The organism is Sporotomaculum syntrophicum (assembly GCF_009932395.1).
Taxonomy (GTDB): Bacteria; Bacillota; Desulfotomaculia; order Desulfotomaculales; family Desulfallaceae; genus Sporotomaculum; species Sporotomaculum syntrophicum.
In genome coordinates this window covers 7752-65422 of sequence record NZ_LSRS01000008.1, presented here as the reverse complement: position 1 = coordinate 65422, position 57671 = coordinate 7752, and the positions used below count along the sequence as shown (strand labels likewise).

Here is a 57671-nt window from a genome sequence, read left to right as displayed (position 1 = left end):
CGGCATCAGAGGTAATTTCGGCTGTATCGGCCTCGCAAATCATTACAAAGTAACGATGTGCTCAACGCCTTACGGCATCAGAGGTAATTTCGGAAACGTAAAAAATCCAACCTGCAACAGGATATTGCCGTGCTCAACGCCTTACGGCATCAGAGGTAATTTCGGTTAATAACGCCTTTATCATAACCCCTAGCACTTCGTGCTCAACGCCTTACGGCATCAGAGGTAATTTCGGACATCTTTTAAATATAAATATTTCTCAAACGTATCGTGCTCAACGCCTTACGGCATCAGAGGTAATTTCGGTTTAATTAAATTTATTTAAATTTCTGAACTAATAGCTTGTGCTCAACGCCTTACGGCATCAGAGGTAATTTCGGACCATTAATATGGTCTACTTCTTTATCTTCTGGACGTGCTCAACGCCTTACGGCATCAGAGGTAATTTCGGATTGAACCCAAAAGAGGTAAAAAAATTTTTATAGTGCTCAACGCCTTACGGCATCAGAGGTAATTTCGGTTTTATATTTAATTTCCTTGCATTATCTCTACATTGTGCTCAACGCCTTACGGCATCAGAGGTAATTTCGGTCTTGAAAGCATCTTGCAAACAGAATTTACCTCAGTAAGTGCTCAACGCCTTACGGCATCAGAGGTAATTTCGGCTGAAGAATTTGGTGCATATGCTATCAAATTACTTGAAAGTGCTCAACGCCTTACGGCATCAGAGGTAATTTCGGGTACCACCAGAACCACCAGTACCAGATTTAAAATGTGCTCAACGCCTTACGGCATCAGAGGTAATTTCGGATTCATAGACACAAAGAATTTTTCTGCTTGGTCTTGTGCTCAACGCCTTACGGCATCAGAGGTAATTTCGGTAAACAAGAAGCAAAGTATTTAAATAGGAAACTTAGTGCTCAACGCCTTACGGCATCAGAGGTAATTTCGGCCTGAGTATTAAGCAAGCCCTTACCTACCAGATTGTGCTCAACGCCTTACGGCATCAGAGGTAATTTCGGTTGGTAAATATATCTCTAAAGAAGAATTAAGAGAAGTGCTCAACGCCTTACGGCATCAGAGGTAATTTCGGTTGTATATTTTTGCTGCAGCCGTTCAACGACTTGCGGTGCTCAACGCCTTACGGCATCAGAGGTAATTTCGGGCATTTTAACGCAAGCACCTCTGCTTTATTCTGCCCTAAAGTGCTCAACGCCTTACGGCATCAGAGGTAATTTCGGTGTGTGCTGTCCCCTTGTTGTTAATATCATTATAGGTGCTCAACGCCTTACGGCATCAGAGGTAATTTCGGGGTTTTTAAGCTCCACCGGAATGATTCCGGCTTCCAGTGCTCAACGCCTTACGGCATCAGAGGTAATTTCGGTCGTGGTAAATAAGGGCTATTATCTGCTCCCTGCTGTGCTCAACGCCTTACGGCATCAGAGGTAATTTCGGTTCATAATAAGCGCTCTGACTGACGTGCAGCCTGTCGTGCTCAACGCCTTACGGCATCAGAGGTAATTTCGGTAAGTTTAACTGGCTATCTATCGTAAAATCCTCTTGTGCTCAACGCCTTACGGCATCAGAGGTAATTTCGGAAGCCTATCTAAACGGATAAATCCACCTTGTGATAGTGCTCAACGCCTTACGGCATCAGAGGTAATTTCGGTATTCTTCTTTTATACAAACTTCACGTACTCGTAGTAGTGCTCAACGCCTTACGGCATCAGAGGTAATTTCGGGTGAGTACGACGATATTTATTTTTTAGCTTTGCGGTGCTCAACGCCTTACGGCATCAGAGGTAATTTCGGCCAAAGGTGTGCAACTTGGGGCGCCTGCAGTCGAAGTGCTCAACGCCTTACGGCATCAGAGGTAATTTCGGTTCATGGTTGATTCCCTGGCCGCTTCATATTCTTGTGCTCAACGCCTTACGGCATCAGAGGTAATTTCGGTAGTCAACACCTAAATAATATCGGTCAAATGTTTGCGGGTGCTCAACGCCTTACGGCATCAGAGGTAATTTCGGGGGCGTTGGGGGTGTAGGATTTGACACAGGAATATGTGCTCAACGCCTTACGGCATCAGAGGTAATTTCGGAGCGTAACACTTAGTGCTTACTGCGTAAAGGCTTACCAAGTCACTTTTTCAAGGTATGATAATAGATATATTTATCAGCATACCGATAATCCATATTTGATAAATTCTAATTTGTAACTCTCCAAAATATTAAATAATCACTGAATAAATTAAACTAACCAGTTTTCAGGCATCTCACAATGCAATAAATGTTAATTTTATTAGACAGTTCAATAACTTCAGCATAATCCATTACGAAAATTCCAGAACAAGGTCAGATGCTTGAAAATCCATACAATTAAATAATTTCAAAGCTGGGAGGCTCATCCGGCCAGCCATCACCCGTACTTTTTCGAAGTCGACTGACACAGGAGGAACATAATCCAATAATAATAAGATCATCTTCAGAAGTCATATACTTTGATAATTCCCACCGTAAACGTTCTACTTCTCGATTGCTCAGACGACAACGGAAAACACTAAACTGTATTCTCTCACCATACCCTTTAAGATGCTTGGCAACACGCCTTAAACGATTAGGATCTCTAATATCATAAGCAACAAGATGCCATAATTTATTTTGTCCCATAATTACCTTAACCTCATTTTAGCAAACAATCCGGACTGCCCTGTCCATTCCTTTTCCAAAAGGCGAACTTCCAATTCAATAAGGCGTGCATAAGAGAGTGAATACCCCACAACAGGGTGTTTCCAGGTTTCCTCCAACCTCTTCTCGAACAATGTAATAGCCTTTTTGCGTCCAGTGGCGGATAACCAAACACGCCCCCCGGCAATATCAAAATCATCATCAGGATTCCACTGCATACGATTAACCGAACCTATTAATACCATATCCCAAAGAGGTACCCGAAATAGTTCCATCAAGTCCATTACCAGTGGATATGCTGACGAACGCGGCGTATGAAAAAAGCCAAGTGCAGGCTCCAGGCCAACCGCCAATACTGCCTGCATAACAGCTTGGTAAAGCAAGGCATAACCATAACTCAGCAAAGCGTTAAAACGGTCCCGGGGCGGACGACGGTTACGACCCAAAAACTTTAGTGTTTCCGGTAAATCCACTTTAAGTAATGATGGGATTACAGAAAAATAGGCTTGTCCTGCCATTCCCTCGTATCCTCTCAATGAATCTATTCCTTCTGCTCGCGATATTTGTTTTAAGGAAAAACGCATAATTTTAGCAACTTCATTTATGCCTGCAATATCACGATTTTTCCCCCTGGTGGCCCGCAGTAGATAGCGCAACTGGCTTTCTATTTTTGCCAAGGTCAATTTTCTTCCTAAACGCAAGCAAATTCCCGGGTTAGATAAAGCCTGATATTGCCTCAATCTTCTCTGTACAGGTCCAGTACCGGGTGATAAACCGGCTACATAATACTCACCCCAGGATATATAATGAACCGGAATTCCGTTTCGAGCACAAAGATGTAGAGCCTGAGTAGTAACCTGTGGATAACCGTGTAAAACTAGGGCACCAACCTCATGTATAGGAATAACTCGATGTATATCATCTCCAACTTTTATTTTTAAGGTATCCCCTGCTCTAGAAATACGGGCATTTTGTTCAACTACATGTATGGTCTTAGCTTCTCGGTTAGCGGGAAACAACCTGATTGGCTCCCATTCAGGGTTATTTGCTAAACGGTCTTCTTCCGGCAGGCACACCGGTGCCAGTGAACAGCGAATACACAGTCGATCATTTTCAGTTATAGGTGGCCTGGTGGTAGAATTGCGTAACTCTCGGGCCCGGGTAACCGCATTTATTACATTCTGTTTGGCTTTATCATCCAAAGGTGTACGAATTGTAATATTTTCAGCGTGGTAACGGATGCGTAATTCGCGTATTTGTTGGCCTGTTTCTTCCTCAATAAGCATCCCGTAGGCAGATACTTGTAAAATATCTGATGGCCAGGCTACTGCTTTTTTCCCTTCGCGTCGTGGTTTACCCTTTTTGTGTTCATAAGGTATTAAACTGCCGTCCCGCCTTCGCAAACTATCTACTTTTCCTATTAAACCCAAGGTTTCACTGCAAAGTTCAAAAGTTGTCCACTCGGCAAAATCTCCTTCCGCCTGCAGTAAATCCTGGTGCAGGCTCCGCCCGGCATAGACAGATGCATCAGCCAGGCGGATTTCTTCTACTTCCTCTAAATAGAAAAGCCGTTCGCAGTATTCCAAGGCATGGAGGGCCATTACTCTGATGGGTGATTCACCGATTGTATTGCTCATAGATCCTCCACAGGTGGAACAATGGTAATCCAGCAGGGATCATTCAATGATGGATTGTGCAACTGCAGATATTCTAACCTGAACTGCTCCCATTTTGTGCCTCTGGAACCCACATGGTCTACCCACACAGGCAAGGGGTAATGACCACGGGCATCCTTAATTAGCCAGGTACCCATTTCATTACCTGCCCAGGGCGGCATAAATTCCACTTCATCTACCAGATCATGACTTTCACCAAGGGATAGACCGCCAAAACGATGCATGAACGCAGGATTCTGATTTAATAACATTAATTGGTCCATTAATGCCCCGCGTGCTATCCATACAGCGATTTCCAAACCGGTGAGCAGCTCTTGATAATCCGGACGCCGGTTATTACCCAATCCCGGTGGGATATTTTTGTCTTTAACTCGCCATACTGTACGCAAAATTCTTGAAACATCCGGCTTTCTGGTTACAGCTATGGCCAACCGGGATCCAATATACCGGTTTCTATCTGTCTCACCAATTAATGATAGTATAAATCCATATATAGTAGCGGGGGGAGGAATACGCTCAGTTTCCAGGTATTCACGAGCATATGGCATGCGAAAACTGCATACCGGCACAGAAACCCGCATACTGATGGCATCCATTACTCTTTGCCCTCCCCGTCGAGTAGTTGGCTATTTATTATTTTTTTAAATTCCTCAACGGTTTTCTTTATACCGGTGGCCTTAAATGCATCTTTGAGACCTTTTATATCGTTATCTTCTGCAATTGGACCGCCGATATATAATTCTTTTGCATCAATATCCCCCGCATTAACCCTGCGCACTAGTTCGGGCACACTTATGGTTTCGTTTTCGTTTTCCTCGAAACAATATAACAATCGGGGTGCTGGATCACTTGTCAGGCGGAGAATAATGGATTCGGGAGAAAAGTCAAAGAGAAAACGGCTGTGATTGCCCGCAACCTCGCCCAGGTTGGCAATAGCGTCAATAACCTTTAGAGCACGCTCTTTTACCTGCAACCGTTCCGGAGTAAAAGCAAATCCGTATTGATAACGTGTAGCATGTACCTCTGTACCGTAAAGGCTAGTGCGATCTTTTGTGCCAGCTTTAGAATTAAAAGTAATATCCCCGGCAAAAGGTGTGGTGGAAATAGCGCGGGCAATTTCAAGCACTCCGCGGCGCTTATCACAGGTACCTTTGGACATGGCTTTTATATAATCATTTAATTCTTTTGATTTTTTCTTTAATTCTTTACCTTCCTCAGATTTTTGTTGTTCTTTGGAAAGCTCTTTGAATTTATCATCCAACTTTTTCTTTTCCTTTTTCTTATTTTCCAGGTCGTCATTACCCTCTGTGCCGGCGGCCTCAGCCAGCATAAAGCCTAACACATCATCATCAATATAGGTCGCTTCAGCATTAAGATTATCCGGGTTCCAAGCTAGCCATTTAGGATCACGCCAGGTATAGTCCTCTTTCAACTCATCCCATACCCGGTTAACCGGAGTGCCTTCCTTTTGCCAATTATAGCGGATAGCCCAACGAATGGCCTCTGCAGACACAGTGGTGTGAATCTGATTATGCCATAAAATCTTTTGTAATGTGGTAATATTACCCTCCGTTTCGCCGCGGTTGTTGGCAGCTATACCATGTGGGGTAAGCACTGCACCATAAACATATAAACCCATATTTTTTCTCTCCCTTTAATCTATATCGTTGGATTCGTTTTCTTCATCATCCGGCACAACAACTGGCATAGCGTCCACAGCACCACTACCGCTATATGATGCCAGCGCTAATAGTGCCAGGTCCCTAGCCCGCTGCCAATCCTTGCCGGTAAAAAGAGGTAGTAATTCACGCCAGTTTTCTTGCAACGGTAAATTAATTCCGCCCCTGGCAAAGATATCAGCCAGTTCAGCCCTTAATGACGCTGCATTTTTACTGCGCATCAGTCCGGTGCGCATACGCTCAAACTCCTTGTCAAAAGGAATCCTTTCCCCCGATCTGGTTCGAGCCGCTAGCGCACCGTATCTGTTTTTTATGGCAGTGTGTAAAGCCTCTATAAATTGTTTGTCTGTTTCAAAGGACCATATATTTTCATTAACCATTTGGTTAAGGCCTCCTTTCTCATATGAAACCAGCTCGGCTTGTTTTTTTGAATTCATTAGTTCCACAAAGCCACGGAACCAGTCCCTGCCTGAAGCAAGGTTCTCCGCAATTAGCCCCCTGGACAAGCTGGTCCCCACGTCATAGGTGTTCCCCTGTCTGTTTTCATCAGCAACCGGTACTTTTAAAAAAATCTTATTGGGTAAAATTTTATAGGCCAATTCAAATAAATCCAAACAGTTATCATCAATACCTTCCAGTTTTGCCACAAAGGAACGCGTTTTTTGCTGCTTGGCCCATGCTAAAGAACCCATTATTATGATTGTGCAGCCTGTAACGCCGAGAGTATCTAGTTTCTCTCCTGCTCTTAATGTTAAAAGGGCGGCCATTCCGGCATCAGCCAGGCCATCGGCATATAACTTATCTACCGGTGTATTGAGACATCTCCGATAACACTGAGCATATGAGGCCAGATTATCAATATGAGGTAGTATTATGGCTGCACTTCGACGCTTGTCGTATTTTCCATCACGGTTTTTATGTGACAAACGATAATAAAGAGATGCTGTCGGTGCATAGATGAGAGATAAAAAACGCCCTGGGGGTTCCTCCAACTCTGAAGCAGATATTTTTTCATGCCGTTTAATAGCGCCCGGGTATAGCCAACCCTTAATATTTATTCTTTCTTTAAGCCGGCGCTGTTTATCTGTAATATCTTTCGCAGCATCGATATGGGCATAATTTACTCCAAATGGTTTATAGTTTACGATTACGGATTTATCATTGAAATTAATGTTAATAATCCTATTTGAACCTTTAGGGATCTTATTTTGTTTGGGATGCTGCAGATAAGTCATCAGTAATACATCATTAAGGAAAACCTTTTCCAAATCGCCGATAAGCATTCCCCTATGAGCAGCAAAATCAATTAATCCCTGGCTGTCACTGCTAAATGATACCTTAAACAGGCTATCAAAAAATTTTTCATCATCGCCCTGCCAATAAAGGGTAACCTGCTCATTATTTAATTCCCAACCGGCATTGATAATATTTATTTTATGCTCATCAAAATATTTTAACGTCATATACAGGCCGGCAAGGCCCACCCGGTGTAGATGGCTCATACCGGGGTCAAAAAGCTTAATAGTTAACTTCTTTTCCATATTGCCCCCCTAAAAGGATCATACTCCATCATTCCGCCGGGAACCACCGGGTAACGCCCCTCACGCCGCCATTTTTGCCATTGATCAGTTGGTGGAAACGGCATGGGAATGACATTTTCACTAGGTAATCCTTCATCAATGTCTTCCTCGCGAATTACCTCAATGGTGTAGCCAGCCTCCTCGATGGCTCTTCGATCTTTCAGACTATACCATAAGCCATCCAGCCAGGCACACTGTTCAGCCGGCCTAACAAAATTTTGGCCGCAAGCAGTAATTTCAATAAATGCTCTGCTTAAATCTCGCTGTGATCTCGGTTTCCCATCGCATAGTTGTTTTAGCCAGGCACGTATTCCTTGCCAAAGAGTTTCTTCCTCCTTCTTATCATTGCAAGCATAGGGTATATGGCTCTCAGGTTCAATAAAGATAGCTTTACTCAATTGCTCAGGGATTTCATCAAACCTGTTCAGTCTCCCCAGACGCTGAATCATAGCTGGTATCGGAGCCCAATCACTGATCAGTAAGTTGGCAGACAAATCCAAGGACATTTCAGCCACCTGGGTAGTTATGGCCAGCATTGGAGGTTTAATCGGGTTAAAACCATCAATCAGTTCTCGCTGCCTCTTCAACCTATCTTTATAGCGGTATCTACTGTGGTAAAGCTTTATCGGAAGTGCCAGCCTGCTCGCTTCATCATATACATTCATGGCGCGGGATACAGTATTGCAAACCCAGAGAACTTTTTCACCACGGTTCAGTGCTTCGGTTACCTGTGTAAGGGCGCAGTCATAGTTGCCTGTAAACATCCGGTAACGCAGCGCATCTTCCCGTTCCGCCGGGCCGTTTATGATTTCCAGGCCACCCCGAACTTTGCAAATCTCCGAAATAGCCTCTTTTCTGGCTGGGGGAAGTGTGGCGGTCATTAATAATATCGGTACCCCAGTAAATGACCGCAGAAAACGCAATAGATAGGAAAACAACCTGTCACTGAAGGCGTGTACTTCATCAAAAATGAACACTGAACGGGCCACCGATGGCCAGGCGTGTAATCCCCGCCTTACATTTTCCAACAAGCCCAGCACTGTATGGGCTGTACAAACTACTGCCGGGATTGGCCAAGTTTCTAAAGCCTCAAGGCGAGCCAGGCGCAGCTCAATTTCTTCTTTGTTTGGTTTGGGCATGTTATCCAGTAACCTGTAGTCCACATGGGAGCGGCTGTGCACCAAAATGGCATCAAAGTCAGGTTCATATAAATACCCGGCAAAACCTTCAGAGGCAGTAGCCGTAGTTGGATAGCAGTAGAAAAGTCGCTTGCTGTCTGCTTGATTTGCCGCCCACATATAAGCTGCCACTGTTTTGCCACTGCCACATCCCGCTTCCACCAGGACTGTATTGGTTGATGCCTGAGCCACCTGCTCCTGAAAGTGTCTTGGTTGGTCTCCTTTTAACTTGACCTGTACAACCTTTTGCAACTGGTCGGTTGAAAGAAGTTGGCCCAGTCGCTTTTTTAGCCATTCATAAGGGTTGTCCACCTTTTCCGGCAATGCGGAGCCAGCTAAATCAGCCGCCATTAAAGTTGCCTTAACGGATGCAATTAATGTTTTTTCTTCATCGCTGAAATCTTCTATTAACAACTCCCGCTGATAGCTACTAAGTATTTTTTTCAGATTACCGCGACTGAGCAAGCTGTACTCCAGATTTTTTAATACGGGTAATTTGGGTAGTTGGTATTTTTCATGGCCTAGTTGCAATAGCTTGCCAAAATCCTTGTGAGCTGTGTAAACAGTAACACTTGTACCCTGACGTCTTTCTTCCATGGGATCAGGGAATTTTAAATGATGACCGCTGACGGCTAAAAATGCAGCAACTTCAGCCCACTTAGGCAACTTTTTTAAGACAGGTGCCAGCCAGTGGCGGAATTCCAGTGCCAGAACCAGACTAAGTGTTTCATGACGTACACCTTGTTTAAACGATGGTTCACTGAATATTCTCTGAAAATGGTTATTGGCTTTGCCCCAGTCGTGCAGCCAAGCGCCAAGCCAAATGCTTTGACACCAACTATCAGCATCAAAAGAATCAGTTTTAATTATGTCATTCATAAACGGGAGTAGTTCCAAAGACAATAACTCAGCCATCAGACAAACCTGCGCCGTATGACCGCTCAGTGTTTCTTCTATTGCCGGCTTACCCTGTTCCCGTGTACTTTTAGCCAGTAAAATATTAGGTTCTCCCATTTATATTCCTAACCGGTACAAAAATACCACATCCAAACTTACGCCGTCCACCTATACCATGTTCCTGCAATCTCAGTGAGTCTTCGTCCGTTAAATTCCCTACCCTCAGGGCAAAGCCCACAATCTCTTTGCCGTGAATATTAATTGTACGCCGCAGATAAGGTGAATGTGTTCCACTGAATCTACCGTTATTTATAGCGGCAATATGATGTTGCTCTACAAGGGATGCGTCACCCTGTATATTTAAGTCAGATAATTGGCGGCAAGTCGCTGCTAGAAAAGTTTCCGGTTCCATAAATCCTTTAATTACCACAAGGCGGCTATACACCTGGGATGATGGAGTAATCGCATTAGTATTTGGAATTCCCAGATAAATCAGATGGTTGCCAACATTTAACGTTTTTCCGGCCAGTGGTAGAATCCGCCTTATGTGTTCTACTGGTGTCCTAATGACCAATCGACTGAATTCCGTCAGATTTAAAATACGGTTTCCCACGATCTGACCATTAACCGGGTGAATACCAAACGTGGTATCATTGTGCAAATCCGGTAACACACTAGAAATTGCAGAAAATAAATAATAGCCATGGTCCACAGGCAGCTGTTTTCCCATTAGAGGAAAAATTACATCAATCATTGTTAACGAAAGAATACTACACCCCTCCTTTTGGCCTCTTATACTTAAGAGTATAAATCACAGCTTTGACTGCTTCTTGTCAAGCCAAGAATTTTTTTGAATATTTTATTTCTTATTTATTAAGCTAATTCTACAAAATAAAAGGTTTACCTTTTGATTTTGGCTTAATTGGTTTAATTTGTATCTTTTTAGACAATATATGTAATAATACATTAATTGCTGAAGCCGGTTTGGTCATTAGTCCTCCGGTTGTGGTAATACCAAAAAACCACCAGGCAGCGATGCAACATAAGTACTCTGCCTGGTGGTTTTATTAATGTCTCGAAGCTTGTCCGGTGATACTGCCCGGCCTGTCTTGCCTGTCTTGGCACAAGATTCATCGCTCCTGCTCCTGCTCTTTATTGCCGACCGCAATTTTGGAGGCGATATACTCCTGCACCTCGTCTCTGGGCATATCCAAAGCGACGGCAATTTCGCCGAAAAGCAATTCCTTCGCTTGCTTCATGAATTTTTGGTCGATCTGTCCCAATTTGCGCTTTTGCTGCTTGAAGACCTGCTCTTTTGCATAAATTGACATAGTAAGCTCGATCAGATCCTCGCAATTATAAGCTTCGATAATGTCTGCATAGTGCTGCGATAACGCTTGAATACGATCGTTATAATACGCCTCGGCTTGCATGGTGGGAATCATCTCAATCAGATGCTCAGCTTCCTCCGCGGAAATGATGGGGCGCATGAACATCTTGGTATTAACCGGTATATAAATTAGATAGTCCTGATACAGCGGTTGCAGGACGTAATAAAGCTGGTCCCGGTCAAGGCTGATATTTTCCGGGACCGTGATATCCATGATTTTACAAACGCCCGTTTTTCCATATACAATCAAATCGTTTATCTTGTACATAGGGGTTTCCTCCGTGGTTTGGCTGCGGATTACGCCCAAGGGCGTGCACCCTGGTAATATTTTGGGAAGATCCTGTTATCTTCAGCCAGCGCTCGCAAGCGTGCGAATTCTTTTTACAGGCTGTCTGTTTTATGATGATCGGTTGGCAGCCATATTAGCAGCTACCAGCGCGTCATACACCGTATCAATCAAGTGCACACAGCCATCACCCTGACCTAAGACTAAGGCAAGTTGTTTTTTAACCGGATTTTTAGCGTCATACCCCGCCAGCTGCTGCAGATAAGGCAGAAAAGCATTGTCCTCAAGGCAGATAGCATGCGGTGCGCGCAGTAATCCACCGGCACCCCTGGTGATTACCAGGTTACTTTCCATGTCAAACTCAACGCTGATTTCGTGAAAAGAATCGCTATATGTGGCAACTACGCGGAAACATCCACCCGGCCGCGCAAAAACAGACTGCGAGGCAAACTTGTTGAACAAAATACTGGTGCGCGCGTAGCTAAAGTAATCCCATTGTTCACTAGCCGTGTCCAGGTTGCTGTAATAACGGCAGGCATTTAGGTATATCACATCCCAGTATTCGCGGTAATCAGCGACTGAAGCAAAACCCCGTTCTTTAATCATAAAAGGTTCCGACAGAATAACGCAGCCTACTGTTTCGTTAAATAGTGTGTGCGCAATAGGGCCGAGAGGAGCCACTGCCTCACTAATGGCCCGCCCGCTGTTAAAATAAGCCTCTACGCCGCGCAGACCGGAAACGTCGGTAATTGTCACAGGCAGCGAATAAGTTTCCCAGGTGGCTTCTATAATTTTAAAGCTGATTGGATCGACCCGTAACCGGGCACCAACTTCACAATCGGTATCGCAATAAATCGTTTCCGCGATAATCTGCCCATTTGACTGCCGTCCAGTTTCTATGACTGCAGAACCTTCTGCTGCATTACCTGGCTTGGGCGAGCTTCGGCGCGTTGATGAATGCCAGTGGCGTTGAAAAATATTAATCATAATATTACACCCCTTTGGCCCATTATACTAAAATATGAACTTTTTTCTATTAGTTGGTAGGGAAATATTAATGTTTGATTTAATGGTTGGCTCAAAATATCTGATAAGGCTATGTTTAAAACCAAATATGTACAGGTTCTGGTTCTATATTTGATATTCCGGACCAAATTCCTCTTCCTTATACCGTTCTTCTCTTTTAGCCGGCCCGTCCAGCTAAACAAGCTTTATTCCTTTAATAGTAGAAACATTAATGTTTTAACCAGGCGTAAATAATGAACAACACAACCTCCAAATACAAAACTCCTCGCATACTATTGCCGTAATCAGGCAAAATAATCATAACTTTCGTTAAAGGAGATGATTTATCCATGAATTCACCATATTACCAGCAGCAACCGGGGCAAATTATGCCTGAGCCGCCCAATGTCAATAGCACCAAGGATCACCTTTATTTGAAAGACGCCCTGTCCTGGGAGCTCACCGCCATGAAAATGCTCCACCACGGTGCCAGGAACTGCATGGACCCGGAAATCCGGGATTACATGGACCGGGCAGGCCAAATGCACCAGATGCATTACCAAATTCTATTAAGCCACTTAAACCCCGCTAATACAGCTAATCACTAGGATCTATAAAGGGAGGTTTTATTGATGTTTAATCAACAGCAGAGCATGACGGGTATGCAAGGTATGCAGGGCAGCCAATACATACCTGGCCAGCAGGGCATGCAGAACCAGCAGCAGCCAAATATGATAAAAAATCCCCAGTCCAATCTGACGCCTGAGGTCAAGAGTTCCCGCATCAATGACCGGGATACTTTGAATTTGGCACTGTCCCAGGAAAAATTTATCACGGACAATTTAAATGTATTTGTTCGTGAAGCCAGCCACAGGCAGCTGCACAATGATGTGATGCGTATTTTCAATGAAACCCACGCCATGACCCGTGAATTTTTTGATCTTATGTTTAGAAAAGGCTGGTATACCCTGGAACCCGAGCAGCCGCAAAAAATGGCGCAAACGTACCAGCAGTTCAGCCAGTATAGCACCCAGTTCCCTTACCCCATGTACCGGCAGTAGCCGCTTCTTAAGCGGGAGATGCCCTCAATACTTTTAAACTTAACGGACTATAACTAAGACAAGAGGTTGTCTAACAACAGCCTCTTGTCATGAGCAAGTCCTGTTAACCGGTACTACTTCGGCCTAATAAACCATACGTGAAAATTTCCACCAGCTGGCCGGCAGCCCTATCAAAGGTTAGCCCGTTGTCCAGAATAAAGTCAGGGTTAAGTACTGCCTGAATGGAGGCTAAAAACGCGGCAATAAAAACTTGGGGCTGAATATCCCGGGCATATTCTTTTTTAGCCATAACCAGTTTAAGAAAATGTTGAATTTTTTCCCTCCGGAAATCCTCTATTTTAACCCAAAAGTGCGGGTAATGCACTCGTAGATCCTGCAGTACCAGCGGGTTAATTAACCGCCCTCCGGTTTGGGTAAGATGTTTAACCAAATCGGCTAACATCTCCGCAGGATTTTTCCCTTCATTAACAATGCGCTCAATACCACAGGCTACTTTGCTCATAAACTGGTCCAGTACAGCTTCAATGATTTCTTCCTTACTGGAAAAATACCGGTATACCGTCCTTTTGCTCATGCCCGCCTGGCCGGCCAGTTCATCCATGGTGCAATTATAAAAACCCCGGGTGTAGGATAACTCGGTTAAAGCAGCTATAATACGTTCTCTCATGGCAACCCGGCACTCCTTTTATCAGGTGAATTTTGTAACTACGATTTCCGGTATTCCAATGTTAGGCAATTTTTTTCTTAAACTTTAATATACTGAGCGTCAAAAGCACCACTGAAAAAACCAGCAGCGATACAACCTGCCCCACCAGGTAAGGAAAACCGATGCCCTTTAATACTATCCCCCTGATAATATCCAGGTAATAAGTGAGCGGAATAATCGTGCTCAGGTAATAAATAACTTTAGGCATGGCCTCCCGGGGAAACATGAACCCGGACAGCAATATACTGGGCAGCATGACAAAAAAGGACATCTGGAAGGCCTGCATCTGGGATTTGGCGATATTGGAAATCAAAATGCCCAGGCCAAGTGAAGCGGTGATAAAGAACAGGGTCAGCAGGTACAGCTCCAGCAAGCTGCCCCTGATGGGCACGTGAAATATAAGCACCCCCACCAGCAAGGCTACGGTGATTTGCAGGTAACCCAGCGCAATATAGGGCACGATTTTACCGATCATCAGCTCGTAGGATTTAATGGGGGTGACAATGAGCTGTTCTAGGGTTCCCCGCTCCCGCTCCCGCACAATCCCCATGGAGGTCATGATCACCATGGTCATGGTGACAATGATGCCCAGGATGGCGGGAACCATATAAAATGCAGTGATCCCGTCGGGATTGTACCAGGGGCGCACCCGGATATCATAGGGGGGGCCTTTAAACTGCTTGCTTTGCAACAGCACCTTTTGCGACTGGAGCAGCCCGATGGAATTGGCTACGGCCATCGCCTGGTTGGCCACCATATTGTCGCTGGCGTCCACTATTACCTGCACTTGCCCGGATTCGCCCCGCTGGATGACGCGGGCAAAGTCCGGCGGGAAAATTATGCCCACTTTGGCCGCACCGCTGTCGATCATTTGGTTAACCTCGGTATAGCTGCTGGCTGCATAGGTCATATCAAAATACCCGGAAGCACCGAAAGCGTCCAGCAAATCCCGGCTCTCCACCGAGAGGGACTGGTCAAACACCACGGTGGGGATGTGCTTAACCTCGGTCTGGATGGCGTAGCCGAACAGCAGCAGCTGCACCAGCGGCAGCATGAAGATAAGGCCGAGCGTCATCCGATCCCGGCGCATCTGTAAAATTTCCTTATGTAAAACCGCGATTATCCTGCTCATCCGGGCACCCCTTTTTTGGTGGTTAGTGGTTGGTGGTTGGTATTTAGTTAGTTAACCAGATCGTTTAATGAGCTTAGCAAACAACATAGGTGGCTAGCTAGCCGGGTGGCCGTTAATTCTTATTGGCCAGTGCTATAAAAACGTCTTCCAGCGAGGGAGTGATAGGTTTGGCCGGCACGCCTGTGTATTCTTCCAGCAACCCCAGGTTGGACTCGTCCTCCAGCAGCACGTGCAGCAGCAGACCGTGCACTGAACATTCCTTCACATAGGGGAGCTGCTCGATGTTTTCCAGTTGGTCCATCGCATTGGGCAAATCCAATTCCACCAGGCAGCCCGCTAAAACGTTTTGCTTTAAATTGTCCGGGGTATCCACGGCCATCAGCCGGCCGGACGAGATAAAGGCAATTTTGTTGCAGTACTCGGCTTCGTCCATAAAGTGAGTGGTCACCATCACCGTAGTGCCCTCACTGGCCAGGCGGCTGATAATGTTAAAAAAACGACGCCGGCTGGTGGGGCTCACTCCGCTGGTGGGTTCATCCAGGAAAACAATGGCAGGCCGGGAAATAATAGCACAGCCCAGGGCTAATCTTTGCTTCCAGCCGCCGCTTAAATGTGCCACCAGCTCATCCTCCCGGCCGGTTAGCCCGGCCATGTCCAGCATTTCCTGCACCCGGCTTTTCCTTTCCCTACGGGGAATGTTATACAGCCCGGCATAAAAACCCAGGTTTTCCGCGGCCGTTAAGTCGTCGTACAGGCTGAATTTCTGGGACATATAACCTATACGCCGCTTGATTTGTTCGGTTTCCCCTGATAGATCATAGCCCAGTACCGTAGCAGTGCCCGAGGTGGGCTCCAGAATGCCGCAGAGCATTCGGATGGCCGTGGTTTTACCTGACCCGTTGGGCCCCAAAAAACCGTATATTTCCCCCGGTTTAATCTGCAAGGTAAGTTGATCCACAGCAGTGAAATTGCCGAAGACCCTGGTCAGACGGTCGGTAGTTACAGCATATTCCACTAAACCACCTCTTTTTCGGCCAGGGCAATAAACACATCCTCCATGGTGGGGCTTACCTCCGAGCAGCGCAGTTCGCCTGCCAGGCCGCTGGCTGCCATTCGCTGTTCCATGGCCTGCCGGGCGGCCGGCACATCCTCCACCACCACCCGGAATTTATCCCCGTAAAAGGCTGCATCCACCACCTGGGGCAAATCATTAAACAGCCCGGGCCGGCGGGTATCCACCCGCACTTCCAGCACCCGGTACGGGAAGCTGCTTTTTAATTTGGCCGGAGAATCGGCTGCCACCACCCTGCCCTTATCCATAAAAGCCACCTTTGAGCACAGCTCGGCTTCGTCCATGTAGGGAGTAGAAACCATAATGGTCATCCCCTCCTTGTTCAACCGGTAGAGAATTCTCCAGAAATCCTTGCGAAAACCAGGGTCTACCCCGTAAGTAGGCTCGTCCAGCACCAGCAGACCGGGCCGGGTGACCAGGGCGCAGGTCAGCGCCAGTTTTTGCTTCATGCCGCCGGACAGGTTATCTGCCAGCCGGTTCTTAAAGGGCAGCAGCCCGGTCATGTCCAGTAATTCGTCCGCCCGTTCTTTAATCGTTGAGCGCTTGATTTTATACAGGGCGCCAAAAAAATTAATATTTTCCATTACTGTCAGGTCACCGTATAGACCGAAGCGCTGGGGCATGTAGCCCAGCACGGAGCCGGCGGGCCGCTGCTCCAGCCCGGCAGTGGGAGCAGTCAGCAGCACCCGCCCCCGGTCCGGTACGATTAGCCCGCAGATCATGCGCATAAGGGTAGTTTTGCCGGCCCCGTCCGGGCCCACCAGGCCGTAAATTGCTCCCCCGGGCACATGTATACTCACCTCGTCTACGGCAACCACCGGGCCGAAACTCTTGCCCAGATTTTCAGTTTTAATCACCGGTCTGCCTCGGCCCAAAGGTGACGTCCGCGGGCATGCCCGGTTTTAAAACACCCCCGGTATCGCCAATTTTTATTTTTACGGCAAACACGACGTTGGCCCGCTCCTGCTGAGTTTGAATTGTTTTGGGGGTAAATTCGCCACGGGTGGCAATCTCCTCCACCACCCCTTTATACTGCTGTTCCATACCGCTGACAGAAAACTGCACCTGCTGGCCCAGTTTAATTTGAGGCAGGTCGTCGGTAGGTATGTACACCTTAATCCAGAGATCCATTAAGTCGGCTACGGTGGCCAGGGAGGCCCCCATTTGCACGTATTCCCCGACTTCATAATTCCTGGACAGAACTACCCCGGCGATGGGGGCATAAACCTTCAGATCAGCCAGCAGGGCATCACTGGCCTTGAGCACGGCCCGGCTGCGCTCCACCTCCGCCCGGGCGGCTTTGATCTGCTCCGGCCGGCTGCCCGCCTCCACCACCTTCAGCCTGGCCTCGGCGGCCGCCAGCTGGTTTTTTGCCAGCTCTGCGTTGGTCTTAGCTTGATCATATTCCGCCTGGGGAGCAGCCCCATTTTGAAACAGGTACTCCATTCTGGCCAAATCGGTGGTGGCCTTCTCCAAATTAACCTGCGCCAGGCTCACCCCCGTTGCAGCCTCGTTTTTCTCCTGCTCCCGGGCTCCGGACTGCAGATCTGCCAGCTGAGCCTCAGCCTTTAACACGCCCAGGGCATCCCGCTCCCGCTGGGCCACCAGGTCACTGCGGGAAAGCTCGGCCACCAGCTGGCCGGCAGTAACACTGTCACCGGTGTCTGCGGCCAGCCTGGCAATGATGCCCGCCGTTTTTGCGTTTAGCTCCACCGTGGTGGCCTCAATGGTGCCGGTGGCCTGGATAAGCTCGGCTTCCGGTTGATAATAATGTATATAAGCCCGGTAAGCGCCCGCCGCCAGCAGTAGTATAACCAGCACGGCCACAGCCTTTTTCAAGATAACCATAACCAACGCTTCCTTTTCAATAGACATATTAATTAGTTAAACACTAAGCTCTCGTGTCCATGTCAGCATATTAGCCAAAACAGGTAAACTATTTAAACCATCCTAGTTTACCTGGTAATATAATAACACTGGTTCTAATTAATAACAATATTTTTTAAATTACCCGTTGATATTTTACGCAACGCCGGAGAACAATAACTTGAGCAGGAGTGAATAAAAACGATCATTTAAGACTAAAGAAATACTAACTTTAAATTTTTAATCAAGGGGGCGTTTCTAATATTTAAAATAAAAGATCGAGTGTTATTAGGTGTTGTATCGGGTTTAGCGGGTAATCTCGTAAAAACATTAATAGATGAAGTTTCTCGTAAAAATAAAATATCGCAAAGAACTTTTCGGGAGACAGCAGCCGGTGTTTGGGTAAATAAAAGAAGTGAGGCAACGAATTATAAAGGACAATTACTTGGAGGACTACTTGATTTCGGCCTAGCCTCTTTAGGTGGTATTGGCACTGTGCAATTGTTTTCTAAAACCGGCCGGGACTGCGTTTTGACCAAAGGAATACTGTCCGGTATCACGGTAGGCTCTACCGTTACCGCGTTTATGAGCGCCTTACCCCAAAATAAAGTAAAACCTAAAGATGCTGCAAGTAACTTATCTTATATGCTGGCTCATGCTGTGTATGGCGTTGTTACAGCTGCTTTAGTAACAAAGCTAGGTGATCCTTCATTGTTTGATAGCAAACCTGTGAATAACTATCTTTCTCCAACTGAGCCAACAACAGAAGAAATGTTCATCAACCGGAGGCAGGCTCAATAACAAATTAATAACAATACTATCTAGTTCCATCGGGTGGAGTAGAGCCCCACCCCTACGATAATGTAATGCCCGCTAAGCTAAAAGGGGCATTGACTATTAGCCCTATATTACATAGAATTGGACTTTACTCAAAAAAATGCTCGCACCGGGGCAAAAAGAAGGAGTTGCGGCATTTGCTGCAACCCCTTAATAATGAAATGGAGGTAGTGAATAACTTAATTAACTAACCAATAAACATTTGCACATACATTTTACCATATGGCCCGCCGTTTACTATGCCGATACCCACTTCCTTAAAGTTGGTATTTAAGATATTCGCCCGGTGGCCGGAGGAATTCATTAAGTTGGTATGGGCGGTATCAACACTATAGGCGCCGGCCAGGTTTTCACCGGCATAGCGATAACTAACCCCTGCTGCTTTCATCATATCAAAGGGCGATCCATAGGTGGGTGACGTATGGCTGAAATAGCCCTTATTGATCATATCCTGGGCTTTAAGCCGCGCCAGTTTCAGCAGCTCGCCATTAGCCTTAAGCGCGGGTAAACCCACCTTAGCCCTCTCCTGGTTCACCAAATTAAACATTTTTTGTTCATCCGCGCTCATGGAAACCGGAGATGGGGCCGGTTCAGGGCTCGGCTGTGGTGCCGGTGTCGGAGTCGGAGTCGGCACAGGCGCCGGTTTCGGTGTGGTTGGGGTACCTGGTTTATATTTAACAACAGTGCCATCGGGGTATTTTATATAGATCTCATTCGGATCAATATTATACCTTTTACTGATCTGCTGCACATAATTGTCCAGGGTAGCCTGGCTCACATTGCATGACACGCTGATGGTCAATCTGTTGGCAGCATCTGCCGGCGCCGGAGCTTCCAGCATCACCATCAAGCCCGCGCACATTAACAAACCGACGCACAAAGCGATAAACTTCTGACTAAACTTAATCATTGTTGAGCCTCCTACAATTTTTATTGAGACAGTAAGTTGTCTGAGATTTGCTGCCTCTCATTATAATTATTCGCAGTTTGATTATTTTTTGGAGGGTTAAAGTATTTGTTAATATTACCAAATTAAACTTTTAACCTGGGTAGAAGTAACCAATAACAGACTAAGCTCGAAAATATTTTTCCCCCAAAAAAAACCTACCCAAAAATATTAAGGTAGGTTTTCTTATGGCAGCAACCCACGCAGTAGGCGCTACAACTAGTAATAAGGTAAAGAAATTGCATTTACCCGGTACCGGCATACACCGCCTGGTGTTTGTACAGCTATTTCCTCGCCAACTTTTTTCAGCAATAAAGAAGTGCCAATAGGTGATAAACATGAGGCATCATCAATGTCCATATCTTCTCCGGGCAGCATTATCCTTAACTTTGTTGTTTCATTATAATCCAGGTCTTCCAGATCCACTTCGCTGCCAATTAACACCATGGGCAGCTTATTGTCTGCCGTTTCGGAAATTTTAATGTTTTGGGCTAATTGACTAACACATGAAATATAATTCTCGATAGTTTGCATCATCTTATTTCTTTCCTTTATTTCATCTGGGAAAAAATCCTTCAGCAAATCTTCTTTAACTTCTTCAACTTGAACGAGCCCTGCGATTAAATTTTCATAGGTTTGCTTGGTTAATTCCACTCGCTCCTGCATGATTGCTTTCCTCCTTCTTGTAACATTAAATGGTAAAATAATCAAAAATACAGCTTAAGGCACCTCGTTTCAAAAAACGAGATGCCTCACCAGAAGCTTACCATTAATGACAATGATTGTCAACCATGCATTATGCTGGTATTTAATTGCAACCTTTATATTTAATGACAGCGGAGTAAGCCTTTATTCAGCGGCTTGCCGGATGGCCTTGATTCTGGCTAGTGCGGGTGGGTGGCTGTAGCTGAACCATTCGATAAAAGCAGGGGGCGAAACATCGGACAAGTTTTTCCCGGCCAGGTTCACCTGCAGCCGCTCCGCAGCCGGAGCATCACCTGTCAGCTGCACCGCCACCCGGTCCGCCTCGAACTCCATGTTCCGGGAAAAGTGGTTGGTTAACGGGCTGGCGGCAAACGAAACAAGCGTCATAAATAATACGATGACTGCCCAGGTGTAAGGAGGATAATTTCCGTAAGGTGATATTGGTATCGTGCTCTTTAGTGTCATAAACAACAGGCCCCAGATCAGAAAATTAGCCAGCACCCCCAGCCCCAAGCCCTGCACAATATGCCCCTGGCGCCAATGGGCCATTTCATGGGCTACCACAGCTTTAACCTCATCGGCGGGATAATCGGCCAGCAGGTTATCATACAAGACAATGCGCCTGGTGTTGCCCAGGCCGGTGAAATAAGCGTTGGCCTTGGTGGTGCGCTGGCTGGCGTCCATCACCAGCACCCGGTCCACCGGCAGCTGCGCTTTGAGGGACAGCTCATCCACCATCGCTAAAACCCCCGGGTCCTTGGTGGGCTCAAAACGGTTAAACAGAGGTGAAACCAGCACCGGCCAGAGGAAGCTTTGCACCACCAGCCACAATGATAAAAAGGCCGCCCCCATTAGCCACCAGGTTCCGGGCCAGCGGCTCATCACCCAGAACAGCAGGGCAACCCCAATGGTGGACAGCACCACCTCCAAACCGGCGGCTTTAAAATAATCCAGCCACCAGCTGCCCAAAGTTTGAGTGGAAAACCCCCAGCGGTGCTGCCAGTAGTAGCTGCCTAACATGTCAAAGGGCAGATTAATTAGTCGCAGCAGCAGCCACAGCACGAAGAAAAAAGCAACATAGCCCGCCAAACCGCCCCCGGTAAACTGCTGAATTCCCCGGGAAAGGGCCGCCGCCTTACCCCCAAACACCAGCCACAGCAAGAATACTATTTGCGCGATAAACCCGCCAATGAACACCAACCGCATTCCCCGCACATAATCGCGTCCCTGGCTTATTTGCCGGTCGGTAAAATATTGGCCAAGTTCCGGGTTGACCCGGCCGGGAAAGAGGGTAAACCACAGAAATAACAGGCTGAATACGCCGGTCAACATAATCAGCATTAACCAGATGCCGTTTATTTTGAGCTGCAAATGCATTCCTCCCCTGTTAATTGAAAATCCAACTGTATTCAGGTTATGTGTAAATGCATAGCATTATGCCCTGTATCACCTGCCGGCAGGTTAAATTAAGTTTAGCCTATCTCCGGCATCCCCCAGCCCGGGTACGATATAGGCATGCTCGTTTAGACCCGGGTCAATCACCGCCGTGACAATTTTAATCTCCGGAAAACTTTTATGTACCCGGGCAATACCCTGCTCTACAGCCAAGGCACACACCAGCGTGATTTGCTCGGGTGGGTAGCCCTTGGCGGTGATCAACTCCAACGTTTTGATACTGCTGTTGCCTGTAGCCAGCATGGGGTCCACTACAAATACGCGGTCGAAATCCCCACAGCGCTCCGGCACGGTATCCAGGTATGCCACGGCCTGAAAAGTTTCGTGATCCCGGGCAACACCGATGTGGGCCACCTTGGCGGCAGGCAGGATGTCCAAAAAGCTGTCCACCAAACCCAAACCGGCCCGCAAAATAGGCACCAGCAGTATTCTGCCGTCCCGCAGCCGGGGACAGTATATCTCCTGGTCCAGCGGCGTAACCACCGGCTCCAGCTCACAGGCGATATCTCTGGTAGCTTCGACAGCCAACAGCAGGCCCAGCCGCTTCATTTCCCGGCGAAATGCCTCGGTTGCCGTTTGCTTATCCCGTAAAATGCGCAGGCAGTTGCCGGCCACCGGGTGCTCAATTATTACGACTGCACTCATTAATCATCAAACCTCCATTTATGTATTTATATTACTCTCAATTTCTCCGGCAAAGTAAATGTTTTTCACGGAGCTATTCTGCCCAACCGTCTAATCGGCAAACAAATGCATGAAAAAACGCTCTCTGTCGTTTAAAAAGGCCTTCGTCAGCTGGTAGTGTTCTGTTTCTTCATAGTTTATCCGGCTCACCCTTGCCCCATCAAAACTATATATAACAGCACCGGGATAAGCCATAATTATTGGTGAATGGGTGGCCATAATAAATTGCGCTTTTCCTTTTTGTTCAAGCTGGTTAATTATGCGCAGAAAAGCAAATTGGCGTTGCGGTGAAAGGGCCGCTTCAGGTTCATCGAGAATATATAGTCCCTGACGGTTAAAACGGTTATTGAATAAGGCCAGAAATGCCTCACCATGGGACTGTTCGTTAAGAGAGCTGCCTCCGTATGGTGCATATACCACCCCACCATCCTCCCTGGCCATTTGGTCTAACCGGCAGGCGAAATCGTAAAAGGTTTCTGCCCGCAGAAAGAAACCACTGGTCACCTTGGGCAGCCAGGCTAAAGATAAGATTTCTTCAAAGGTGGGGCTAGATTCCTCGTTAAAAACAAAATTTTTTCCACCACCCAGTAAACCGAAACCACATTTTGCCGCTACGGCTTCAAGTAAAGTGGATTTTCCCGTTCCGTTTTCACCAATAAAAAAAACTACGTTATAATTGGTATCCAGTTCCTGCAAGCTCTTTAAGGCAGGTATATTAAAGGGATACGTGTCTTTACCGGCCACCCGCTCCCAGTGGACCGTGATCTTTTTTAAAAACGACACACAACTACCTCCTCAAAAGCGGTTATCTTTTCCTTCGAATTCAGCAAAAGAGCGGTAAGTTCCTTCTATTCAAGCAACAAGAAAAGCGCGCCTATTCGGTTCCTCTCCAGCGCGCTTTTCAGTACTTTATCCTTAGCATTGCTATAAATATGGCAAGCATAATTTTTCTAGAGTACATAAAAAGCCCTCCTCCCGAAGGAAGAGGACTTCTATGTTATAAGCCCGCAATGACCTGCGCTACAACCATTACGCGTATCTACGCAGCCCATGACAATCTTTCGACTGCCATGGACCATTACGACACCCGCAATGATCTTTGCTCGACTATTATGGATACCTGATGAGCCTGTACCAATCTCTCGACTGATACAAACCCAAAAAAAATTAAACAAAATTTCTCGGCACCCATAATAATCTTAGCTCGACCGATAAACATCCCTTACGACCATATGACAATCTTTTGGACTGCCATACAGCCTGCCGGAACACTTACCGATCTTCCCGCCGGCTAATACCGAGCCGTTTGACCCGGTACCAACCTTTGGCCGACTGTTACAAAGCCTTGCGACCTTGTAACAATCTTGGCCCGGCCATTACGAACCTTACGTTAGCTATTATGGCTCAATGACGAATAATTATAAGTGGCAAATATTAATAAATTTATGTATCGTTATGCTATAGATAGCAAGAGGCCCTCCTCTATATAGAAGAGAGCCTCTATTTAAAAGCCCGCAATGACCTGCGCTACAACCATTACGCATATCTACGCAGCCCATGACAATCTTTCGACTGCCATGAACCATTACGACACCCGTAATGATCTTTGCTCGACTATTATGGATACCTGATGAGCATGTACCAATCTCTCGACTGATACAAACCCAAACAAAATTAAACAAAATTTCTCGGCACCCATAATAATCTTAGCTCGACCGATAAACATCCCTTACGACCATATGACAATCTTTTGGACTGCCATACAGCCTGCCGGAACACTTACCGATCTTCCCGCCGGCTAATACCGAGCCGGTTTGACCCGATACCAACCTTTGGCCGACTGTTACAAAGCCTTCTGACCTTGTAACAATCTTGGCCCGGCCATTACGAACCTTACGTTAGCTATTATGGCTCAATGACGAATAATTATAAGTGGCAAATTATTGAAATTTTTAACTTAAATGAGCCTTATCCCTAAAGTACCTTGTTCATATTGCGTACAGCGCACATTTTACCGCACATGGTACAGGTGTCCTCATTTTCCGGCTGCGATTCGGCCCGGTATTGCCTGGCCTTTTCCGGGTCAATAGCCAGCTCAAACATCCGGGGCCAATCCAGGCAGCGCCTGGCCTCGCTCATTTCATCGTCCCACTGCCGGGCACCGGCAATACCTTTGGCTATATCACCGGCGTGAGCGGCAATCCGGGCAGCGAAAATCCCTTCCTTCATATCTTCCAGTGTAGGCAGGCGGAGGTGTTCAGCCGGCGTAACATAACAAAGAAAATCGGCGCCGCCGGCCGCTGCAATGGCCCCGCCGATAGCAGCGGTAATGTGATCGTAACCTGGCGCGATATCCGTGACCAGCGGGCCAAGCACGTAGAAGGGCGCCCCGTGACAGAGTTTCTTTTCCAAAATCATATTAGCGGTAATTTCATTTAAAGGCATATGTCCCGGCCCCTCAATCATCACCTGAACACCTCTTTCCCAGGCTCTGCGGGTTAATTCACCCAGGACAATAAGTTCATGCACCTGCACCGAATCAGTAGCATCTTTAAGGCTCCCCGGACGGCAGGCATCGCCCAGGCTGAGCGTTACATCATAGCGGTTACAGATATCCAGCAGATCATCGTAATATTCATAAAAGGGATTTTCCCGGTCATGCAGCTCCATCCAGGTATACAAAAGGGCTCCGCCCCGGGAAACAATATTGGTGAGGCGTTTATTTTTTTTGAAGGTAGCCGCAACATCCCGGTTGAGCCCCGCATGGATGGTCATAAAATCCACACCATCCCGGGCATGCTTTTCCACCACACCCAATAATTCGTCTACAGTAATTTTCTCCAGTTCTTTATCGTACAAGCCCACCGCATCGTAAACCGGAACGGTGCCAATAGCCGCGCTGGACATGTCAAGCAGGCGGCGCCTGAACTCTTCGGTTTTACCATAACAGCTTAAATCCATGATGGCATCTGCCTGCAGCTGCAAAGCGCAGCGCACTTTTTCCAACTCGGACTCTATATTGCAGCAATCATTGGAAACACCCAGGTTTACATTGATTTTTGTTCTCATCCCCTCACCAATTCCGCAGGGGTCCAGTGAAAAGTGGTTCTTATTGGCCGGGATAACCACCCGCCCCCTGGCCACCAGTTCCATAAGCCTGGTCACAGCTATATTTTCCTTACGGGCTACCGCCTCCATCTGCCTGGTTACGATGCCCTGGCGGGCAGCCTCCATTTGGGTAGTATAACTCATCTCTCTCCTCCTCGTTTCTTGTTCATTCGTGAATTAATACCTGTCGTTTAGGCAACCTGGACAATAAAAAAACGCACCACAGGTTATTCCCCCAGCGCACCTTTAAAGTACTTGACAGCTTGGCTCAGGCAGTCCAGCTGCCGGTTTCCTTTGCTTAAAGCACAAAAAACGCACCTCGTAAGTCAGGTGCGTTTTTTTCACTATACCTTCCCTACGCGGGCATTACCCCGATCAGGTTCATGGGTCAGGTACTCCAAAGCCCTTTCTCAGCCCATAACATGAGCTCCCCAAACTCTTTATGTAAATTTGTGTTTAATTATATCTACCTAACTTCTCCAAGTCAACTATATCTCAATATCACCATTAACCTTATTTCTTCCCCAATTGCAGCTTTGACATAGCCTCATCAAGTTTATTTTGCACACCCGGGAATAATGTTAACCGCTCCGCTGAGCATATTAAATAACTCTTTTCTTTTAGACCCTGCAAGGACAGCCGGTACATATCGGACCACCCGCAGAAACGGTTTATAGCCTGTTTTAATAAGCGCTCCGGTACCGGCCGGCCAGTTTGGGCATGCATTAAATAATGCACGGCTAAAATGGTGATTTCGTACTTAATTAACCGCGCCGGGTATTCATGCTGGATCAAGTCAGCCACAGCAGGCCAGTTGGCACCAACAAAAGCAAACACCTTTTCATACTCTTTGAGTTCGGTTTCCAGTGCCCGGGCTTCCATTCTTATATCCGCCCGGCTGGATGATTTTCTGAATAACCTGTCTTTGAAGATACTCAGGCCACTTTTTTTCCGGTTGATATCCTTGCCCAGCAACCCGGCCAGCAGCTCAATTGCACCATCTTTATCCAGTTTTTCATTAGCCTGTAAGCACTGTGGGATAATAATGCAGGAGGGGCACCCATTAAGGCACTTACAGCCCGTTACCAGTTCATAACACCGTTCCAGCACTGTTTTAACATCTTCAACTACCGATTCGGCCAGGCCCACACCACCCGCGTAGTTATCATAAATATATATTTGCGCCCGGTCTCCGTGCACCTGCAGGCTTGCCCCCAAGTCGTTGCGCTCACACATCACTTGTAAAGGAATAATGATGTGCAGCAGGTGCTTTAAAGCATGAGCTGCACCGTACTTAACTTCCTGCTCAAGGTTTTGTAAATCAAGTTCGAGCCAGAGCCCCACCGTGGGAAAGTTAATGGGTTTTAGCTTTTGCTTAAGCTCAACGGGCTTTTGGTTTTCTTTATGTGTATCTCCCACATGGATGAGGTTATAGCTGACCAGGCTTTTATGGATGTTGAGCATCCCGCTATACACTACCACATTACCTGCGCGAAAGGTACGCTCAACCTTTTCCACGCTAATTTGGGAATCAATATTGGGCCGGGTAATAAAATTCTTATAATCATCCGGTAAATCCCGCAGTTGAATCGACTTGGTATTGTAATTAATGTTCTCAACCATATACACCCGGTTAAAGACAGGGAGTATGGCTCCCGGATAAGCATCCCTGATCACGTCGTCGTAATTATACTCTTCCAGCAGATACCCCCGGGGACTAATGGTATGATAAGTATCACTTTCTCCCCGCAAGCTAAAAAACTCCGGCTGTCCATTTGCGCCGTAAGTCCTTGGCCGGTCGGTCAACGGTCTGAGACACCCGTGTTTTAACAACAATTTAACTGCTGTGTAATAAGTGTCACGGTCCCAGTAAGCGGTATCTTCTTTGCTGAGGGGTAGCTCTTTTGCGGCCAAGGGCAGGTGATCAACCAAAAACTGCATCTTTTCGCTGACCACCGCCTTTTCGAAGGGCTGTCCGAAAAAATACTGGGGGTGGCGAACCATGTACAGGTCCAGCGGGTCTTCATTAGCCATAAGGACAATCAAGGACTGCTGCCCTTTTCGTCCCACCCGCCCTGCCTGCTGCCAGGTAGAAGAAATGCTGCCCGCAAAGCCCGCCAGTATACAGGTGTCCAGTTCCCCCACATTGATGCCCAACTCCAAAGCGTTGGTGGTAATAACGCCCTTCAAACTGCCGGTAAACAGCCTGTGTTCAATCTCCCGGCGCATTTGCGGCACATAAGTACCCTTGTAGGGGGTGATCGCTCCGGCCACACCAGGGAAATCTTGCCGAATAACCCGGTAAGCCGATTCCACGATCCGCCGGGAGCGGCCGAACATAATGGTACGCCTCCCGGCTTCAACGTAGCGTCCAACAGCCCGGGCAGCTTCGAAGTGGGTTAGCCGGCGTTTGGTTTGTCCATCATTGGTTTGATAGGTGGGCGGCTCGTAAAAAACCACTGTTTTTTCACCCGCCTCGGAGGTTTCCGCAGTCACCACCGCAAAATCCAGGCCTACCAGACCGGCGGCAAATTCACCGGGATTGGCAATGGTAGCCGTGCAGAGGATAAAAACAGGCCTGGACCCGTAAAAATTACAAATCCGCCTGAGACGGCGAATAACCTGCAGGCAGTGACAGCCCAGCACACCCTTTAAAACATGGGCTTCGTCAATCACTATGTACTTAAGGCCGGTCCAAAATTCAGGCCAGTCAAAATGCCGGGGCAGCAGGCAGGCGTGCATAAAATCCGGCGTTGTGAGCAGCACACGGGCACCCTGAATAATCATCCGGCGCTGGTTGGAAGGGGTATCACCATCACAGGTAGCTATAACCGGCCTTTCACGGGGCCAATCGATGGCTGCGGCCAGTTCCTGCATTGCTTTCAGCTGGTTCTGACCCAGCGCTTTGGTGGGGGTAATATAGAGGGCTCTGGACTGCGGCTGGTTGATTAATGCACTGCATATGGGGATTGTGTACACCAGTGACTTACCGCTGGAGGTGCCGGTGGTGATGATCACATGGCGACCTGCCAGCACCTTGGCAATAGCCTCGGCCTGGTGTGCATACAGCTGCCCGATACCCTGCCCGGCCAGTGAGTTCACCACTGCCCCGGCTATCCCAGGCGGGAAAGGCGCGTACTGCGCCTTCTTTGGCGGTATTACATGTACCGATTTTATCCCCCGCTGGTCCAGCAGCTTATACATGGTATCCCCTCATCAAATTTACAAATGGAAGGTAAGCGATACTTGTGATTTTCTTATTTTATCATAAAACATACATTGCCCGGTATTACCTTAATTCAGACAATTTCTTTTTCTTTTGAGGGAATTTTTATGGCTTCTCTTAATGCAAGCCAGTTTTAGACGACCATCGTTGCTAATTACCACAGCCATTCGGTTTAAAAATAACCGGTTATCTTTGCTGACCTCGTACAGGATCCAATTAATGATTTGTCTTCTGATCTCGCTTTGCTTTTTGTCAATGGGATAGAAGAAAAATATGGTCCAGGAACCGTCCAAGTTTTTAATTTTCACTTTTTCTAACAAATTGCGTTCAGCCAACCGGGAATAAGCCACGAAAGGGTCGAAAACTTTAAAGCCCGGTCTCCCTAACCGGTTGCAAATCTCAATTAGCTCCACTTCTTTTTCATTATGCACTCCGGCTGCCTCGCTGCGCCTAAAAGAAACAAGAAAATCACCAAACTTAAACTTCTCCTCCACCTTGCCACCCCCAATAAATATTAGTTCGCGATAATCTTTTGCTGCTCGTCCCGGTATAAATACAAAAAGCTTTGTCCCTGTGCAAAGGACAAAGCTTTACAGCACAAATAAAGCTCAATTCTCCTTTCCACAATGGGAGGCACACTAGTTTCCCTATGCACCCAAAAGGCCGGGCAACCATACCCCTTGGCTAAGGTCACCAGGCTCAGAGATTTGATTAATGTACATCTTTAATTAAGGAAAATGCTATGAAAGCTAGTTCTGCGGGAGAAACTAGCTTTCCATAACCTGAAGCAAAGACACCTTCACTATTTCCAGTGTTCAGCCTTAACAGCCGGGGCTACATCAACCGCCAGTTGCAATTTTAACCTTTCAGCCTGTCAGGGAAGAACAGCGATTGCCCGTACTTGTCTTTACCAAATTCTTCGATTGTTTGCTGGGTCTCTCTGTCGATCATAAACTTGACGAACGCCTCGCCGCCTTCAGCATTAATCCGATCAAATTTTTCCGGATTGACCTGCATCACGTGATAGATGTTCATCAGCGCTTCATCGCCCTCAGAGACAATTTCCAGGTTGATTTTTTCAGAATGGGCCAGGTAGGTGCCGCGGTCGCTTAATATGTAGGCCTGTTTTTCGTTGGCTACAGTAATGCTGGCCCCCATACCCTGTCCGGTTTCCTGATACCAGCTTTGCCCCTTGGGATCAATGCCGGTTTCTTTCCATAGCTTTTTCTCAGTTTTGTCTGTTCCTGAATCATCACCGCGGGAGACAAAAATCGCGCCACTCTCGGCTATTTTTTTGAGAGCATCAACTATGCCGGTGGTTTCTTTTACCTTGGCGGGATCAGAGGCCGGTCCCAGCAAAATAAAGTCATTATGCATTACCAGCTCGTAATTGATCACTGTCTTGTCTTCCACCAGCGGCTTTTCAGAAGCCGGAGCATGCACTAACAGCACGTCGGCGTTGCCCATTTTACCCATTTCCAGGGCCTGCCCGGTACCAACAGCTACTGTTTTAACTATGTAGCCGGTTTCTTCCTGAAAGACGGGCAGCAGTTCATCCAGCAGTCCGCTATCCTGGGTACTGGTGGTGGTGGCCAGGATAAGTTGTTTGTTTTCGGGTTCATTTGCTTGTTGTTCTTGTTGATTTTGCTGTGGTTCATCCTGAGCGGTATCCTGGCCGCAGCCGACCAGTGTTAAAACCAAAGCAAGCATCAAAAGAATGGCAATTAGTGAGCTTTTCTTTTTCATTAACATATTCCTCCACTTCATTAAATGAACTTTTAATTATTTCCTTCAACCAAGATTTCTGTTTAATAGTCACATCCTTTCTTCCTTGTATTTAGCTAATAAGTAGTATCATCCCTCTTACCATAACAGCCCACACTGGAAAAAATAAAGTCCTGTATTGCCTCCATAAGAGCACTACAGGACGATTAAGCCCAAAAAGTTTCTCTTCTTTCCGCAATGGGAGGCAAGCCGGTTTCCCGGCAAACCCTAAAGGTCGTACAGCCATAACAATAATGTCTGAGGCATGTTCGACTCGAAGTTCTATTATTTTTCATATATATTAATATTACCGGAAGAGGAATAGATATGCAATATGAAAGAACAGTGCAATTTAAAAAACTCCGTTAGAATTTACTATCTTTGTGGTTACTTGCCTGACCATAGTTGTAGACTCCGACTCCTGTAGTGAAATATTATTAATATTTTGTAATATCACTTAGGATGTTATAATAAATAAAATAATTTACAACAATTGCGGAGGCATTAATGAAAATACGACCTATTAACAAGCAGTATTTATATAACTTAATCAGCACCGCCAAGGGTGATCTTATGGCCGATCTTTACATTAAAAACGGCACCGTGATCAATGTTTATACCGGCGAGCTGATTAAAGCCAACGTCGCGGTTATAGGCCGGCACATCGCTTATGTCGGCGAGGCCGAGCACATGGTAGGCGAATCCACCGAGGTCATTGATGCAACCGGCTTCTACCTCTGCCCCGGGTATATTGACCCCCATGTCCACCCTTTCCAAACCTATAACCCGGTAACTCTGGCGGAAAAAATCATGACTACGGGCACCACCACCATCATCTGTGACAACCTGTTTTTTTTCAATCACATGGACGCAAGCAAGCTGACCGAGCTATGGCGGGAGTTAGCCGAACTGCCGGTAAAAATACTCTGGTGGGTGCGCCTGGATCCCCAGACCTTTTCCGATGAGCGTTTAGAAGAATTTTCTCCGGCCAAAATTGAATTTTTGCTGGATCAGGCGGTAGCCCAGCAGGCCGGCGAACTCACCGACTGGCCGTCACTGGTGGCCGGCCGGGACCAGATGCTGGAGAATATACTCACCGCCGGCCGTTTGGGCAAACGGGTGGAAGGCCATTTACCCGGTGCCTCTGCACAAACCTTAAACGTTCTTGCTGCCGGCGGAATTACCGATTGTCACGAAAGCATCAAGGGCGAGGAAGCTCTGCGGCGCCTGCGCCTGGGTATGTATGCCACGCTGCGCCACAGTTCACTGCGGCCGGACATGCGCCAAATACTACCCTATTTAATTGAGGCCAGGGTGGACTTGCACCGCACTATGATTACCACCGACGGCACTACCCCGCCTATCATGCGTCACGGTTTCATCGATTATATCCTCCGCATTGCCATGGAGTGCGGCTTGGCCCCGATGGAGGCTTACCGCATGGCCACCCTTAACCCGGCGACTTACTACGGGTTAGACGGTGAACTGGGCGGCATCGCCCCGGGCAGGCTGGCGGATATACTTTTCCTGGAAGAGCCCTCCAACCCGACACCTTTGAAAGTTATCACCGAAGGTGTTTTGACAGCGGAAAACGGCAGTCCGCTGGTGGAATTTATACAACCTGACTGGCACGCTTATAACATCAAACCCATAATCAATTGCCGGCTTCAAGAAAGCGACATTATCCCCCCGGCGTATGATGGTTTATTTCCCATCATGCACTTTATCAGTCCGGCCATTACAAAAATTCGGGAGGTTAAACTACCGTCGCGAGAAGGCAAGATCGATATCTCCGGTGAGCCCGGCTTAATATACTGCACACTGGTGGATCATCTGGGGGAATGGGTATGTAACGGCATCGTGGGCGGATTTGCTGAAGATCTGGAAGGCATGGCCTGTTCCAATACTTATTCGGGTGACTTTTTAGCCATGGGGAGAAACCCGAAGGAGATACTGCGCGCTACCAGGCGGATGTATGAGCTGGGCGGCGGCGTGGTAGTGGCGGAGGCAGGTCAAGTCATCTATGAGCTGCCTCTGCCCCTGGGCGGCATGATGAGCGACCGGTCTCTGGACGAATTAATCCCCAAATCCGAAGAGCTTTATGAGCTGCTGGCCAAAAAAGGCCATATCCATTACGACCTGTTATATATGATTCACTTTTTCTCAGCCACCCATTTACCGGCCATTCGTTTATCGCCCCGGGGAATTTTCTCTGTGAAGGATAAAAGAGTGCTCATTCCTACCAGAAAAATTGGCTCTTAGTCTTACCGGTACCGGTGTGGCGTAGTAAATTGAAGGTTTTGAAATTAACTGTCGTTGGCTTTGCAACCTAAAAATTCCATGTCAATAAATAACATTGACCTGGACTTATTGCTTTGATAACCTTAAAATGGGTTGGTAATACCATTTTTGAAAAGATTATTTGCCATCGCCGAAAAGCCCAAAGGGTGACCCCAAAAAACAATAGAGCTCCAGTACACAAACTTTTCAGGCATCTCAATAGATACTGGGCTAATAGGTTTCCTGTTATATCATTATTACTACTACAAAATTACTACTACAAATTGGAGGGTATATATGCAAGATACAGATAAAGAAATGATTGAAAATTATACTGAAAAGTACAGCAAGCTTTGCGAAGCAAACGGTTTAATCGACAAAAACCTGTTTGACCTGTATGGGGTAAAGCGAGGCCTAAGAGATATTAACGGCAAAGGCGTTCTGGCAGGTATTACCAAGGTTTCTCAGATCAAAGGATTTGAAGAGCAAGGTGACCAAAGAATACCCTGTGAGGGTAAACTGTATTACCGTGGCTACGATATCAACGATTTAGTTAACGGATTCACCAGTAACAACCGATTTGGCTGTGAAGAGATAACCTATTTGCTGCTTTTTAGTGCACTGCCCACTAAAGAGCAACTGGCAGAATTCAAGGAAATCCTGGCCGCCAGTTGGGACCTGCCCAAAAATTTTGTCAGAGATGTCATCATGAAAGCTCCCAGTAAAGATATTATGAATTCCATGACCAAAAGTGTCCTTACCCTGGCATCCTATGATGATAAAATAGATGATCTGGGATCAGATAATGTATTGAGACAATGCCTTAACCTGATCAGCACTTTCCCTAGGCTGGCCGTTTATGCTTATCATGCCCATAACCATTATGACCTGGATAATAGTTTATATATCCATAGACCTAATAAAAATCTGTCCGTGGCTGAAAATATACTGCACATGTTAAGGCCCGATACGGAATATACGGAGCTTGAGGCGAAGATACTGGACGCTGCTTTAGTGCTCCATATGGAACATGGCGGCGGCAATAACTCAACATTTACCACCAGAGTTATAACCTCCGCAGGTTCCGATACTTATTCTGCCATAGCTGCGGCCATATTATCTCTAAAAGGGCCCAAACATGGAGGAGCCAGCAATAAGGTACCTGATATGATGCAGAATATCAAAGATAATGTTACCGACCCCACGGATGAAGAAGAAGTAAGACACTATTTGACGAAAATCTTGGATAAGCAGGCTTTTGACCGGAGAGGCTTGATTTATGGCATGGGACATGCTGTATATACCCTTTCTGATCCCAGGGCATTAATATTTAAAGGATTTGTTAAAAAGCTGGCTGAGGCTAAAGGCAGGCAAGCCGACTTTGCTCTTTATTCACTGATTGAGCGACTAGCACCCGAAGTAATCGGTGCTAAACGACGCATTTATAAGGGAGTTTGTGTTAATATCGATTATTACAGCGGTTTTGTCTATAACATGCTAGGTATACCTATGCAGCTATACACACCTATGTTTGCCACGGCCAGGATCGTAGGATGGAGTGCACACCGTTTGGAGGAGCTAATCAATGCCGATAAAATAATCAGACCGGCCTATAAGAGCATTGTTACCCTTAATGAATATGTGGATATTGAAGAACGGTAATTATATATTTGCATGGCTGATGCCCAAACTGTGCACAAACTGGACAACTATTCCGGCAAGCCCTGAACCAATTACAGGTGAACAGGGCTATACCGGGCATTGAACATACCTTACTTATATCGCCGGGCAGGTTCCGGAAGCAAGCTCCGACGGCTTTTTTCACCGGCACGGAATACCAGGTAGGGGTCGAAACGCTTTAAACGCAGCGCATTGGTAACCACCGACACGGAGCTAAAGGCCATGGCAGCCCCGGCCAGCACCGGCGAGAGAAAACCGGCGGCAGCTACCGGGATGCCCAGCGAATTGTAGACCAGCGCCCAGAACAGGTTTTGTTTGATGTTGCGCATCGTGCCTCGGCTCAGGCTGATACTGGCGGCCACGCCCCGCAGGTCACCCCGCATCAAGGTGATGTCCGCCGCCTCCATGGCCACGTCGGTACCGGTACCGATGGCAAAGCCCACATCGGCGGTGGCCAGAGCCGGAGCGTCATTGATCCCATCACCAACCATACCCACTACCCGTCCCTGCTCGATAAGTTTACTGACCTCCCTGGCCTTGTCGCCGGGCAATACCTCGGCCAGTACATGGTCCGGGGCAATGCCTACCTGGCGGGCAATGGCTTCGGCAGTGCGGCGGTTATCACCGGTGATCATCATAGTATCTACGCCCATCGCCTGTAACACTTGGATAGCCTCGGCAGAACCTTCTTTGACGGTATCGGCTACCGCCACCACCCCGGCAGCCTGTCCATCCACGGCCACCAGCATAGCTGTTTTGCCGCTCATTTCCAGCTCGTCCACTGTTTTATCCAGAGCACCGGTAGCTATGTTATGCTCGGCCATCAGTCTGCGGGTGCCGATGAGCAGCGCCCGCCCGTTCACCCCGGCGCTAATGCCGTAGCCGGGGATAGCTGTAAAACTCGTTGCTTCCATGAGCGCCAGGTCCCGCTCCTTTGCGCCCTGAACCACCGCTGCACCCAGGGGGTGTTCGGAGGCCCGCTCCGCCGAGGCCACCAGCTGCAGCAGTTCATGCTGGTCAACCACGCCCGGAACCGCCATCACATCGGTGAGGGAGGGTTCGCCCCGGGTTATAGTGCCGGTTTTATCCAGCACTACCGTATTGATAGCGTGGGCTTTTTCCAGGTACTCACCGCCCTTGATTAAAATGCCGTGTTCAGCGCCCCGCCCGGTACCCACCATAATAGAGGTGGGGGTGGCCAACCCCAAAGCACAGGGACAGGCAATCACCAGTACCGCGGTAAAGCTAACCAAAGCCCGGGCCAGGTTGCCGGGATCTATAATAAAATACCAAATTAAAAAGGTGGCTGTAGCAATGCCCACCACTACAGGCACAAAATAAGCTGAAATAATGTCGGCCATCCGCTGGATGGGGGCTTTGGAACCCTGGGCCTCCTCCACAATTTTAATGATCTGGGCCAGGGCGGTGTCCGAGCCTACTCTTGTAGCGGTAAACTTTAACAGGCCGTGCTTATTGATGGTGCCGCCGATCACCTCGTCCCCGGCATGCTTGTCCACCGGGATACTCTCACCGGTCAGCATAGACTCATCGACAGACGATATGCCTTCCAGGATAACTCCGTCCACCGGCAGCTTTTCCCCGGGACGCACCAGCACCACATCGCCCACCTGCACATCCTCCACCGGGATATCGATTTCCTGCCCGTCCCGCACCACCCGGGCTGTCCGGGCTGCCAGACCCATCAGCTTTTTAATGGCTTCCGAGGTACGTCCTTTAGCCGCCGACTCCAGCAGCCGGCCCAGCAAGATCAAAGTGATAATAATAGCGCTGGTTTCATAATACACATCGCCCGGGAAAAAGAAAGTGGTGCCCACGCTGTAAAAATAAGCAGCGGAGGTTCCCATGGCCACCAGCACATCCATGTTGGCACTGCCGTGCCTTAAAGCTTTGTAAGCCCCCAGGTAAAACTGGTAACCCGCAATAAACTGCACCGGAGTGGCCAGGGCAAATTGAAACACTTTGTCATGCAAGATATGGGGCAGGGCGATATTAAACCATTCCCCGAACATCATGGTGAGCATGGGCAACGATAACACCGCGGACATTACCAGCAGGATCATCTGGCGCCGGGTTTCCCGTTGCCGCTCCAGCTTTTCCCGGTCCCCGCCTAAACCGCCGACTACTTCCTCTGCCCGGTACCCCGCATCAGCCACGGTCCTTTTAATCTCCGCCAGGCTAAGCTGGGCCGGGTTATATTCCACGGTACCCCTTTCCATGGCCAGGTTCACATTAGCCTTGAGCACCCCGTCCAGACCGCTAAGCGCCCTTTCCACCCGGGCAGAGCAGGCCGCGCAGGACATGCCGCTGATCTGCAAGTCCACCCGCTCGGTGGGCACCCGGTAACCCAGGTCTGTGATGGTATGGATTAACTGGTCGGCGTTTACCTGTTCCGAATCGTAAAGCACCGTTGCCTTTTCGGCGGCCAGATTAACTGCCGCCTCGGCCACCCCGGCTGTTTTTTTGAGCTGGCGCTCGATCCTGGCCGCACAGGCCGCGCATTCCATGCCGCTGACTTTCATGGTTATCTTTTTATCACTCATCTAAGCCTGCCCCCCTTTCACCAAATAACAATATCGGCAGAATATTTCTCTAATACTTATGTTACAACGGAACTACCCTTAGGGTACCGGTAATTACGAAATAAATTCCTCCGGTACCCATGAATTAAACCTCAACCACCGTGCCCCGGGTGATAGCTTGCAGTTTGGCAAAAGTTATGGGCAGAGCGGAATGAGCACTACCGGCGGCCGGGTAAATCACTTCGAACCGCTGCATGGAGCTGTCCAGATAAACCGGCACATCAGTGGCCAGGGCAAAGGGGCATACCCCTCCCACCCGGTAACCTGTAATTTCTTCAACTTCCTCAGAGGTAGCCATTCTCGGCTTGCTGCCCAGCAGTTGCTTTACTTTTTTTGTGCTTACCCGCCGATCTCCTGCTACGACAAACAGCCCGTTCCGGTCGCCGGACCGGAAAAGCAGGGTCTTGGCAATCATACCGGGCTCCACGCCCAGCGCCCGGGCCACCTCTTCCACTGTACTGGTGGCCTCACTAAAAACCAGCGGCGCCAGGCTGTCATCAAATGACTTAACATACCGGCGTACCCGGTCCAGGGCCAGGCTATCAGATAAGGCTTGCTCCAGGTTGGCGCCGGAAAACCAGCGGCACAGCTGATCTAATGTGCCGTGCCAGTGCACGATTTCCCGGAAATCCATATTTTGGGGGTTAATTAGGTAATCCGTCACCAGGTAAGTACGCATACCAACATCGGCTGCCGCCATATCCCTGGTCACATCATTACCCACCATCAGGCAAGCTTCGAGCGGCAGCTCAAGCCGCCCGGCAACCTCCTGAAAATATTCGGGACAGGGTTTGCAAAAGTGCATGTCTTCATAAGTAGTTAGCAGTTCCCAGGGCAGATCAGCCAGCCCGGCCCAGCTCATGCGGTCATAAATAGCTGAACGGGGAAACAGCGGGTTAGTGGCCAGAACAATGCGCAAGCCACGGTCCAGGGCGGACTGTACCACCCGCCGGCCCTGCGGCGAGGGGCAGATTATCTTGGCCAGATCCTGGTATTCATTTGCATAAAATTTAATTAACAGCGGCTCCAGTGCCTCGCGGCTGTTACCCATCCGTGAGCTGAATTCGTGCCAAAACACATCAGCGTTGGTCAACGACGGATCGCGATTCATCAACATTACAACGACGCTGTCCATCAACGCCTTAGTAAACCGGTCCACGTCCATTACCGGAGCCACGGCACGGGCGAGCGCCTGAAAATATTCCTGCATAAAATGTTCGGCACGCACCTCCAAGATAGTACCATCCAAGTCAAACAGTGCCGCCTGCAGCAATTTAATCCACATCCTTCGTCACATTTTTCTACCAGCATTTCGCGCCAAAGCCGGCGGATTCCTGCCTTAGTCCATTTCCTTTAGGATCTGCACCCCGGCGCTGGCCCCGATCCGGCTGGCTCCTGCTTCAAGCATAGCCAGGGCCTGTCCGGCTGTTTTAATACCCCCGGAAGCCTTAACGCCCATGGCCGGCCCCACCGTGGCGCGCATCAACATCACATCTTCTACTGTAGCGCCTTCCGGCCCAAAGCCTGTGCTGGTTTTGACAAACCCGGCCCCGGCCCGGGCAGCCAGCCGGCAGGCCAATATTTTCTGCTCCCGGTTAAGATAACAGGTTTCAATAATTACCTTGATGATAGCTGCAGGGTTATGCGCCCGGGCGGCCTCCACCACCGCCCGGATATCCTTCACCACCATGCCGGTATCTCCATCCAGCAGGGCGCCGATATTGAGCACCATATCCACCTCCAGGGCACCGTTTTGCACAGCCTGCCCGGCCTCCCAGGCCTTGGCGGCAGTGGCGGTGGCGCCAAGGGGAAAGCCAATCACGGTGCACACCGCCACATTGGAACCCGACAGTTGTTCGGCAGCCAGGGGCACCCAAAAAGGGTTAATGCATACAGCAGCAAAACCATATTCCCTGGCCTCGCCGCAGAGGGCAATAATCTCCTCGCGAGTAGCCGTGGGTTTAAGCAAGGTGTGGTCAATCAGGCCGGCCAATTTAGTTTTAGTAATCCTCATAATGCATTACTCCTTTTCCCTGCAAGCCGTTAGCCGGCTAATATTATGTATTAACGTAAAAATAAAAACCATGTGACTTTTGTTTCACATGGTTTTTTTCTAAAATAGCACATTATTAGTTAAAGTAAAAGGGGTTTTAAACGTCTTCCAGGTAAAAAAACGAGCGAACACATGGTTCGCCCGTTAACTAGCTTATATACAATCAATTATCTGACATCATAGTAGTATTGCACATGACCATTTTTATCGTAATAATGTTTCCATTCACCGTCACGATCGGGATCTACATATATATAACGTTTTTTGCCGTTATCATCTATATAGTAGTACCATGCTCCATCATTGTCTCGATCCCGGTAATAATGCAGCTTGCCCTTGCTGTCTTTATAGCTGTACCAGCTGCCGCTGCGGGAATAGCGATAATCACAGTCGCGGTTATAATAACGGCTGTCGGCATACTTACCTTTAACCAGCACCGGCCCGTCAAAGCCAGACCAGTAATGGCCATGCTGACCATCGCTCACCCAACCGCTGCTGCCATGTTTGTCATAGGTTACAAACCCGCTGGAACCGGCAAAGGCAGTCGAAACCATCGTCACTGAAAACAAAAATGCCACTAACAGCACCAAATATTTACGCATTATATCAGCTCCTTTCTGTCACTACCAGATGTCCAGGACTCATTGTAAAACAAAGCTACGGGTAAGACAAGCTAATTACCAGTTAATTGGTAATGTATATTCTTGCATAAACACCTGAGGTTGTTAATGCTAATGGCTGCACAACAATTACTTTACAAGGCCCACCATTAATAATAAAGTAGTAGTAAATCAATTAATTAACCCGGTTAACTTCTATAAGTGTAAACTTCTATAAGTGGAGGTGTTGAATTTTGAACGGGGATGCGCAATTCAAACGGCAGACCTTAATTACCATTACCATGGCCTCGTTTTTAACCCCCTTCATGGGCAGCGCCATGAATTTAGCCATACCCGCGATTGGAGCTCAATATAATGCCAGCGCCCTGCAGTTAAGCTGGGTGCTGACCAGCTATATTCTGGCTTCGGCAGCCTTCCTGGTGCCTTTCGGCAGGTTTGCGGATATTGTGGGGCGCAAGAAAGTTTTTATTACCGGTGTTGCCTCCTTTTCCCTGTTTTCTCTGCTGTGCGGCCTGGCTCCCTCGGTGGAAATGCTGATTCTCTTCCGGGTGCTTCAGGGTATCGGGAGCGCCATGATCTTCGGCACCGCGATGGCCATTCTGACCTCGGTGTTTCCCCCCCAGGAAAGGGGTAAAGTACTGGGCATCAATGTGGCCACGGTGTATACCGGTCTATCGCTAGGACCCGTGCTGGGCGGTGCCATGAACCATAACCTGGGCTGGCCGTCGATTTTTTATTTATGTGTACTCATTAGTTTAGCTGTGGTAATCATGAGCCTTACCTGCTTAAAAGGCGAATGGGCCGGGGCCCAGGGGGAAAGCTATGATCTCACCGGAGCAGTCCTCTACTCCGTTGGTCTGGTGGCCTTTATGTACGGCGTATCCAGTATCACCACTTCACCCTGGTCTGTGTATTTCCTGGCCGCCGGTCTGGCCATCCTGGCGGTATTCATCCGGCATGAAATGAAAACCGCTTTCCCAGTATTAAATTTAAAATTATTCAGCGGTAATGTTACTTTCGCCTTTTCCAACCTGGCGGCACTGATTAATTACAGCGCTACCTTTGCAGTTACTTTTCTGCTTTCCCTGTATCTCCAGATAGTGCTGGGCTATAATTCCCAGCAAGCCGGCTTAATTTTGCTGGCCCAACCGGTGCTCATGGCCGTGTTATCACCCTATGCCGGCAGGCTTTCCGACCGGGTACAGCCCCGGATAGTTGCCTCCTGGGGGATGGCACTTTCCACCTTGGGCTTGTTTATTTTTGTCTTTTTATCCGAGCAAACCCCCATTTGGTTCGTACTGCTTAACCTGGCCCTGCTGGGTATCGGCTTTGCTCTGTTTTCCTCCCCCAACAGCAACGCAGTGATGGGCTCGGTAGACAAGCGGAATTACGGGATCGCTTCCTCCACACTGGGCACCATGAGGCTGGTCGGTCAGGCGGTGAGCATGACCATTGCTACTTTAATCATCGCCATGTTTATCGGCAACGTGGAATTTAACCAGGCCGACGTTGGTTTGCTAACCCGGAGTATTAAAACTGCTTTTATTGTTTTTGGCGTCACCTGTCTGGCCGGCATTTTCTCATCGCTGGCCAGAGGCAATGTCAATACCGGCAGTCAGCCCCAGAAGCATTAAAAAACCCCTTGACCGGGCTGGATTTAACCAACCGCGGCTGAAAATATTAAAAAACCCCGTGGGACTGGAGGTCACACGGGGTTTTTGGGTTCTTTTTTGACTACAGCACTTCTACGTTAGAGGCCTGCTGGCCCCGGGGGCCGTCTGTAACCTCAAACTCTACACGCTGTCCTTCGCTTAAAGATTTAAAACCGTTGCTTTGGATGGCTGAATAATGGACAAAAACATCTCTGCCGTTTTCACCTTCAATAAAGCCATAACCTTTGCTGTCATTAAACCATTTTACAGTTCCTTGCAATATACTTTCCTCCTGTTTCATAATCTAAATATAGTATGACCAGTTTTGCGGCATAAATTACATTAATTTTTTGCCTAATCAACTATGACGTTCCAGAACCAGGAAATTTCAACGAGCATTCTTGACAAGCAAACAGTTAGTTAACCGTGACCTTACGGGCTGCGGCATCCCAGTTGACCTGAGCGCCAAAATATTCGCCCACATAACGCACCGGTACCATAGTACGGTTATTTTTAACCACCGGCATCGTATCCATACTCTTCAGCTCCTTACCAACCAGCACCATATTACTGTTGAGCATGAATACATTGGTCTGGTCTTCTTTCACGATGGTGATTTCCTTGGTGGCTTCATCAAAGTCCACGGTCGCACCCAGCGCCTGGACAATGGCCCTGAGCGGCACCATCAACCGGTTATTGGCATCCACAAAGGGAGCCGCATCAAAATCAATGGCCTTGCCTTCTACAATCACACTAATGGGCCCCTGGTCATCCGACCCGGTATCCTGGCCTTCCCCATTGCCATACAGCAAATATTGCTTCCGCTCTTCCTTAAACTTGTTCAGTGCCCCGGCGTACTTAGCTTCGATTTCCTGGGGCGATAAACCCTGCTCCAGGTACTGGCCGATCTTGTCGGTACCCATGATTTTATCGAACATCACCACGGTAGCCCCGCTTTTGGGCACGGCAAAGTTTGTTAACGAGTGAGCGTAAGTTAAAGCGTAGATACCTGTTTTAGCCGGGTTAAAGGTGTGATAATCGGTAATATTTAACCGCACCCCACCTCTATCGTTAATGGTTTCAGCCACGAAACTGACCCCGGGTAGCCCCGCGTTGTTTAACAAATCGGCGAATTTCTGCGCATCCAGGCCTTTGCCGCCTATCCATTTAAATTTATCCGCCTGGCCGATACCCGTTCCTTCCCCCAGGCCGGTGGCCATATAACCAAATACAGAATCCAGATCAGGTATATTAGGGGAAGTTTGCACCCAGTCCAAGCCGGTATCCTGATAAATCATGGAGCGGGTATAGCCCTCCATCGGCACCACTTCGAGCTTGGCGCCGATTTTACGGTTAAAGAACCTGGCCAGCTCCCCGGCTGTCATGCCATGGGCCATAGGTAAGTTATCCACCCCAACAAAGGTGATATAAGGGTCTTCCATCATTGGCCCATCTACTATCACGCCCCCCACAGGATTGGGACGGTCCAGCACCACCACGGTTTTATTATTTTTTTGCGCCGCTTTCATGCAGTAATTAAGAGTTGACATATAGGTGTACGACCTGGCTCCGATATCCTGTATATCAAAAACCAGCACATCCACGTTTTGCAGCATTTCGGCGGTGGGTTCCCGGGTAGCCCCGTAAAGGCTGTACACGGGTATGCCCAGTTCCGGGTGGGTGTAGGACTCCACATAGGCGCCGGCTTGCGCCTTGCCGTCAATACCGTGCTCGGGTCCGTACAGGGCCGTTAACTGAATGGAGGAGTCTGCCGCCAGCACATCAATGGTGCTTTGGCCCTGGCTGTTCACGCCGCTCTGGTTGGTCACCAGGCCCACCTTTTTACCGGCAATTAAGTGGTGATACTTGGTCATAAGCAACTCATTGCCCAATTTGAAATCAGCCGCTGCGGCCAGTGCCGCGTTCCCGGACAGCAGCAATACCGCCACCGCCACCAGGAGCATCAATATTTTTCGCATCTGTTTACCGTTCCTTTCCTTTCAGTGTTTATCAAATTTGCCAGGCCAATTATACAGCAGCAAGACGATAAAACCAGCACCAGCTTAAAACCAAGCCTGTTAGATGCACCTTTTCACCAGGCAAACAACACCACCCTTCTCATCATCTTACCACACAATAGCTTCTTTAAATATTCAGACGCTGCTACAGCTTATTTAGTTCCTGTGTTTACCAGATTGTTGATATTTTTGATACCGGTAATCTTAACGCATGCACTACTTTAGGCGTATAAGGCTGCTGTTTTAGGCACAAGCTAAAACAAAAATCGGGAGGTACAAGCATGAAAAAACTAACCGTTTTGGTTATCTTACTGTCAACCCTGCTCGTCTTTGGCTGCAACCAGGCCCAGCAAAAGCCGGTTACCCCGGAACAAACTCTGATTCCTAAAGAATCTACCATCGGGTTCAGCCAGGTGGATGTTGATGAACTGCCCGCAGCCATCCAAAAAGTAGCGACTGCCATGGAAAACAGGGCTATGGTTACCTGGGCGAGCGAGAATAATAACAGCTATATCTTGATTAATACCGGCCGGGACAAGGAAAACTTTAAGGTAAGCAAAGTAATCCAGATGGTCCCCGTCCAGGATTTCCTCTGGCTGGATGTGCAACTAGATTATACAGATGGCAACCTGGCCAAGGAGTTGAAGGAAAACAGCAAACTGGTCGCAGTAAAGCTTGAACAGACTGATAAAACGATTAATGGCGTCGGCTTTGAGATTAAGGAAGAGTCTGACGAAGAGTCACAGGACGAGTCAAATGCAGCTAAAGCAGCACCGCAAACAACCCGGCAACCAGTCAGTCAGGTGCCCATAACTGACAAAGAACGGGGTAGACGGGACGAGCCGATTCAGCAAATCGAGCGGCCCGCGCCGACCCGGGAAACCAGTCCGGCTCAAGAACCGGCTAAAGACCAAACGATGCCGGAGGATAAAGAAGACTCCACCCCCGTCGTACCCAACGGTGACTGAGCACTAATATCAGCAGTTGAACGTTTAAAGTGCACCTAACCCCAAAGGGTTCCTTAAAAAGGGACTTTTTGGGGTTATCGTTTTTTATAACCATGAATTAACAACCGCCCTTTATCATTACCGTGTTATAATGCTGTATGAAGTATCCTGACAAAGCAGCAAATAACTTAATACAGGAGGGGAAATCTGCCATGAAACGTATCTTCTTAATGCTTGCCCTGGTAGCTTGGCTAGGCGGCGTTCTTGTTCCTGCGGCTTCGGCGCAAGAAAACAAGCACATTCCGGTATTCATTGACGGTTTACCGGTTAACTTTGACGTACAGCCAGTCATCCAAAGCGGCAGGACGCTGGTGCCGTTTAGGGCTATCGCGGAAGCATTAAATGTACAAGTCACCTGGGAGAATACTACGCAAACGGTAAACGCCACCGATGCAAACAATAACGTCCGGCTGCAAATGGGCAGCTTAACCGGTTACCGCAACCAAACCCCCATCCCCCTGGATGTGCCGCCGTTAAATCTGGATGGGAGAACGCTGATCCCGCTGCGGTTTTTCAGTGAAGCTTTTGATTGCCAGGTCGTTTGGGATAATGCTGCCGGCACCGTGATAATTACTTCTCCCCCACAGCAGATGGCTGTAGTGGGTTTCTATGTCCTGGGTGACGCCCAAACCAGCAGCTGGACCAATCTGTTTGGTGTGCCTTACCCTGGAACATCGACCGGAAACACCGGCCTGGTATCTGAACTAGCTCTGGGCTGGTACAGCCTTGACGAGCAGGGTAACCTGTTAACGCAAAGTAGGACCGGCTGGCAACGACCTGATGGCTGGGAAGATATACTTGACGCAGCCCGTTCATATAACCTGGGCACCGAAATGGTTATTCATGTCACCGACGAAGATGGCACCATCACTAACTTGCTAACTAACGAGACTGCCATGCATAAGGCAACCACAGATATATTGACGGAAGTCAATTCTTATGGAGGCGTTAACCTTAATCTTGAAGGTTTGGGTTACCGGGATACCGGAGAACAATTGCAAGCTGTGCAAAACAGCTTTACCGATTTCGTTAGCTTACTGTTCGAACAGCTACAGGCCGCAGGCAAGCCCCTGACCCTTACCCTGCATGCCCCTAACAGTGTCTACCGGGGTTATGACTACCAGGCATTAGGCCAAGTTTCCGATAAAATAATCATTATGGCCTACGATTATGGTGCCAAACCGGAACCGGTCAACCAGGTCATCCAAGCCGTGGAGACGGCTATAGCCGTAATCCCGGCAGAAAAACTGGTACTCGGTATTTCAGCCCCCAACGAAACCCCGCAAAGCATACTAACCAAAGTTGGCATTGCCAAGCGATATAACCTGGACGGCATCGCACTCTGGCGTTTAGGGGTGATTTCCGATGAAATGTGGCAGGTGCTAAAAACTACCGTTAAGGAAAGGAGTTAGATGATGGATAAGGGCAATAAACAAAGGGGCTGCATAAAATGCGGGCATACCGAAGCAGAAATAAGCGAAATAGCAACTACGGGGACAGGCCTGTCCAAGTTATTTGACATTCAGCACAACCACTTTCAAACCGTATCATGTAAAAAATGCGGTTATACCGAGCTATATCGCACCAAATCAGGCTTAAATGTGCTAGACTTCTTCTTTGGTGGCTAGGTTAAAGTATGAAAATAATTGCCGAGAGGGATATCAAATATGTAAAATTCACGGCATGGTTTTTTATTTTGCTTGCCGCTTTAGGGTTATTGCTTAAAGCCGGGCAGGTAAAAAAAGAAACTTTTGAGCTGGTTATTGGCCAGGCAGGTCTTTTCGGGGTATTAATATTAATTAGCCTGGGCCGGGTTAACGAACTGCTGGGGGACTGCAAAAAAACAACTAAAACAGCACCTGTATTTATAATGGCCGGTATTTTACTGGGCTGGGGTTTGCAAGCTTACAGGGAAACAGCCCGGCAATATGGTATATTGGTTGCCCCGGGGGCCGGTCAGGTTAATGTGCCGAATCCGGGGGTTATTACCATAGACACTGTTATGATCATAGCATCGATTATTTTACTGGGACCTTTGTTGGAAGAAATGCTGTTTCGTTTTATCGGTCTGGGACTGGTGCGCCAATTGGCCGGACCGAGGCAGGCAGCTTTTTTAATCGGGGCCTGGGTCATGGTTACCTCTACCGCGTTTGCCTTGTTACATAGCCCCGAACCCGCTTCCTTCGTAATTTATTTCATTCCCAGCCTGGTTTACAGCCTGGTCTATTTAAGATACGGTGTATTTGGCTCATTTATAGTACATTCCGCCGGCAATGCCTGGGTATTGATCAGCTAGTTCCTCCGCTCAAAATCCCTGATAAACATAGCCGCTTTGGAGCTGTCCAAAAAATCGGCAGTATTCTGAATCCCCAGCCGCCGCAGCAGCTCCATAACATACCTGTTATCCACCGGCGTCATTAAACCGGCCTCTCTGCTATATGCCTCCACGGTCCGGCGGCCCTTCGCCAGATCGATTATTACCTTGGGCCCGCCCACACAGCCCCCGTTGCAGCCCATGCCTTCCAAAAAATTCCCGTTAATACGCCCCTCCAAAACATCCTGGAGCATCCTGCGGCAGTCCTGTACTCCGTCGGCCTGAAGAGCCCTAATTTTAATCTTCCTGTCCGGCCTTAATCTGTTTAAGGTGGCCGCAATTGCCTGGCTTACTCCGCCGGTTCTCGCATAAATTCGCCCGGCACCGGAAGAGTGCTCACTCTCGTCTTCTTCCAGATCAGCCGGGTTAATACCCACCGCTGCAAATATCTGCTCCAATTCCCGAAAGGTCAGCACTGCATCCACGGCATCCCGAATATCGGGCTCCTTGGCTTCCGCCTTTTTAGCAATGCAGGGTCCGATAAATACCACCCTGGCGCCGGGATGCAAATGTTTAACCCCCCTGCCGCAGGCCACCATCGGCGAAACGGAAGGCGAGATGTGCGGCACTAAATCCCGGTAAACCTTTTTCACCATTGATACCCAGATGGGACAGCACATACTGGTGAGCATAAAATCATCTTCGTCGTTTACATGCCGGTCAAATTCCAGCGCTTCCTTCAGCGTGAGAATATCGGCAAAAAGTGCCACCTCCACCATGCCGTAAAAACCCAGCTGCTTCAGCGCCGCCCGCATTTTACCGGGGGTCACTGCCGGGCCGAACTGGCCGATAAAAGCAGGGGCTATAATGGCAAAAACAGGCACCTTGCGGTCCTGCAGCAATTTAATCAGCGGTACGAATTCCTTTTTATCCACCAGGGAGTAATGCTTATAGACGTCTACACACTCACCGCACCCGTTGCAGTTTTTGGGCGCAATAACTACGTTACCTTCCATGTCACGCACGATGGCGCCAAAAAGACATGCTGCCTCGCCCATATCATCGCTTTTAGCACAAGCACCTTGAGCGCCCCTGACCTTAAAGACCACCCTGTTAGGGTCGCCGCCGCCCGAAGCATAAAGCAGGTATTGGTCTGTAACACCGTCGCCGTCCCGGATCTTTTCAATCTCCTCCGGCAGATTACCCTGGTAAGCAGTTTTCACCAGCTTTTTAAAAATCTGATCATACCGATTATTACTCATTTGGATCACCTTTGACTAGTTTGATTCCAGGTTAATATGGCCATATATTGCTTTTCTCATGCTCGGAACCATGCAGTCCGGTTAATGCTTCTTCTGATTTCTATATGCAGTGATAAAAATTAAAGCAAAGACCATTAGTATAACTGAAAGTCCTGAGTTTCCTCTTGTAACCAGGTTATAAATAGCCGCAACTATTGTTCCAGCACTAAAAATTAGTGCTAATAATTGAAGTGCAATTTTATTGTTCATGGACTCCCTCCCGCTTTGCGTTGTAGAATCAACCTTCACTTTAACGGAAGCTTAAAAAAAACCACCCGTTACCGGGTGATTTAAAGCTGTTTCGACAGTCAATCCTAATCTATAAAACTCGCCGCTTACCTGAATTCACCAACAGTTTAATTAATTAATTTAATAGCAAGGGAATCACTTCAATGCGCGTCCCGCATTCCGGGCAGGTTACCCGGCGATTTCCAGGCAATTTATCGAAGGTAACTTCTTTGCCGCACAGGGTACATTTAACCGCCGGTTTCCCGTCACCATTTCTATATTCCTTGGCTTTATCACCAATACTGAAACTACACGAGGCACAGCTTCCGCACTCCGACATGTCCATCTCTCCCCCCAGTTTATTATAGTGTGGCCGCGCCAACCCCGGCCACGTAACCCGAAGACCAGGCCCACTGCAAGTTGTAGCCGCCGCAGTCGCCGTCTATATCCAGCACTTCCCCTGCTAAAAACAGTCCCGGCACCAGCTTGGAGGCCATGGTTTTTTGGTTAACTTCCCGAACATTAATCCCCCCGGCGGTAACCTGGGCCTGCTGCCAGGTATTAACGCCGGTAACTTCAAAGCGCCAATCCTGTAATATATCTATTATAGCATTTCTCTCGGCAACAGTAACCTGCCCGGCCGGTTTATTAATATCCACTATGCCGGCCTCTCTTAACAGCACAGGGATCAGCCTTTTATTAATCCAGCCAACCAGGCTAAACGACAGCGTTTTATGGGACTGCTGCTGCAAACGTTTAATAATGAACAACTCCAGCTCATCCCGGGACATGTAATTTATCAGATTCAGCCTAAGTGTAACCGGCTCTCCCCTGCGCAGGTGTTCACCGGCAGAACGGCTAAGCGCCAGTATCGGAGGGCCGGAAATACCGTAATCGGTGAACAGTATCTCGCCTTCGGCGCGGGCCAGGGGTTTTGCCGCCACTTGTATTTCCGCCAGATAAATAAATTTAATCCCCGAAACTTGCTTTAAAAAATCAGCGGCCAACTTCAGCTGCACCAGCGCGGGAAAAGGCTCCACAATACTGTGGCCCAGTTTTTGAGCCAGCAGGTAGCCGCTGCCGTTGGAGCCCAGCTGGGGGGCTGCTTTGCCCCCGGTGGCCAGGATGACCCGGTCGGCTTTAAACCGGCTGCCATCACCCAGGTGCATAATAAAACCACTGTTTTTGGGCTCAATTTCCTTAACCTCGGCGTTACACCGGGTTTCCACGCCCAGCGTTTCCAGCTCGTGACGCAGCACGTCCAGCACGCTGGAAGCCTGGTTGGAAACCGGAAACACCTTGCCCCCCTCCTCCACCTTCCAGGCTATACCCAGCCGTTCAAATAACTCCATGGTTTGATGGAAATCAAAGCGGCTCAAGGCCCCAAAGGCAAATTTGGGGTTCGTGCCATGATAATGGGCAATATCCAAATCGGTGTTGCTTAAATTGCACCGCCCGTTGCCCGTGGCCAGTATTTTTTTGCCCACCCGGTCCATCCGCTCCAGCACAGTAACGCCGGCGCCGTTATACCGTGCCGCTATTGCGGCGATCAGCCCGGCAGCCCCGCCCCCTACAACGGCTACTTTAATTTTTCTTGCACCGTAATCCTTCATTTGATAACCCCATTCACCCTTCAACATGTGCTTCGTAACGCTTGATTAAATTATGCCGTTCCCGGCGCGTACCGCAGCGCGATAAACTCGGCTGCCCGCATGCCGTCCACAGCTGAGGAAATAATACCCCCAGCATAGCCGGGCCCCTCCCCGGCGGGATAGATACCGGCGATATTGGACTGGCCCTGCTCATCCCGGTAGATGCGCACCGGTGAAGAGCTCCTGGTTTCCACCCCGGTCAGCACTGCCTCCGGCAGGGCAAACCCCTTTAGTTTGCGGTCAAAATCCAGAAGCGCTTCCTTTAATGTATCTATAACATAGCCGGGCAGGCAAGCAGCTAAATCAGTATAGGTTACCCCCCGGGGATAGGAGGGCTCAACACCGCCCGGTCCGGTAGATGGCCTGCCGCTAAGAAAATCCCCCACCAGCTGGGCCGGAGCAACGTAGTTCCCCCCGCCCAGTTTGAAGGCCTGCCCTTCCCACCGGCGCTGGAACTCCACCCCGGCCAGGGGATGGTCGCTGCCGAAATCATCAGGACGCACCCCCACCAGCAGCGCGCTGTTGGCGTTCTGCCGGTCCCGGGCGTGCTCGCTCATCCCGTTGGTAACCACGCCTCCGTCCTCTGAGGCCGCCGCTACCACCATCCCTCCCGGGCACATGCAGAAGGTATATGCCGAGCGCCCGGAGGGCGAGTGGTAAGCCAGCTTGTATTCTGCCGGCCCCAGCCTGGGATGCCCGGCAAAGCTTTTATGCTGGGCACGGTTGATCAGCTCCTGGGGATGCTCCACCCGGACACCGATAGAGAAGGACTTGGGTGAGAACTGCAGCCCCCGGCTGTGCAGCAGGGCAAAGGTATCCCGGGCGCTGTGCCCGATGGCCAGCAGCGCCACCTCAGCATCCAGAGCCGGCTCGCCGTTGATTTCCAGGCCCGTGAGCCGGTTGCCCTCGATAAAAATATCCGTTACTTTACTATTAAACCGCACCTCGCCGCCCAGCTCAATGATTTGCCGGCGAATGTTCTTCACCACGTTCTTTAACAGATCCGTGCCGATGTGCGGTTTATATGCATACATAATCTCAGCGGGCGCCCCGGCCAGCACCATTTCCTCCAGCACCCGGCGGCATCGCTTGTCCTTAATTAAAGTGGTTAACTTGCCGTCGGAAAAAGCCCCGGCGCCGCCTTCGCCGAACTGGACATTGCAGTCTTTGTCCAGAAGGCCGGTCTGCCAGAAGGAGCGCACCGCCCGGGTGCGGGTGTCCACATCGGCGCCCCTTTCCAGGATAACCGGCCGGTAGCCCAGACGGGCCAGCAGCAGTCCGGCAAAAAGACCCGCCGGTCCCAGGCCCACCACCACAGGCCGGTGGGGCAGCCTATGGGACCCCGGCTGCACCAGGCGGTAATCCATGGATGGGGTAACGGTTACCTCACCGCCCTTAAGCCTTTTCAGCACCGCCGGTTCGTTGTTCAGCTCCACGTCAACGGTATAGACGAAAAAAATCTGGTCACTCTTTCGGGCGTCGATGGATTCCCGAAAGATACGATAATTAATGATTTCGTTGGCCTTAACCCGCAGCTTTTTCGCTGCTTTATTTTTTATCAGCGCTTTATCTTCATCAAGGGATAGCTTGATCCCGGTAACCCTGAGCATTAAACAAGCTCCTTTATTTGGCGAAGTATGAAATTAATTATTAGACCTTGCCCGGGTAAATCCTTTACCTTTATAGATTGCCCCAAAGAATAATTTAACATAGCTTTAAGCCTGCCCGCAAAAACATCCTAACTTGCCCCATGTCAAGTGACTAAGATCATACCAGGCAGGAAATACTAGAGATGGAAGATAAATAGCTCTATTGGCCGGCGGAACCAACTAGTAGTAATGCCCGGCCAAAACCAAAGGGAGGAATTTTAATTATGGATCCTGATAAAGCTTATATGGACAAATTAGAAGGCGAGCTCAACGAGCGGCAGGCAGAAGTTGACGAATTAAAGGCCAATGTCCAGCAAGTCCGGGCCGAAGCTCAATTGGAGTATGACGACAAAATTGAAGCAGCTGAGGAGAATATTCAGGAATTAAAGGAAAACTCCGCAGATGCCTGGAGCGATATTAAGCACGGCGTCAAGGACGCCTGGAGCGAATTATCCAACGCCGCCAGCAAAGCAGCCGCTAAGTTTAAACGGGACTAACAAAGACCTGCAAATAATCAGTTTTCCCTCCATATAAAACGATAATGGCAGGGTTTCCGAATTGGGAACCCTGCCATTTGTTATATATTGGCATCTTTGAAATTGATAATGGCATGTAGTTAAGAATAGCCAGGTCTATATTCCTGACTGCGTAGCTCCCTGGTCAACCTGGGGAAAACCAGTAATCCCGATGATGGACAAAAGTGCTAGGCACAGGCAAACCAGCGCATGGTTCTACGATCAACATGTAGCTGTCCCCCTTGGCAAAAAACAAAATTCTTCTGTTTATTATGTAAAGCAAGCTTGACATTATGTAGGTTACAGAATATACTATATGTAAAGTCAACTTTACCTTAAGAAACAGTGGTGGTTTTTATGAAGAACCGGCTTAGAGAACTGCGAGAGAGGGGGTCTTTGACTCAGGAGGACCTAGCGGCCAGGGTGGGGGTATCACGCCAGACCATCATTTCATTGGAAAGAGGAAAATACAACCCCTCACTGATACTGGCCCATAAACTGGCCCGGGTATTCGGGTTGATGATTGAAGATGTGTTTCTGTTGGAAGACGAAAAGGAGGATGAATAAATGACAACTCAGGCTCGCTTTAAAATCGGTACCGGTTTTCAGGTGGTACTTTTGGCACTGGGAATCTGGGCGGTGTACCTTGACAAAGTAGGTCTGGGAACCGGTCTTATAGCTGCAACCCTAGCGGTGTTTGTAGTTCGCAACATAAAAACCAAAAAGATTAAAGAACAGCAGGACCAAGGTCTGAATCCCTACGACGAGAGGGTTTACTATATAACCCGAAAGGCTGCCTATGCTGCATGCAGCACCTTCCTTATAGCGAGTGCACTATTTGTTTTGATTGGATCTATCTTTGGACCGGAGATTACAGTTAATCCCTATAACATGCTGGGGATGGTGATCTTCGTGCTGGTTCTTCTACACATCGGCTTCTATTACTATTTCAATAGCAAGGAATAGCCGTGCTGCCAGAATAGACGCTGAGACCGGAAAAGAGAAGCAGGAGTGCGGACCTCCTGCTTCTTGGTTTTTGTGCTTCTAAAACAAAGATTCTCCTATAAAAACCGCAAACCTTAACCTGTCTAAATGCATTCGTCTTCCGGTACGCCTTTCTTCATGAGACAAGCAGAGGCAAAAGCCCGTGTGAAGCGACAATACTATGTATACCAACTCAAGAATTGTTATTTGGCCTTGTGTCCACTTACACATAAATACCTACATTATTATGGTGTTTCTTTTCATAATAAAACAACCAGTATCCATCAGGCGCATCAACTATTCTTAAATCCCATTACGTTCAGATAAAACCTGGTTTATTAGATAAACGCAGATGCGAAGAATATGACTTTAAATCCCACTACGTTCAGATAAAACTTACGATTATCTTGCAGAAATTGAGTCCGGTTTAAACTTTAAATCCCACTACCTTCAGATAAAACTGGATAGAGCAAAGTTTATTTCTTCATCCTGCACTAATCTTTAAATCCCACTACGTTCAGATAAAACAAGCGATATCTTTCGATGGTGATCCGGTAGATATTGCGGTCTTTAAATCCCACTACGTTCAGATAAAACCTGCCCCTTTTTTTATTGCAAAGGAGTTGTTTTTAGCTTTAAATCCCACTACGTTCAGATAAAACTTTACACCAACCCGCGCCAGTGTTGCGCGGGTTGCTTCTTTAAATCCCACTACGTTCAGATAAAACACCACACCGGATTCACCAAGGCCACGGGCGGTTGCATCTTTAAATCCCACTACGTTCAGATAAAACCACATATGGGAGTTACTTGTTAGACAAGCGGTGATTGTCTTTAAATCCCACTACGTTCAGATAAAACCCGGGACCGAGATTAGCTATGAAGCTGGCTGAAGCGTCTTTAAATCCCACTACGTTCAGATAAAACGCGAAGAGCCGCAAACCATTGCAACTCTTCGCTTTCTCCTTTAAATCCCACTACGTTCAGATAAAACGCCACTCCGGGAGTAAAAACTTCTCCGGCAACACACCTTTAAATCCCACTACGTTCAGATAAAACCCACCCTTTTCCTTTAGCACCTCAACCGCTTTTTTAACTTTAAATCCCACTACGTTCAGATAAAACTACTAAGTAAAACATCAGTGCCTAATTGTGTATTACTTTAAATCCCACTACGTTCAGATAAAACGTAAGAATTATAACGGTTGCCGATATAGGCAACTATCTTTAAATCCCACTACGTTCAGATAAAACTTAATTTATCTGGCTTAACCGCCGGCAATAATTATCTTTAAATCCCACTACGTTCAGATAAAACGGGCTAGAGGCTGTAGACGATGAAGCAAACTATACACTTTAAATCCCACTACGTTCAGATAAAACTAAATAAAGGCTATAAAGTGCTCGTCTTTATAGCCCCTTTAAATCCCACTACGTTCAGATAAAACTTTAGAAGTGAATTGTTAGGAATCAATGATAAGTTTTCTTTAAATCCCACTACGTTCAGATAAAACAAGTATTAGGAAGCGGTGCTGAAATTAATAATATTACTTTAAATCCCACTACGTTCAGATAAAACACATTTTCCTGCATAAAATCTATCACTTTTGCTTCCTTTAAATCCCACTACGTTCAGATAAAACGAAAAAGTTTTAAGGGTTTTGAAATGCTTAATGAGACTTTAAATCCCACTACGTTCAGATAAAACACGCCACTACCCCAGGCACCAGCGTAACATCAACACCTTTAAATCCCACTACGTTCAGATAAAACGCTGATATGAGTATTGATCCTAATGCTAATATTAGCTTTAAATCCCACTACGTTCAGATAAAACCGCCTTTGCGGCGAATATGCTTCTAAAGTAAATGTCTTTAAATCCCACTACGTTCAGATAAAACCAAAAATATACGGTATCACACCCAGAGCCGTACAAACTTTAAATCCCACTACGTTCAGATAAAACAATCAACAATCAGCGGACTCATACTTTACAGAGATCTTTAAATCCCACTACGTTCAGATAAAACTTAAAAAAGCGTGGGTTTTCCCCGGAGACATGGCAACTTTAAATCCCACTACGTTCAGATAAAACTCAAAATACCACAACTATCCAGGCCAAATTTACCCCTCTTTAAATCCCACTACGTTCAGATAAAACTAGCAAAGGTGTGCCTGAGTTTGTGAGGATAAACATCTTTAAATCCCACTACGTTCAGATAAAACCGATTTATATCCTCCAGGTAGTATTGCTTTTACAATCTTTAAATCCCACTACGTTCAGATAAAACAATCTCTATCCCGCCTTAAACAGGACATTATATACTCCTTTAAATCCCACTACGTTCAGATAAAACTATCGATTCTCCTACAAGTGCCTTTATTTCCTTAACTGCTTTAAATCCCACTACGTTCAGATAAAACGCTCCTAAATTAGCTTCGTTAGATAACTATTACTACTTTAAATCCCACTACGTTCAGATAAAACTATGATGCGGCATTCGCTTGTACACAAGGTACTTGTCTTTAAATCCCACTACGTTCAGATAAAACTTAAAAATAAGAGGATAAATTAGGAGGTAATAAAAAACTTTAAATCCCACTACGTTCAGATAAAACGCTCCGGCAGATCCTGCGTCTCCATCGTCAATAGCAACTTTAAATCCCACTACGTTCAGATAAAACGATTTAGTGCTGCCTGGGTCATAGGGATAATAAATATCTTTAAATCCCACTACGTTCAGATAAAACTATAAAGATTGTGTTTTATACCGTTCCCAATTAGTCTTTAAATCCCACTACGTTCAGATAAAACGTTTGTGGCCACCGGCGCGATAAGGTGATGCTACATCTTTAAATCCCACTACGTTCAGATAAAACCCGCAAAGACCGCAACAGACCAACTGCGGTAACAGCTTTAAATCCCACTACGTTCAGATAAAACCCAAACCACCATCTGCTAATCCGGGCACACCCAAATCTTTAAATCCCACTACGTTCAGATAAAACCATGGTCCTGCGCCGGTGAAAATCACCCGAGAGCTGACTTTAAATCCCACTACGTTCAGATAAAACGCAGACGATAAAGCGTAGCAGCCCCAGGCCAACCTTCTTTAAATCCCACTACGTTCAGATAAAACTTCTTTACGCTTACCAATCACAAAATTATCAAATTTCTTTAAATCCCACTACGTTCAGATAAAACTCTTTATAAAGCCGGGCTGCCTTTTTGATAAAGCGGCTTTAAATCCCACTACGTTCAGATAAAACTTGCACTGGCTGGTAGCGGCGGCGGTGGTGGTCAGCGTCTTTAAATCCCACTACGTTCAGATAAAACGTATGTCGCCGGTTCCAAGCCGAGCACGGCCTTGGATCTTTAAATCCCACTACGTTCAGATAAAACTACATTATCATCCGCGCTACCAGCCGGCCTAATTGATCTTTAAATCCCACTACGTTCAGATAAAACGGAGGTAATACATATGAGTGATACCTGTGTCTGCTGCTTTAAATCCCACTACGTTCAGATAAAACTTTTCAAAATCTTCATTTAATCCATAATTATATTTCTTTAAATCCCACTACGTTCAGATAAAACCTTTTAAAGCCTTCATAATATCAGGTATATAATGTTGCTTTAAATCCCACTACGTTCAGATAAAACTGCCAACATTAATTCTTTAATTGTCTTTAGTTCTATCTTTAAATCCCACTACGTTCAGATAAAACATTTCAGTGTTGTTTCGTCCAAGCATTGTTTTAAATCTTTAAATCCCACTACGTTCAGATAAAACAAACATGATTGTCACTTCTTCGTCTTCAAAACCTTCCTTTAAATCCCACTACGTTCAGATAAAACATATAACTTTATGATTATCATAATATTATAATACATCTTTAAATCCCACTACGTTCAGATAAAACCCTGGCTGCTGTTATGGTTATTAATAGTTTTTTCGCTTTAAATCCCACTACGTTCAGATAAAACATATTGATTAATTTTATCTCTTTCCTTAATAACATCTTTAAATCCCACTACGTTCAGATAAAACTTAAAGCCGATCCCACATATCAGATTTACCATATATCTTTAAATCCCACTACGTTCAGATAAAACTAACTTATTCCCATTCGTGGTGATCCGCGCATACTGCTTTAAATCCCACTACGTTCAGATAAAA

Annotated in this window: 48 protein-coding genes, 2 CRISPR repeat arrays and 3 riboswitches (1 of these 53 only partly in view); of the genes, 13 read left to right on the top strand and 35 right to left on the bottom strand. The window is 47.6% G+C overall.

All coding sequences use genetic code 11. The features are described 5' to 3' along the window. Positions 1–2098: a CRISPR direct-repeat array (repeat unit 36 nt; unit sequence GTGCTCAACGCCTTACGGCATCAGAGGTAATTTCGG) (it extends 454 nt beyond the left edge of the window). A gap of 277 nt (positions 2099–2375) precedes the next feature. The 10 genes from cas2 to SPSYN_RS13945 all read right to left on the bottom strand — a co-directional run bounded on the left by cas2 (position 2376) and on the right by SPSYN_RS13945 (position 12357). Then, positions 2376–2666 (bottom strand): CRISPR-associated endonuclease Cas2, encoded by a 291-nt coding sequence (cas2, locus tag SPSYN_RS13990; protein WP_161823115.1) that lies wholly within the window; start codon positions 2664–2666, stop codon positions 2376–2378. Positions 2667–2668: 2 nt separating this feature from the next. After that, positions 2669–4321, bottom strand: a complete 1653-nt coding sequence (locus SPSYN_RS13985; protein ID WP_161823114.1) for a type I-MYXAN CRISPR-associated endonuclease Cas4/Cas1 — start codon at positions 4319–4321, stop codon at positions 2669–2671. After that, positions 4318–4956 carry a type I-MYXAN CRISPR-associated protein Cas5/Cmx5/DevS gene (gene cas5 / locus SPSYN_RS13980; protein WP_161823113.1) on the bottom strand — a complete coding sequence of 213 codons (639 nt, stop codon included), beginning with the start codon at positions 4954–4956 and terminating at the stop codon, positions 4318–4320. The genes SPSYN_RS13985 and cas5 overlap by 4 nt, the downstream gene beginning before the upstream one ends. Beyond that, positions 4956–5999: a DevR family CRISPR-associated autoregulator gene (locus SPSYN_RS13975; protein ID WP_161823112.1), complete on the bottom strand. Its 1044-nt coding sequence runs from the start codon at positions 5997–5999 to the stop codon at positions 4956–4958. The genes cas5 and SPSYN_RS13975 overlap by 1 nt, the downstream gene beginning before the upstream one ends. Before the next feature lie 15 nt (positions 6000–6014). Further along, a complete protein-coding gene (cas8a1, locus tag SPSYN_RS13970) occupies positions 6015–7580 on the bottom strand; it encodes a type I-MYXAN CRISPR-associated Cas8a1/Cmx1 (RefSeq protein WP_161823111.1) in 1566 nt (521 codons plus the stop codon). After that, on the bottom strand, positions 7565–9811 hold the full coding sequence (gene cas3 / locus SPSYN_RS13965) for a CRISPR-associated helicase Cas3' (protein ID WP_161823110.1): 2247 nt from the start codon (positions 9809–9811) through the stop codon (positions 7565–7567). The genes cas8a1 and cas3 overlap by 16 nt, the downstream gene beginning before the upstream one ends. Further along, the gene (cas6, locus tag SPSYN_RS13960) at positions 9798–10448 is read right to left on the bottom strand and encodes a type I-MYXAN CRISPR-associated protein Cas6/Cmx6 (protein ID WP_279279306.1); all 651 of its coding nucleotides are present in this window, start codon (positions 10446–10448) and stop codon (positions 9798–9800) included. Before cas6 ends, cas3 begins: the two co-directional genes overlap by 14 nt. Before the next feature lie 212 nt (positions 10449–10660). Beyond that, positions 10661–10828, bottom strand: coding sequence for a hypothetical protein (locus SPSYN_RS13955; protein ID WP_161823108.1), 168 nt, complete (start codon positions 10826–10828; stop codon positions 10661–10663). Next, on the bottom strand, positions 10825–11352 hold the full coding sequence (locus SPSYN_RS13950) for a CarD family transcriptional regulator (protein WP_161823107.1): 528 nt from the start codon (positions 11350–11352) through the stop codon (positions 10825–10827). The genes SPSYN_RS13955 and SPSYN_RS13950 overlap by 4 nt, the downstream gene beginning before the upstream one ends. Before the next feature lie 129 nt (positions 11353–11481). Next, positions 11482–12357, bottom strand: a complete 876-nt coding sequence (locus SPSYN_RS13945) for a DUF2889 domain-containing protein (RefSeq protein ID WP_161823106.1) — start codon at positions 12355–12357, stop codon at positions 11482–11484. Between the two features lie 368 nt (positions 12358–12725). Here SPSYN_RS13945 and SPSYN_RS13940 point away from each other — a divergent pair, with 368 nt between their 5' ends. Then, positions 12726–12983 carry a hypothetical protein gene (locus SPSYN_RS13940; RefSeq protein ID WP_161823105.1) on the top strand — a complete coding sequence of 86 codons (258 nt, stop codon included), beginning with the start codon at positions 12726–12728 and terminating at the stop codon, positions 12981–12983. Positions 12984–13007: 24 nt separating this feature from the next. Continuing rightward, entirely contained in the window at positions 13008–13436 is a 429-nt protein-coding gene (locus SPSYN_RS13935) for a spore coat protein (protein WP_243153064.1), read from the top strand. Positions 13437–13539: 103 nt separating this feature from the next. Here SPSYN_RS13935 and SPSYN_RS13930 read toward each other — a convergent pair whose 3' ends face one another. The 5 genes from SPSYN_RS13930 to SPSYN_RS13910 all read right to left on the bottom strand — a co-directional run bounded on the left by SPSYN_RS13930 (position 13540) and on the right by SPSYN_RS13910 (position 18194). Next, positions 13540–14103 carry a TetR/AcrR family transcriptional regulator gene (locus tag SPSYN_RS13930; protein ID WP_161823104.1) on the bottom strand — a complete coding sequence of 188 codons (564 nt, stop codon included), beginning with the start codon at positions 14101–14103 and terminating at the stop codon, positions 13540–13542. Positions 14104–14164: 61 nt separating this feature from the next. Then, positions 14165–15274, bottom strand: coding sequence for an ABC transporter permease (locus tag SPSYN_RS13925; protein WP_161823103.1), 1110 nt, complete (start codon positions 15272–15274; stop codon positions 14165–14167). 112 nt (positions 15275–15386) lie between these two features. Beyond that, entirely contained in the window at positions 15387–16289 is a 903-nt protein-coding gene (locus SPSYN_RS13920; RefSeq protein WP_161823102.1) for an ABC transporter ATP-binding protein, read from the bottom strand. Beyond that, a complete protein-coding gene (locus tag SPSYN_RS13915) occupies positions 16289–17203 on the bottom strand; it encodes an ABC transporter ATP-binding protein (protein ID WP_161823101.1) in 915 nt (304 codons plus the stop codon). The genes SPSYN_RS13920 and SPSYN_RS13915 overlap by 1 nt, the downstream gene beginning before the upstream one ends. Next, the gene (locus SPSYN_RS13910) at positions 17196–18194 is read right to left on the bottom strand and encodes an HlyD family secretion protein (RefSeq protein WP_161823100.1); all 999 of its coding nucleotides are present in this window, start codon (positions 18192–18194) and stop codon (positions 17196–17198) included. The genes SPSYN_RS13915 and SPSYN_RS13910 overlap by 8 nt, the downstream gene beginning before the upstream one ends. Positions 18195–18494: 300 nt before the next feature. Between SPSYN_RS13910 and SPSYN_RS13905 the strand changes: the two genes are divergently transcribed. Continuing rightward, positions 18495–19013 (top strand): hypothetical protein, encoded by a 519-nt coding sequence (locus SPSYN_RS13905; RefSeq protein WP_243153063.1) that lies wholly within the window; start codon positions 18495–18497, stop codon positions 19011–19013. A 223-nt stretch (positions 19014–19236) separates the two neighbouring features. On the opposite strand, the gene SPSYN_RS13900 is transcribed toward SPSYN_RS13905, so the two are convergent. The 9 genes from SPSYN_RS13900 to SPSYN_RS13860 form a co-directional block, all read right to left on the bottom strand. After that, entirely contained in the window at positions 19237–19959 is a 723-nt protein-coding gene (locus SPSYN_RS13900) for a CAP domain-containing protein (protein ID WP_161823099.1), read from the bottom strand. 255 nt (positions 19960–20214) lie between these two features. Next, positions 20215–20661, bottom strand: coding sequence for a GreA/GreB family elongation factor (locus SPSYN_RS13895; RefSeq protein ID WP_161823098.1), 447 nt, complete (start codon positions 20659–20661; stop codon positions 20215–20217). Between the two features lie 183 nt (positions 20662–20844). After that, on the bottom strand, positions 20845–22071 hold the full coding sequence (locus tag SPSYN_RS13890; protein ID WP_423828295.1) for a M48 family metallopeptidase: 1227 nt from the start codon (positions 22069–22071) through the stop codon (positions 20845–20847). 90 nt (positions 22072–22161) lie between these two features. Continuing rightward, positions 22162–22800, bottom strand: a complete 639-nt coding sequence (gene upp, locus SPSYN_RS13885) for a uracil phosphoribosyltransferase (protein ID WP_161823097.1) — start codon at positions 22798–22800, stop codon at positions 22162–22164. Between the two features lie 90 nt (positions 22801–22890). Beyond that, the gene (locus SPSYN_RS13880) at positions 22891–23622 is read right to left on the bottom strand and encodes an AAA family ATPase (protein ID WP_161823096.1); all 732 of its coding nucleotides are present in this window, start codon (positions 23620–23622) and stop codon (positions 22891–22893) included. A gap of 1191 nt (positions 23623–24813) precedes the next feature. Further along, entirely contained in the window at positions 24814–26091 is a 1278-nt protein-coding gene (gene thiC / locus SPSYN_RS13875) for a phosphomethylpyrimidine synthase ThiC (RefSeq protein WP_161823095.1), read from the bottom strand. Between the two features lie 191 nt (positions 26092–26282). After that, positions 26283–26391: riboswitch (TPP riboswitch) on the bottom strand. A 69-nt stretch (positions 26392–26460) separates the two neighbouring features. Further along, positions 26461–29151, bottom strand: a complete 2691-nt coding sequence (locus SPSYN_RS13870; protein ID WP_161823094.1) for a DEAD/DEAH box helicase — start codon at positions 29149–29151, stop codon at positions 26461–26463. Between the two features lie 90 nt (positions 29152–29241). After that, entirely contained in the window at positions 29242–29667 is a 426-nt protein-coding gene (locus SPSYN_RS13865; RefSeq protein WP_161823093.1) for a hypothetical protein, read from the bottom strand. Positions 29668–29771: 104 nt separating this feature from the next. Beyond that, positions 29772–29888, bottom strand: a riboswitch (molybdenum cofactor riboswitch). A gap of 143 nt (positions 29889–30031) precedes the next feature. Then, a complete protein-coding gene (locus SPSYN_RS13860; protein ID WP_161823092.1) occupies positions 30032–30919 on the bottom strand; it encodes an ABC transporter substrate-binding protein in 888 nt (295 codons plus the stop codon). A gap of 188 nt (positions 30920–31107) precedes the next feature. Beyond that, a riboswitch (molybdenum cofactor riboswitch) is annotated at positions 31108–31229 on the bottom strand. A gap of 215 nt (positions 31230–31444) precedes the next feature. On the opposite strand from SPSYN_RS13860, the gene SPSYN_RS13855 reads away from it, so the two are divergent. Both SPSYN_RS13855 and SPSYN_RS13850 read left to right on the top strand, forming a co-directional pair. Beyond that, positions 31445–33199 carry an adenine deaminase C-terminal domain-containing protein gene (locus SPSYN_RS13855; protein WP_161823091.1) on the top strand — a complete coding sequence of 585 codons (1755 nt, stop codon included), beginning with the start codon at positions 31445–31447 and terminating at the stop codon, positions 33197–33199. Between the two features lie 315 nt (positions 33200–33514). Then, positions 33515–34879 carry a citrate/2-methylcitrate synthase gene (locus SPSYN_RS13850; protein ID WP_161823090.1) on the top strand — a complete coding sequence of 455 codons (1365 nt, stop codon included), beginning with the start codon at positions 33515–33517 and terminating at the stop codon, positions 34877–34879. A gap of 110 nt (positions 34880–34989) precedes the next feature. On the opposite strand, the gene SPSYN_RS13845 is transcribed toward SPSYN_RS13850, so the two are convergent. From SPSYN_RS13845 to SPSYN_RS13830, 4 genes are all read right to left on the bottom strand, one after another. Next, positions 34990–37458: a heavy metal translocating P-type ATPase gene (locus SPSYN_RS13845; RefSeq protein ID WP_161823089.1), complete on the bottom strand. Its 2469-nt coding sequence runs from the start codon at positions 37456–37458 to the stop codon at positions 34990–34992. Positions 37459–37582: 124 nt separating this feature from the next. Then, positions 37583–38782 (bottom strand): YbaK/EbsC family protein, encoded by a 1200-nt coding sequence (locus SPSYN_RS13840; protein WP_161823088.1) that lies wholly within the window; start codon positions 38780–38782, stop codon positions 37583–37585. Positions 38783–38836: 54 nt separating this feature from the next. Further along, on the bottom strand, positions 38837–39511 hold the full coding sequence (gene deoC / locus SPSYN_RS13835; protein WP_161823087.1) for a deoxyribose-phosphate aldolase: 675 nt from the start codon (positions 39509–39511) through the stop codon (positions 38837–38839). A 206-nt stretch (positions 39512–39717) separates the two neighbouring features. Continuing rightward, entirely contained in the window at positions 39718–40152 is a 435-nt protein-coding gene (locus tag SPSYN_RS13830) for a hypothetical protein (RefSeq protein WP_161823086.1), read from the bottom strand. A 251-nt stretch (positions 40153–40403) separates the two neighbouring features. On the opposite strand from SPSYN_RS13830, the gene SPSYN_RS13825 reads away from it, so the two are divergent. Beyond that, positions 40404–41804, top strand: coding sequence for an MFS transporter (locus tag SPSYN_RS13825; RefSeq protein ID WP_161823085.1), 1401 nt, complete (start codon positions 40404–40406; stop codon positions 41802–41804). A gap of 100 nt (positions 41805–41904) precedes the next feature. Here SPSYN_RS13825 and SPSYN_RS13820 read toward each other — a convergent pair whose 3' ends face one another. Continuing rightward, entirely contained in the window at positions 41905–42102 is a 198-nt protein-coding gene (locus SPSYN_RS13820; protein ID WP_480935992.1) for a cold-shock protein, read from the bottom strand. Positions 42103–42238: 136 nt separating this feature from the next. Then, entirely contained in the window at positions 42239–43801 is a 1563-nt protein-coding gene (locus SPSYN_RS13815; RefSeq protein WP_161823084.1) for an exo-beta-N-acetylmuramidase NamZ domain-containing protein, read from the bottom strand. 320 nt (positions 43802–44121) lie between these two features. Between SPSYN_RS13815 and SPSYN_RS13810 the strand changes: the two genes are divergently transcribed. The 4 genes from SPSYN_RS13810 (at position 44122) to SPSYN_RS13795 (ending at position 47143) form a co-directional block, all read left to right on the top strand. Further along, positions 44122–44808 carry a hypothetical protein gene (locus tag SPSYN_RS13810; RefSeq protein WP_161823083.1) on the top strand — a complete coding sequence of 229 codons (687 nt, stop codon included), beginning with the start codon at positions 44122–44124 and terminating at the stop codon, positions 44806–44808. 191 nt (positions 44809–44999) lie between these two features. Then, a complete protein-coding gene (locus SPSYN_RS13805; protein WP_161823082.1) occupies positions 45000–46259 on the top strand; it encodes a stalk domain-containing protein in 1260 nt (419 codons plus the stop codon). After that, positions 46260–46475, top strand: a complete 216-nt coding sequence (locus tag SPSYN_RS13800; protein WP_423828294.1) for a zinc ribbon domain-containing protein — start codon at positions 46260–46262, stop codon at positions 46473–46475. A gap of 8 nt (positions 46476–46483) precedes the next feature. Further along, positions 46484–47143: a CPBP family intramembrane glutamic endopeptidase gene (locus tag SPSYN_RS13795; RefSeq protein ID WP_161823081.1), complete on the top strand. Its 660-nt coding sequence runs from the start codon at positions 46484–46486 to the stop codon at positions 47141–47143. On the opposite strand, the gene SPSYN_RS13790 is transcribed toward SPSYN_RS13795, so the two are convergent. From SPSYN_RS13790 to SPSYN_RS13770, 5 genes are all read right to left on the bottom strand, one after another. Continuing rightward, positions 47140–48423, bottom strand: coding sequence for a [Fe-Fe] hydrogenase large subunit C-terminal domain-containing protein (locus tag SPSYN_RS13790; protein ID WP_161823080.1), 1284 nt, complete (start codon positions 48421–48423; stop codon positions 47140–47142). The two genes, SPSYN_RS13795 and SPSYN_RS13790, sit on opposite strands and share 4 nt — an antisense overlap. 81 nt (positions 48424–48504) lie before the next feature. Beyond that, positions 48505–48672, bottom strand: a complete 168-nt coding sequence (locus SPSYN_RS13785; RefSeq protein WP_161823079.1) for a hypothetical protein — start codon at positions 48670–48672, stop codon at positions 48505–48507. A 154-nt stretch (positions 48673–48826) separates the two neighbouring features. Then, on the bottom strand, positions 48827–49036 hold the full coding sequence (locus SPSYN_RS13780; RefSeq protein ID WP_243153062.1) for a hypothetical protein: 210 nt from the start codon (positions 49034–49036) through the stop codon (positions 48827–48829). A 16-nt stretch (positions 49037–49052) separates the two neighbouring features. Further along, complete coding sequence (locus SPSYN_RS13775; protein WP_161823078.1) at positions 49053–50303, bottom strand: BaiN/RdsA family NAD(P)/FAD-dependent oxidoreductase; 1251 nt, start codon at positions 50301–50303, stop codon at positions 49053–49055. A gap of 50 nt (positions 50304–50353) precedes the next feature. Next, positions 50354–51952 (bottom strand): NAD(P)/FAD-dependent oxidoreductase, encoded by a 1599-nt coding sequence (locus tag SPSYN_RS13770; RefSeq protein WP_161823077.1) that lies wholly within the window; start codon positions 51950–51952, stop codon positions 50354–50356. A 263-nt stretch (positions 51953–52215) separates the two neighbouring features. On the opposite strand from SPSYN_RS13770, the gene SPSYN_RS13765 reads away from it, so the two are divergent. The 3 genes from SPSYN_RS13765 to SPSYN_RS13755 all read left to right on the top strand — a co-directional run bounded on the left by SPSYN_RS13765 (position 52216) and on the right by SPSYN_RS13755 (position 53472). Next, the gene (locus SPSYN_RS13765; protein WP_161823076.1) at positions 52216–52488 is read left to right on the top strand and encodes a sll1863 family stress response protein; all 273 of its coding nucleotides are present in this window, start codon (positions 52216–52218) and stop codon (positions 52486–52488) included. A gap of 375 nt (positions 52489–52863) precedes the next feature. Next, positions 52864–53073 carry a helix-turn-helix transcriptional regulator gene (locus SPSYN_RS13760; RefSeq protein WP_161823075.1) on the top strand — a complete coding sequence of 70 codons (210 nt, stop codon included), beginning with the start codon at positions 52864–52866 and terminating at the stop codon, positions 53071–53073. After that, a complete protein-coding gene (locus SPSYN_RS13755; RefSeq protein ID WP_161823074.1) occupies positions 53074–53472 on the top strand; it encodes a DUF2178 domain-containing protein in 399 nt (132 codons plus the stop codon). It abuts the gene before it with no gap. A 319-nt stretch (positions 53473–53791) separates the two neighbouring features. Then, positions 53792–57607: direct repeats of the CRISPR family, unit length 29 nt; unit sequence CTTTAAATCCCACTACGTTCAGATAAAAC. Between the last annotated feature and the right edge of the window lie 64 nt (positions 57608–57671).

Bases quoted from the DNA above. Each gene is read 5' to 3' on its own strand.
- cas2 (WP_161823115.1), bottom strand. From the start codon at position 2,666: ATGGGACAAAATAAATTATGGCATCTTGTTGCTTATGATATTAGAGAT.
- SPSYN_RS13985 (WP_161823114.1), bottom strand. From the start codon at position 4,321: ATGAGCAATACAATCGGTGAATCACCCATCAGAGTAATGGCCCTCCAT.
- cas5 (WP_161823113.1), bottom strand. From the start codon at position 4,956: ATGGATGCCATCAGTATGCGGGTTTCTGTGCCGGTATGCAGTTTTCGC.
- SPSYN_RS13975 (WP_161823112.1), bottom strand. From the start codon at position 5,999: ATGGGTTTATATGTTTATGGTGCAGTGCTTACCCCACATGGTATAGCT.
- cas8a1 (WP_161823111.1), bottom strand. From the start codon at position 7,580: ATGGAAAAGAAGTTAACTATTAAGCTTTTTGACCCCGGTATGAGCCAT.
- cas3 (WP_161823110.1), bottom strand. From the start codon at position 9,811: ATGGGAGAACCTAATATTTTACTGGCTAAAAGTACACGGGAACAGGGT.
- cas6 (WP_279279306.1), bottom strand. From the start codon at position 10,448: ATGATTGATGTAATTTTTCCTCTAATGGGAAAACAGCTGCCTGTGGAC.
- SPSYN_RS13955 (WP_161823108.1), bottom strand. From the start codon at position 10,828: ATGAATCTTGTGCCAAGACAGGCAAGACAGGCCGGGCAGTATCACCGG.
- SPSYN_RS13950 (WP_161823107.1), bottom strand. From the start codon at position 11,352: ATGTACAAGATAAACGATTTGATTGTATATGGAAAAACGGGCGTTTGT.
- SPSYN_RS13945 (WP_161823106.1), bottom strand. From the start codon at position 12,357: ATGATTAATATTTTTCAACGCCACTGGCATTCATCAACGCGCCGAAGC.
- SPSYN_RS13940 (WP_161823105.1), top strand. From the start codon at position 12,726: ATGAATTCACCATATTACCAGCAGCAACCGGGGCAAATTATGCCTGAG.
- SPSYN_RS13935 (WP_243153064.1), top strand. From the start codon at position 13,008: ATGTTTAATCAACAGCAGAGCATGACGGGTATGCAAGGTATGCAGGGC.
- SPSYN_RS13930 (WP_161823104.1), bottom strand. From the start codon at position 14,103: ATGAGAGAACGTATTATAGCTGCTTTAACCGAGTTATCCTACACCCGG.
- SPSYN_RS13925 (WP_161823103.1), bottom strand. From the start codon at position 15,274: ATGAGCAGGATAATCGCGGTTTTACATAAGGAAATTTTACAGATGCGC.
- SPSYN_RS13910 (WP_161823100.1), bottom strand. From the start codon at position 18,194: ATGGTTATCTTGAAAAAGGCTGTGGCCGTGCTGGTTATACTACTGCTG.
- SPSYN_RS13900 (WP_161823099.1), bottom strand. From the start codon at position 19,959: ATGATTAAGTTTAGTCAGAAGTTTATCGCTTTGTGCGTCGGTTTGTTA.
- SPSYN_RS13895 (WP_161823098.1), bottom strand. From the start codon at position 20,661: ATGCAGGAGCGAGTGGAATTAACCAAGCAAACCTATGAAAATTTAATC.
- upp (WP_161823097.1), bottom strand. From the start codon at position 22,800: ATGAGTGCAGTCGTAATAATTGAGCACCCGGTGGCCGGCAACTGCCTG.
- thiC (WP_161823095.1), bottom strand. From the start codon at position 26,091: ATGAGTTATACTACCCAAATGGAGGCTGCCCGCCAGGGCATCGTAACC.
- SPSYN_RS13870 (WP_161823094.1), bottom strand. From the start codon at position 29,151: ATGTATAAGCTGCTGGACCAGCGGGGGATAAAATCGGTACATGTAATA.
- SPSYN_RS13860 (WP_161823092.1), bottom strand. From the start codon at position 30,919: ATGAAAAAGAAAAGCTCACTAATTGCCATTCTTTTGATGCTTGCTTTG.
- SPSYN_RS13855 (WP_161823091.1), top strand. From the start codon at position 31,445: ATGAAAATACGACCTATTAACAAGCAGTATTTATATAACTTAATCAGC.
- SPSYN_RS13850 (WP_161823090.1), top strand. From the start codon at position 33,515: ATGCAAGATACAGATAAAGAAATGATTGAAAATTATACTGAAAAGTAC.
- SPSYN_RS13845 (WP_161823089.1), bottom strand. From the start codon at position 37,458: ATGAGTGATAAAAAGATAACCATGAAAGTCAGCGGCATGGAATGCGCG.
- SPSYN_RS13840 (WP_161823088.1), bottom strand. From the start codon at position 38,782: ATGTGGATTAAATTGCTGCAGGCGGCACTGTTTGACTTGGATGGTACT.
- deoC (WP_161823087.1), bottom strand. From the start codon at position 39,511: ATGAGGATTACTAAAACTAAATTGGCCGGCCTGATTGACCACACCTTG.
- SPSYN_RS13830 (WP_161823086.1), bottom strand. From the start codon at position 40,152: ATGCGTAAATATTTGGTGCTGTTAGTGGCATTTTTGTTTTCAGTGACG.
- SPSYN_RS13815 (WP_161823084.1), bottom strand. From the start codon at position 43,801: ATGCGAAAAATATTGATGCTCCTGGTGGCGGTGGCGGTATTGCTGCTG.
- SPSYN_RS13810 (WP_161823083.1), top strand. From the start codon at position 44,122: ATGAAAAAACTAACCGTTTTGGTTATCTTACTGTCAACCCTGCTCGTC.
- SPSYN_RS13805 (WP_161823082.1), top strand. From the start codon at position 45,000: ATGAAACGTATCTTCTTAATGCTTGCCCTGGTAGCTTGGCTAGGCGGC.
- SPSYN_RS13800 (WP_423828294.1), top strand. From the start codon at position 46,260: ATGATGGATAAGGGCAATAAACAAAGGGGCTGCATAAAATGCGGGCAT.
- SPSYN_RS13795 (WP_161823081.1), top strand. From the start codon at position 46,484: ATGAAAATAATTGCCGAGAGGGATATCAAATATGTAAAATTCACGGCA.
- SPSYN_RS13790 (WP_161823080.1), bottom strand. From the start codon at position 48,423: ATGAGTAATAATCGGTATGATCAGATTTTTAAAAAGCTGGTGAAAACT.
- SPSYN_RS13785 (WP_161823079.1), bottom strand. From the start codon at position 48,672: ATGAACAATAAAATTGCACTTCAATTATTAGCACTAATTTTTAGTGCT.
- SPSYN_RS13780 (WP_243153062.1), bottom strand. From the start codon at position 49,036: ATGGACATGTCGGAGTGCGGAAGCTGTGCCTCGTGTAGTTTCAGTATT.
- SPSYN_RS13775 (WP_161823078.1), bottom strand. From the start codon at position 50,303: ATGAAGGATTACGGTGCAAGAAAAATTAAAGTAGCCGTTGTAGGGGGC.
- SPSYN_RS13770 (WP_161823077.1), bottom strand. From the start codon at position 51,952: ATGCTCAGGGTTACCGGGATCAAGCTATCCCTTGATGAAGATAAAGCG.
- SPSYN_RS13765 (WP_161823076.1), top strand. From the start codon at position 52,216: ATGGATCCTGATAAAGCTTATATGGACAAATTAGAAGGCGAGCTCAAC.
- SPSYN_RS13760 (WP_161823075.1), top strand. From the start codon at position 52,864: ATGAAGAACCGGCTTAGAGAACTGCGAGAGAGGGGGTCTTTGACTCAG.
- SPSYN_RS13755 (WP_161823074.1), top strand. From the start codon at position 53,074: ATGACAACTCAGGCTCGCTTTAAAATCGGTACCGGTTTTCAGGTGGTA.